General features: G+C 44.5%; 56 protein-coding genes and 2 pseudogenes (1 of these 58 running past the window's edge). 14 read left to right on the forward strand and 44 right to left on the reverse strand.

Annotated features, from left to right (window positions below):
• The first annotated feature begins 20 nt into the window (after positions 1–20).
• On the forward strand, positions 21–77 hold the full coding sequence (locus F9802_RS20245) for a hypothetical protein (protein ID WP_404799162.1): 57 nt from the start codon (positions 21–23) through the stop codon (positions 75–77).
• Positions 78–132: 55 nt separating this feature from the next.
• On the opposite strand, the gene F9802_RS09705 is transcribed toward F9802_RS20245, so the two are convergent.
• The 5 genes from F9802_RS09705 to hprK are packed head-to-tail and all read right to left on the reverse strand — an operon-like array spanning position 133 to position 4,025.
• On the reverse strand, positions 133–615 hold the full coding sequence (locus F9802_RS09705; RefSeq protein WP_152151387.1) for an acyltransferase: 483 nt from the start codon (positions 613–615) through the stop codon (positions 133–135).
• Positions 612–1,268 (reverse strand): pyrophosphatase PpaX, encoded by a 657-nt coding sequence (gene ppaX, locus F9802_RS09710; RefSeq protein WP_152151389.1) that lies wholly within the window; start codon positions 1,266–1,268, stop codon positions 612–614. The genes F9802_RS09705 and ppaX overlap by 4 nt, the downstream gene beginning before the upstream one ends.
• A complete protein-coding gene (locus F9802_RS09715) occupies positions 1,265–2,215 on the reverse strand; it encodes a nucleoside recognition domain-containing protein (RefSeq protein ID WP_191991847.1) in 951 nt (316 codons plus the stop codon). The genes ppaX and F9802_RS09715 overlap by 4 nt, the downstream gene beginning before the upstream one ends.
• 24 nt (positions 2,216–2,239) lie before the next feature.
• A complete protein-coding gene (lgt, locus tag F9802_RS09720; RefSeq protein WP_152151393.1) occupies positions 2,240–3,058 on the reverse strand; it encodes a prolipoprotein diacylglyceryl transferase in 819 nt (272 codons plus the stop codon).
• A 31-nt stretch (positions 3,059–3,089) separates the two neighbouring features.
• Entirely contained in the window at positions 3,090–4,025 is a 936-nt protein-coding gene (gene hprK, locus F9802_RS09725) for an HPr(Ser) kinase/phosphatase (RefSeq protein WP_152151395.1), read from the reverse strand.
• Positions 4,026–4,185: 160 nt separating this feature from the next.
• On the opposite strand from hprK, the gene F9802_RS09730 reads away from it, so the two are divergent.
• Positions 4,186–4,737 (forward strand): N-acetylmuramoyl-L-alanine amidase, encoded by a 552-nt coding sequence (locus F9802_RS09730; protein WP_152151397.1) that lies wholly within the window; start codon positions 4,186–4,188, stop codon positions 4,735–4,737.
• Between the two features lie 42 nt (positions 4,738–4,779).
• Here the strand turns inward: F9802_RS09730 and F9802_RS09735 are convergent, their stop codons facing one another.
• From F9802_RS09735 to F9802_RS09785, 11 genes and pseudogenes are all read right to left on the reverse strand, one after another.
• On the reverse strand, positions 4,780–5,127 hold the full coding sequence (locus tag F9802_RS09735; RefSeq protein WP_152151399.1) for a phage holin family protein: 348 nt from the start codon (positions 5,125–5,127) through the stop codon (positions 4,780–4,782).
• Positions 5,128–5,132: 5 nt separating this feature from the next.
• On the reverse strand, positions 5,133–6,302 hold the full coding sequence (locus tag F9802_RS09740; RefSeq protein WP_191991849.1) for a DUF4097 family beta strand repeat-containing protein: 1,170 nt from the start codon (positions 6,300–6,302) through the stop codon (positions 5,133–5,135).
• Between the two features lie 75 nt (positions 6,303–6,377).
• Complete coding sequence (gene uvrA / locus F9802_RS09745) at positions 6,378–9,230, reverse strand: excinuclease ABC subunit UvrA (protein ID WP_152151403.1); 2,853 nt, start codon at positions 9,228–9,230, stop codon at positions 6,378–6,380.
• 7 nt (positions 9,231–9,237) lie between these two features.
• Positions 9,238–11,217, reverse strand: a complete 1,980-nt coding sequence (gene uvrB / locus F9802_RS09750; protein ID WP_152151405.1) for an excinuclease ABC subunit UvrB — start codon at positions 11,215–11,217, stop codon at positions 9,238–9,240.
• Between the two features lie 219 nt (positions 11,218–11,436).
• Complete coding sequence (locus F9802_RS09755) at positions 11,437–12,222, reverse strand: sulfite exporter TauE/SafE family protein (RefSeq protein ID WP_152151407.1); 786 nt, start codon at positions 12,220–12,222, stop codon at positions 11,437–11,439.
• Positions 12,223–12,247: 25 nt separating this feature from the next.
• The gene (locus F9802_RS09760) at positions 12,248–12,607 is read right to left on the reverse strand and encodes a rhodanese-like domain-containing protein (protein WP_152151409.1); all 360 of its coding nucleotides are present in this window, start codon (positions 12,605–12,607) and stop codon (positions 12,248–12,250) included.
• Positions 12,608–12,653: 46 nt separating this feature from the next.
• Positions 12,654–12,758, reverse strand: a pseudogene (locus tag F9802_RS19935) (metal-sensitive transcriptional regulator); the annotation flags it as partial.
• 36 nt (positions 12,759–12,794) lie between these two features.
• Positions 12,795–13,025, reverse strand: a complete 231-nt coding sequence (locus F9802_RS09770; RefSeq protein WP_152151410.1) for a glutaredoxin family protein — start codon at positions 13,023–13,025, stop codon at positions 12,795–12,797.
• 15 nt (positions 13,026–13,040) lie between these two features.
• A complete protein-coding gene (locus tag F9802_RS09775) occupies positions 13,041–14,453 on the reverse strand; it encodes an MBL fold metallo-hydrolase (protein ID WP_152151412.1) in 1,413 nt (470 codons plus the stop codon).
• A 510-nt stretch (positions 14,454–14,963) separates the two neighbouring features.
• Positions 14,964–15,191: a CsbA family protein gene (locus F9802_RS09780; RefSeq protein ID WP_152151414.1), complete on the reverse strand. Its 228-nt coding sequence runs from the start codon at positions 15,189–15,191 to the stop codon at positions 14,964–14,966.
• A gap of 84 nt (positions 15,192–15,275) precedes the next feature.
• A complete protein-coding gene (locus F9802_RS09785) occupies positions 15,276–15,920 on the reverse strand; it encodes a YfbR-like 5'-deoxynucleotidase (protein WP_152151416.1) in 645 nt (214 codons plus the stop codon).
• 147 nt (positions 15,921–16,067) lie between these two features.
• On the opposite strand from F9802_RS09785, the gene F9802_RS09790 reads away from it, so the two are divergent.
• Positions 16,068–16,898: an undecaprenyl-diphosphate phosphatase gene (locus F9802_RS09790; protein ID WP_152151418.1), complete on the forward strand. Its 831-nt coding sequence runs from the start codon at positions 16,068–16,070 to the stop codon at positions 16,896–16,898.
• A gap of 110 nt (positions 16,899–17,008) precedes the next feature.
• On the opposite strand, the gene F9802_RS09795 is transcribed toward F9802_RS09790, so the two are convergent.
• The 25 genes and pseudogenes from F9802_RS09795 to F9802_RS09915 form a co-directional block, all read right to left on the reverse strand.
• The gene (locus F9802_RS09795) at positions 17,009–18,346 is read right to left on the reverse strand and encodes a hemolysin family protein (RefSeq protein WP_152151420.1); all 1,338 of its coding nucleotides are present in this window, start codon (positions 18,344–18,346) and stop codon (positions 17,009–17,011) included.
• Positions 18,347–19,177: 831 nt separating this feature from the next.
• Positions 19,178–20,359 carry a PDZ domain-containing protein gene (locus tag F9802_RS09800; protein ID WP_152151423.1) on the reverse strand — a complete coding sequence of 394 codons (1,182 nt, stop codon included), beginning with the start codon at positions 20,357–20,359 and terminating at the stop codon, positions 19,178–19,180.
• 172 nt (positions 20,360–20,531) lie between these two features.
• Positions 20,532–21,986, reverse strand: coding sequence for a S41 family peptidase (locus F9802_RS09805; RefSeq protein ID WP_152151425.1), 1,455 nt, complete (start codon positions 21,984–21,986; stop codon positions 20,532–20,534).
• A gap of 162 nt (positions 21,987–22,148) precedes the next feature.
• On the reverse strand, positions 22,149–23,297 hold the full coding sequence (locus F9802_RS09810) for a trans-sulfuration enzyme family protein (RefSeq protein WP_152151427.1): 1,149 nt from the start codon (positions 23,295–23,297) through the stop codon (positions 22,149–22,151).
• Positions 23,298–23,404: 107 nt separating this feature from the next.
• Positions 23,405–23,986, reverse strand: a complete 582-nt coding sequence (locus tag F9802_RS09815; protein WP_152151429.1) for a redoxin domain-containing protein — start codon at positions 23,984–23,986, stop codon at positions 23,405–23,407.
• Positions 23,979–24,563 carry a hypothetical protein gene (locus F9802_RS09820; RefSeq protein ID WP_152151431.1) on the reverse strand — a complete coding sequence of 195 codons (585 nt, stop codon included), beginning with the start codon at positions 24,561–24,563 and terminating at the stop codon, positions 23,979–23,981. The genes F9802_RS09815 and F9802_RS09820 overlap by 8 nt, the downstream gene beginning before the upstream one ends.
• A gap of 245 nt (positions 24,564–24,808) precedes the next feature.
• Complete coding sequence (locus tag F9802_RS09825) at positions 24,809–24,910, reverse strand: YjcZ family sporulation protein (protein ID WP_152151433.1); 102 nt, start codon at positions 24,908–24,910, stop codon at positions 24,809–24,811.
• Between the two features lie 165 nt (positions 24,911–25,075).
• Complete coding sequence (locus tag F9802_RS09830; protein WP_152151436.1) at positions 25,076–26,410, reverse strand: murein hydrolase activator EnvC family protein; 1,335 nt, start codon at positions 26,408–26,410, stop codon at positions 25,076–25,078.
• 77 nt (positions 26,411–26,487) lie between these two features.
• Positions 26,488–27,372, reverse strand: coding sequence for a permease-like cell division protein FtsX (gene ftsX, locus F9802_RS09835; RefSeq protein WP_152151438.1), 885 nt, complete (start codon positions 27,370–27,372; stop codon positions 26,488–26,490).
• The gene (gene ftsE, locus F9802_RS09840) at positions 27,362–28,048 is read right to left on the reverse strand and encodes a cell division ATP-binding protein FtsE (protein ID WP_152151440.1); all 687 of its coding nucleotides are present in this window, start codon (positions 28,046–28,048) and stop codon (positions 27,362–27,364) included. Before ftsE ends, ftsX begins: the two co-directional genes overlap by 11 nt.
• A gap of 380 nt (positions 28,049–28,428) precedes the next feature.
• Complete coding sequence (cccB, locus tag F9802_RS09845; RefSeq protein ID WP_152151442.1) at positions 28,429–28,773, reverse strand: cytochrome c551; 345 nt, start codon at positions 28,771–28,773, stop codon at positions 28,429–28,431.
• 432 nt (positions 28,774–29,205) lie between these two features.
• Positions 29,206–30,304, reverse strand: a protein-coding gene (gene prfB, locus F9802_RS09850) for a peptide chain release factor 2 (protein ID WP_152151444.1) whose coding sequence is annotated in 2 segments (ribosomal slippage) — positions 29,206–30,231 and positions 30,233–30,304 — 1,098 coding nt in all. Because the reading frame shifts where the segments join, the coding sequence is not laid out codon by codon here.
• Between the two features lie 405 nt (positions 30,305–30,709).
• Positions 30,710–33,214 carry a preprotein translocase subunit SecA gene (gene secA / locus F9802_RS09855; protein ID WP_152151446.1) on the reverse strand — a complete coding sequence of 835 codons (2,505 nt, stop codon included), beginning with the start codon at positions 33,212–33,214 and terminating at the stop codon, positions 30,710–30,712.
• A gap of 154 nt (positions 33,215–33,368) precedes the next feature.
• Complete coding sequence (locus F9802_RS09860; protein WP_152151448.1) at positions 33,369–34,433, reverse strand: SEC-C metal-binding domain-containing protein; 1,065 nt, start codon at positions 34,431–34,433, stop codon at positions 33,369–33,371.
• 124 nt (positions 34,434–34,557) lie between these two features.
• Positions 34,558–36,030 (reverse strand): hypothetical protein, encoded by a 1,473-nt coding sequence (locus F9802_RS09865; RefSeq protein ID WP_152151450.1) that lies wholly within the window; start codon positions 36,028–36,030, stop codon positions 34,558–34,560.
• A 493-nt stretch (positions 36,031–36,523) separates the two neighbouring features.
• Positions 36,524–37,084, reverse strand: coding sequence for a ribosome hibernation-promoting factor, HPF/YfiA family (gene hpf, locus F9802_RS09870; protein WP_152151452.1), 561 nt, complete (start codon positions 37,082–37,084; stop codon positions 36,524–36,526).
• A 352-nt stretch (positions 37,085–37,436) separates the two neighbouring features.
• A complete protein-coding gene (locus F9802_RS09875; protein ID WP_152151453.1) occupies positions 37,437–37,781 on the reverse strand; it encodes a flagellar protein FliT in 345 nt (114 codons plus the stop codon).
• Positions 37,781–38,185 (reverse strand): flagellar export chaperone FliS, encoded by a 405-nt coding sequence (gene fliS, locus F9802_RS09880; RefSeq protein ID WP_152151455.1) that lies wholly within the window; start codon positions 38,183–38,185, stop codon positions 37,781–37,783. Before fliS ends, F9802_RS09875 begins: the two co-directional genes overlap by 1 nt.
• 59 nt (positions 38,186–38,244) lie before the next feature.
• Positions 38,245–38,358, reverse strand: a pseudogene (locus F9802_RS09885) (flagellar cap protein FliD N-terminal domain-containing protein); the annotation flags it as partial.
• Positions 38,359–38,375: 17 nt separating this feature from the next.
• Positions 38,376–38,717, reverse strand: coding sequence for a flagellar protein FlaG (flaG, locus tag F9802_RS09890; RefSeq protein WP_152151457.1), 342 nt, complete (start codon positions 38,715–38,717; stop codon positions 38,376–38,378).
• Positions 38,718–38,753: 36 nt separating this feature from the next.
• The gene (locus F9802_RS09895) at positions 38,754–38,975 is read right to left on the reverse strand and encodes a hypothetical protein (protein ID WP_152151459.1); all 222 of its coding nucleotides are present in this window, start codon (positions 38,973–38,975) and stop codon (positions 38,754–38,756) included.
• Positions 38,976–39,018: 43 nt separating this feature from the next.
• Complete coding sequence (locus tag F9802_RS09900; RefSeq protein WP_152151461.1) at positions 39,019–39,222, reverse strand: YwbE family protein; 204 nt, start codon at positions 39,220–39,222, stop codon at positions 39,019–39,021.
• 176 nt (positions 39,223–39,398) lie between these two features.
• Positions 39,399–41,141: a CocE/NonD family hydrolase gene (locus F9802_RS09905; RefSeq protein ID WP_152151463.1), complete on the reverse strand. Its 1,743-nt coding sequence runs from the start codon at positions 41,139–41,141 to the stop codon at positions 39,399–39,401.
• Between the two features lie 19 nt (positions 41,142–41,160).
• Complete coding sequence (locus F9802_RS09910; RefSeq protein WP_152151465.1) at positions 41,161–42,651, reverse strand: sodium:solute symporter family protein; 1,491 nt, start codon at positions 42,649–42,651, stop codon at positions 41,161–41,163.
• The gene (locus F9802_RS09915) at positions 42,648–42,836 is read right to left on the reverse strand and encodes a DUF3311 domain-containing protein (protein ID WP_152151467.1); all 189 of its coding nucleotides are present in this window, start codon (positions 42,834–42,836) and stop codon (positions 42,648–42,650) included. Before F9802_RS09915 ends, F9802_RS09910 begins: the two co-directional genes overlap by 4 nt.
• 864 nt (positions 42,837–43,700) lie before the next feature.
• On the opposite strand from F9802_RS09915, the gene F9802_RS09920 reads away from it, so the two are divergent.
• From F9802_RS09920 to F9802_RS09950, 7 genes are all read left to right on the forward strand, one after another.
• Complete coding sequence (locus tag F9802_RS09920) at positions 43,701–44,594, forward strand: BKACE family enzyme (RefSeq protein ID WP_152151470.1); 894 nt, start codon at positions 43,701–43,703, stop codon at positions 44,592–44,594.
• Positions 44,595–45,569 (forward strand): 3-hydroxyacyl-CoA dehydrogenase NAD-binding domain-containing protein, encoded by a 975-nt coding sequence (locus tag F9802_RS09925; RefSeq protein ID WP_152151471.1) that lies wholly within the window; start codon positions 44,595–44,597, stop codon positions 45,567–45,569.
• Between the two features lie 17 nt (positions 45,570–45,586).
• On the forward strand, positions 45,587–46,066 hold the full coding sequence (locus F9802_RS09930; protein ID WP_152151473.1) for a thioesterase family protein: 480 nt from the start codon (positions 45,587–45,589) through the stop codon (positions 46,064–46,066).
• A 156-nt stretch (positions 46,067–46,222) separates the two neighbouring features.
• Positions 46,223–46,699 carry a thioesterase family protein gene (locus F9802_RS09935; RefSeq protein WP_404799161.1) on the forward strand — a complete coding sequence of 159 codons (477 nt, stop codon included), beginning with the start codon at positions 46,223–46,225 and terminating at the stop codon, positions 46,697–46,699.
• A 346-nt stretch (positions 46,700–47,045) separates the two neighbouring features.
• A complete protein-coding gene (locus F9802_RS09940; protein ID WP_152151477.1) occupies positions 47,046–49,160 on the forward strand; it encodes a BglG family transcription antiterminator in 2,115 nt (704 codons plus the stop codon).
• A gap of 12 nt (positions 49,161–49,172) precedes the next feature.
• Positions 49,173–49,439 (forward strand): PTS sugar transporter subunit IIB, encoded by a 267-nt coding sequence (locus tag F9802_RS09945; protein ID WP_152151479.1) that lies wholly within the window; start codon positions 49,173–49,175, stop codon positions 49,437–49,439.
• A 98-nt stretch (positions 49,440–49,537) separates the two neighbouring features.
• Entirely contained in the window at positions 49,538–50,800 is a 1,263-nt protein-coding gene (locus F9802_RS09950) for a PTS ascorbate transporter subunit IIC (protein WP_152151481.1), read from the forward strand.
• 319 nt (positions 50,801–51,119) lie between these two features.
• On the opposite strand, the gene F9802_RS09955 is transcribed toward F9802_RS09950, so the two are convergent.
• The gene (locus F9802_RS09955) at positions 51,120–52,613 is read right to left on the reverse strand and encodes an APC family permease (RefSeq protein WP_152151483.1); all 1,494 of its coding nucleotides are present in this window, start codon (positions 52,611–52,613) and stop codon (positions 51,120–51,122) included.
• A 695-nt stretch (positions 52,614–53,308) separates the two neighbouring features.
• On the opposite strand from F9802_RS09955, the gene F9802_RS19630 reads away from it, so the two are divergent.
• The 4 genes from F9802_RS19630 to F9802_RS09970 all read left to right on the forward strand — a co-directional run bounded on the left by F9802_RS19630 (position 53,309) and on the right by F9802_RS09970 (position 55,708).
• Complete coding sequence (locus F9802_RS19630; protein WP_191991851.1) at positions 53,309–53,449, forward strand: hypothetical protein; 141 nt, start codon at positions 53,309–53,311, stop codon at positions 53,447–53,449.
• Positions 53,450–53,612: 163 nt separating this feature from the next.
• Positions 53,613–53,933 carry a YbjQ family protein gene (locus F9802_RS09960; protein WP_152151485.1) on the forward strand — a complete coding sequence of 107 codons (321 nt, stop codon included), beginning with the start codon at positions 53,613–53,615 and terminating at the stop codon, positions 53,931–53,933.
• Between the two features lie 5 nt (positions 53,934–53,938).
• Positions 53,939–54,172 (forward strand): hypothetical protein, encoded by a 234-nt coding sequence (locus F9802_RS09965; protein WP_225435282.1) that lies wholly within the window; start codon positions 53,939–53,941, stop codon positions 54,170–54,172.
• A gap of 216 nt (positions 54,173–54,388) precedes the next feature.
• Positions 54,389–55,708 carry a Na+/H+ antiporter NhaC family protein gene (locus F9802_RS09970; protein ID WP_152151487.1) on the forward strand — a complete coding sequence of 440 codons (1,320 nt, stop codon included), beginning with the start codon at positions 54,389–54,391 and terminating at the stop codon, positions 55,706–55,708.
• Between the two features lie 83 nt (positions 55,709–55,791).
• On the opposite strand, the gene F9802_RS09975 is transcribed toward F9802_RS09970, so the two are convergent.
• Both F9802_RS09975 and ggt read right to left on the reverse strand, forming a co-directional pair.
• Positions 55,792–57,072 (reverse strand): Nramp family divalent metal transporter, encoded by a 1,281-nt coding sequence (locus F9802_RS09975; protein ID WP_225435286.1) that lies wholly within the window; start codon positions 57,070–57,072, stop codon positions 55,792–55,794.
• A 307-nt stretch (positions 57,073–57,379) separates the two neighbouring features.
• Positions 57,380–57,671: the 3' end of a gamma-glutamyltransferase gene (gene ggt / locus F9802_RS09980; RefSeq protein ID WP_152151489.1), read on the reverse strand. The gene runs 1,307 nt beyond the window's last position; the window shows 292 of its 1,599 coding nt (coding positions 1,308–1,599); the start codon falls outside the window, past its right edge; it ends in the stop codon at positions 57,380–57,382.

Below are 57,671 nucleotides of genomic sequence, written 5' to 3' on the forward strand. Positions count from 1 at the left end.
ATTATTATAACAATACCCGTATTCAAACGAAACTAAACAGCCAGTCGCCGGTACAATACCGGCAACTGGCTGCTTAAAAGGTGTTTTGATCCCTGTCTCAAAAACGGGGGTCAGTCCCAAGCTTAAAAGGCTTTATTGTTTCTCTTTTATTTGCATCGGGTTGCCGCCGGCGAAGGCGCCGGGCGGGACGTCGCGGTGGACGAGCGTTGCAGCGGAAACGATGGCGCCGTCGCCGATCGTCACTCCTGGAAGAATCGTACTGTTGGCGCCGATCATGACGTTGTCGCCGATCATGACTTCACCAAGACGGTATTCTTCGATTAAATATTCGTGGGCGAGAATGACCGTATTGTAGCCGATAATTGTGTTCCGGCCGATGGAAATAAGCTCCGGAAACATAATATCCGGCACGACCTTGTAAGCAAGTGCAGTTTGTTCACCGATTTTCATGCCTAAAAGTGAGCGGTACATTCCATTTTTCACTTTCATAAAAGGGATAAAGCGGCCAATTTCAATGACTGCTGTATTTTTAAACGTTTTCCAAAACGAGACGGTTTTATAAATGTTCCAGAGCGAATTCGCTCCTTCCGTTTTATACCGTTTCGTCTTTCTCACTTTTCCGCCGCTCCAACTTTCACAATATCGAGCAATTCAGGCATCGTATCAAGCATGAAATCTGGGTGGAACGTTTGCAAAAACTCTTTTCCTTTAATTGACCAGGCTACACCGGCTGTTAATGTACCGGCATTTTTCCCGCCGTCAATGTCATGGTAATTGTCACCGATCATGATGGCTTCTTCCGGCTTGGAACCGAGTGCTTCTAATGCTTTTTGCAGCGGCTCAGGATGCGGCTTCGGATGAGTAACATCGTCCAGCCCGACAATGACATCAAAAAATTGATACAGATTCGTCAGTTTAAGTCCTTTAATAACGGTGTCGCGCATTTTTGTAGAAACGATCGCCATTTTAAAATTATTTTCCTTTAACGTCCGAATCGTTTCAAAGACGCCGTCAAATTCCGTGACGAGGGCATCATGATTGTCGATATTAAAAGCCCGGTAGCGCGCGACCATTTCCTCTGTGCGCTCCTCGTCAATGCTTGAAAATGTTTCATGAAGCGTCGGTCCCATGAATGGGTACACATCTTCCCGCTTATATGATTGTGGAAAATAATGATCAAGCGTATGCAAAAACGAAGAAATAATTAATTCATTCGTGTTAATTAACGTGCCATCTAAGTCAAATAGTAATGTCGTTATTTTAGTCATGATAGTTTTGCTTCCTTTCCTTGGACGAATTCAGTGCGCTTCCATAATGCCGACACGGCCAGCGTCAATAAAACGGCCGTAATTAGCCGGATCAAAAATAAAGCAAGCAATGGCAGCCCGGTAATGCCGAGCGGCACGAAAACCAGTGTGTCTTCCACGACCGCATGGCATGCCACTAAAAAGATCATCGCAAGCGTTACATCCCGGCGGCTGACACCGTCTTCTTTCACCGCTTGAATCATGACAGCGGAGCCAAACGCAAGGCCAAACAGCAATCCTGCGGCGAGTGTCGTGGATGTATTTTCTTTCATGCCTAGCATGCGGGTAATCGGCGCCATCCACCGTGAAAAAGCGTCAAGCCATTTTAAATCTTTTAAAATTTGAATAGCGAGCATAAGCGGTATGACAATGATAGCAAGCTGAATAACGCCATAGCCCGCTTTCTCAAGACCCATCATAAAAATTTGGCCCCAGCCATCCGGATCCGCCTGCAGCGGCGGTGCCATACCGTATTGTGCCAGTTCACTTCCGCCTCGCCATACGAGATTGATGACTATCGCTGACACGATCGCCAGGCCAAGTCTTACCGCGATCACGACGGACATTTTTACGCCGACACGCACAGCTACGCTTGATTCAATAAATAAGTTATGCGAAAAAGACATCATAACAGCAAGAATAAACACTTCTTTTACGGTCAAATCGAGGGATAATATGGCCCCGATGCCCGCATATATATTTAAAAAATTACCGAGCACGAGCGGAATGGAGGCGTCACCCGACAATCCGAAGATCCGCATGACCGGGCTAATGACATCCATCAGCCACGGCAAGACAGGAGTATATTGCAGCAGCGTCACGATCAATGTGACTGGAAAAATAATTTTTCCGAGCGTCCATGTTGTTTTAACCCCCGAAAGCAAACCATTTTTTAATGTTCCCCACATCAGTTTCTCCCCCGCTCCCTTATGTTATTTTTCATTCACTAAGCTGTTGTAAGGCAGCGGCTCGGCTTTTTGGTTGCGCCGGATCATCCATACGGCGATGGCTGCCGCCAGCAAAACAAGTGAAATCACTTGGGCGATCCGCAATGAATCTGTCAGCATCAAGCTGTCTGTTCGTAATCCTTCAATAAAGAAGCGGCCGATTGAATACCAGATGACGTATGATAAAAACAGTTCGCCCCGTTTCAAGTTCACTTTTCTTAGGCTTAAAAGCAAGATGAAACCGAGCAAATTCCAAATGGATTCATACAAAAAAGTCGGGTGGTAATAGTGTCCGTCAATATACATTTGGTTAATGATAAACTCAGGCAAATATAAGTTTTCTAAAAAGGAACGCGTTACTTCCCCGCCGTGCGCTTCCTGGTTCATAAAGTTGCCCCAACGGCCGATGGCCTGCCCTAAAATCAAGCTTGGTGCGGCGATGTCGGCTAGTTTCCAAAAAGAAATATTTTTCACTTTCGAGAAAATAATGGCGGTAACGACTGCGCCAATTAAAGCCCCGTGGATCGCAATGCCGCCATTCCAGATTTTAATAATATCTCCTGGATGCTGGGAGTAGTATTCCCACTGAAATATAACGTAATAAAGACGTGCAGAAAGAATGGCGATTGGAATCGCCCAAATTAATAAGTCAGCGAACGTGTCTTTCTCCAAACCGAGCCGCTCGCCTTCTTTCGCAGCCAAGTAAAAGCCAAGTGCAATGCCGAAGCCGATAATCAAACCGTACCAGTGTACCTGGAATGGTCCGATCGCTATGGCAATCGGGTCCAACGGATAACCTTCCATACTTTTTCCCCTTTCTGCCGGCAGTTCTTACTTACATTTGCTCAGGGTCGCGTTCATTAATGACACTGGCCAGTTTATCAGTAAATTCTTGCGCCGTGTTGACTCCGAGCCGCTTTAGACGGAAGTTCATCGCCGCTACTTCAATAATAACAGCCAAGTTTCGGCCCGGGCGCACCGGTACGGTGATTTTCGTAATTTCTGAATCAATAATTTGCATTTTATCTTCTTCAATGCCAAGCCGGTCGTACTGCTTTTTAGAATCCCAAAGTTCTAGATGGACATTAAGCGTAATTCTCTTCGATCCTCTAATGGCGCCGGCTCCGAACAGAGTCATTACATTAATGATACCGAGACCGCGAATTTCCAGCAAATGTTCAATTAATTCCGGCGAGCTGCCGACAAGCGTATCGTTATCTTCCTGGCGGATTTCCACACAGTCATCGGCTACGAGGCGATGCCCTCTTTTGACGAGATCAAGCGCCGCTTCACTTTTACCGACGCCGCTTTGTCCAGTAATGAGCACGCCCACTCCATAAATATCAACGAGTACTCCATGGACCGCCGTTGTCGGTGCGAGCATTTTCTCTAAATAACTCGTCAGCTTGCTTGAAAGTCTCGTTGTCGTCAGCTTCGATCTCATGACAGGGACGGCATGGCGTTCGGAAGATTCGATTAACTCTTCCGGCACTTCTAGACCGCGCGCAATCACAATGGCCGGTGTTATATCATCACAAAGCCTTTCCATTCTCGTTTTCTTCTCTTCCGGATGCAGCTTTTCAAAAAAGGTCAGCTCTGTCATTCCAAGCAACTGCACCCGCTCTTTCGGATAATAATCAAAAAAGCCGGCGAGCTCAAGCCCCGGGCGGGAAAGATCACTCGTAGTAATCGGGCGGTGGAGTCCGTCTTCGCCGCTAATGAGTTCTAAATCCAAGTTTTCCAGTAAATCTGTTGTGCGCACTTTAGCCACTATTCTTCCTCCTCTAAAGGCAATATTCATCTATTGTAACATTTTCACACCGCTTAATTAAAATGAAGATTGGAAATTTCATCTCAAAATCATTAAAAGTGTCCTTTTCCTCTCTTTAGCGGTATATATAAAGTGAAAAAATAATCAGGAGGAAAAACATATGAAAATCATTATTGATGCTGGTCACGGATACACAACGCCTGGAAAAAGAACACCTGATGGCATGAAGGAATTTGAGTTCAACCGGGATGTTGCTATCTTTACTAAAAAGAAATTGGAATCAAAGGGAGCAGCTGTGTTCTTCACTCACTCAGATCATGAAGATGTGCCGCTCGCGAAAAGAGTTTCACAAGCAAACAACTGGAAAGCCGATCTATTTTTATCAATTCACGCCAATGCTTACGGCAGCGGGTGGAACAGCGCAAACGGCATTGAAACATTTATACATACGTCGCGTCCAAAGCAGGCAGAAGCGCTGGCAAAGGCGATTCAGCACCGTCTCATCCAGCTCACCGGCCGCAAAAACCGCGGGGTGAAAACAGCTGACTTCTATGTGCTGCGCAAAACAGCCATGTCCGCTGTGCTCATAGAAGCGGGCTTTATGACAAACCTTGAAGAAGCGCGGCTGCTGCGGACTCTTTCTTACCGCGAGCTCTGTGCCAAGGCGATTGCTGAAGCGGTAGAAAGTCTTTATCAGCTGCCGGTCTGCTAAAATAGGAAAAAGCATCCTAGTTTTCCAGGATGCAAAAAAGTGCTACTTCTTTTGAAACACAGTTAATTGCAAAACAAGATTCACAAGCGCCATCATTACCGCCATCAACAGCGCCATGCCAAAGCCGGAAATGTCAAACGCACCGCCCATGATGCTGTCTGTCAGCATTAGCGTTAAAGCGTTAATGACAAACAGGAATAGGCCAAGCGTCAAAAAAGTAATGGGCAGTGTGAAAAGAATAAGCAGCGGCCGGACGATCATATTCAGTATTGATAAGATGAAACTGGCTATGACGGCCGACAGAAAGCTGTTCACGAAGAGTCCTTCGAAATAACCGGAAATGGCAATGAACAAAATCGCATTAACAAAAATGCCGATCAGCCACTTCATCTGATTCACTCACCTTCAAAAATCGAAGGCTTTTCAATGTCTTCATTGCTGCTGTTCTTGTGTAAAGCCGTTGTTTTAATGGAAACTGATCCTGTTTTCGTCTCTGCTTCGATTGTCACTTGCTCGAGCGCTTCTTTTTCACTTTCGAAGCGGACAAGCTTTTGAACCACTTCTTCTTTTTCTGTCACTCTTTTCATGCCTGTCTCAGGGAGCTGCAGCGAGCCGAGGTTTGTGCGCAGTACACCTTTCATCGCCAGATGTTCTGGCACGTATATTTCGATATGCCCAGTGACGGCCTGTGCCTTTACGGTATGAGCTGTATCTGATTTTAAGTCGCACAGCACATTGCCGTTAAATGACTTAATGTCTGTATAGCCGACAGAGCCGACGACATGAACCGCTCCGTTGAATGAACTCGCTTCTACTTTTTTTCCTTCACAATCGATAAAATAAATTTGGCCGTTGCCTGTTTCACCTTCAAATTCGGCTACTTTTGACTTTTTCACTTCAATTTTGCCGTTCGCTGTTTTCACTTCAAGCGTCTGCACGTCCATATCACGCATACTGAATGAACCGTTGAACAGTTTCACTGAAATATCATTGACAGCGGCTTCCGGCACGTAAAGAATCGTATCCACTTTCATCAGTTTTAAGCCGACAGAAAATGAGAATTTATCTTCGCGCGCATAAAAGACGCTATTCTTGATGAACGCTTCACGCGCTTCATCTTCATTATCCGCACCGTACATTTTCACGTGACACTCCGCTTTCACACCATTTTCCTGCCAAGGCTGAATTGTAAAGTTGCCGCTCGCCGTTTCGGCTTTAATGCGTTGTGGAGAAAATTCGCTTTCTTGAAAGACGTGTGAGAATTCAACGGTTTTTCCAAGCGGAAAATCAAAGTCCTTCAGTTTTTGTACAGTCGACTGTACAAATTGAAACAGCTTATCCTTCGGCTGATGAGCGGAGCCGCTTGATTCCCCGCTTTGTTTTTGTCCGCTGCCGCTTAATTTTTGACCAAGATTGACGAGTTCATCAAAAAAGTTGTCTCTGCGTTCTTTACGGACATTTTGGCCAGGTTCTTTTTCAAGCGCCTCCAGCAGCGTTAATGCTTCGCTTGCTGTAATTAAGCCTGCTTCTACCATTTCCAAAATTCTTTTTTTCTCTTCGTTCATTCGAGGCACTCCATTCATTAAGAATTGGCTTTCTATCTATATTTACGAAGAAGCGGTAAAAAAGTTTCATCCATCTTAATTGTTCACTTTCTGTGCCCTTTCCCGTTCACGTACTAACACTTTATTCAAATAATGTCCGGTGTATGAATCTTCTGCTTTTGCCACATCTTCCGGTGTGCCGGCCGCGACAATGGTGCCGCCTTTGTCCCCGCCTTCAGGACCGAGATCAACAATGTAATCAGCGGTTTTGATTACGTCAAGGTTGTGCTCAATGACGAGCACGGTGTCACCATTTTCCACTAAACGCTGCAGCACATTTAGCAGGCGGGCAATATCATCGACGTGCAAACCGGTCGTCGGTTCATCCAAAATGTAAAACGAACGGCCTGTAGAGCGGCGGTGAAGTTCAGATGCGAGCTTCACGCGCTGTGCTTCCCCTCCAGAAAGCGTCGTCGCCGGCTGGCCAAGTTTAATATAGCCAAGCCCCACGTCCGCAATTGTTTGCAGCTTGCGCTTAATTTTAGGTATGTTTTCAAAAAATTCGAGCGCATCTTCCACTGTCATAGCAAGGACGTCAGCAATATTATGGCCTTTATATTTCACTTCAAGCGTTTCGCGATTGTAGCGCTTGCCGTGGCACACTTCACAAGGCACGTACACATCCGGTAAAAAGTGCATTTCTATTTTTATAATTCCATCGCCGCGGCATGCTTCGCAGCGGCCGCCTTTTACGTTAAAGCTAAACCGGCCTTTTTTATAGCCGCGCACTTTCGCTTCATTTGTCGTTGCATACACATCACGGATATCGTCAAACACTCCGGTGTAAGTAGCCGGATTCGATCTCGGCGTCCGGCCGATTGGAGACTGATCGATATCAATGACTTTATCAAGATGCTCGATTCCTTTTACATTTCCATGCTTGCCCGGCTTTTGCTTGGAACGATGCAGTTTCTGAGCAAGCCTTTTATGAAGAATGTCATTAATCAATGTACTTTTCCCTGAACCAGACACCCCTGTGACAGCAATAAACATCCCAAGCGGAAATTTCGCTTTTACGTTCCGCAAGTTGTTTTCTTTCGCTCCCGTTACTTCCACCCAGCGGCCATCCGGCTTGCGGCGCTCTGCCGGCAGCGGAATGAATTTTTCACCTGATAAGTATTGACCGGTCAATGACGCCGGGTCGCTCATTACTTCCTGCGGCGTGCCGGCGGAGACGATTTCGCCGCCGTGAACGCCCGCACCCGGCCCGACATCGATTAAATAGTCAGCAGCCATCATCGTGTCTTCATCATGTTCGACGACAATGAGTGTATTGCCGATGTCGCGCATATTTTGCAGCGTCTGAATGAGACGGTCATTATCGCGCTGGTGCAGACCGATCGACGGCTCATCAAGAATGTAAAGAACTCCTGTCAGCCGGGAGCCGATTTGAGTCGCCAGACGAATCCGCTGCGCTTCTCCGCCCGACAGCGTGCCTGCCGAGCGGCTCAGTGTTAAATAGTCGAGACCGACATTAATTAAAAAGCCGAGACGTTCCTGAATTTCCCGCAAGATCATTTGGGCAATTTGCATTTCTTTTTCGGTCAGCGATAAGCCGGCAAAAAATTGTTCTGCTTCTTCAATCGAAAAGTCAGTCACTTCACTTATGTGCAATTCATTAACTTTTACTGCCAGGCTTTCTTTTTTTAAGCGGTACCCTTTACACGTCGGGCACTTTTGCTGCCCCATATATTTCTCCATTTGCTCCCGGATATAGTCTGAGCTCGTTTCCTTGTACCGGCGTTCGACATTGCTAATGACACCTTCAAACACAATGTTGTTTTCCCGAATTTGGCCAAAGTCGTTTTCATAGCGGAAATGAATGCGTTCCCGCCCGGACCCATACAAAATCTTATCGAGTTGTTCTTTCGGCAAGTCTTTAACGGGCACGTCCATTTTAATGCCGTAATGACGGCATACGGATTCTAAAAGCTGCGGGTAATATTGCGAGCTAGTTGGTTCCCACGGAGCGATTGCATGTTCTTTTAAACTTAAATCCGGGTTCGGGATGACGAGCTCAATATCCACCTTCAATTTCGAACCAAGGCCGTCACACGTCGGGCAAGCGCCGTACGGACTGTTAAAAGAAAACATGCGCGGCTCCAGCTCTCCGATCGAAAAGCCGCAGTGCGGGCAGGCATGGTGTTCTGAAAATAGCAGTTCTTCCTGGCCGATGACGTCGATAATGACATTGCCTTCCCCGAGCCTTAAGGCCGCTTCAAGTGAATCCGCCAGCCGGGGCTCGACGCCTTCTTTGACGACAACACGGTCAATAACGACTTCAATGGAATGTTTTTTGTTTTTTTCAAGCTCTATCTCTTCTTCTATTTCTCTCATTTCCCCGTCTACACGTACGCGGACATAGCCTTGACGCTTAATGTCTTCGAACACTTTGGCATGCGTGCCTTTACGGCCGGAAACGATCGGCGAGAGTACTTGCAGCTTTGTCCGTTCTTCATACTGCATAATGCGGTCGACCATTTGTTCAATCGTCTGCGACGTAATTTCAATGCCATGGACCGGACAGATCGGGCGGCCGACACGGGCAAATAACAGCCGGACGTAGTCGTAAATCTCCGTTACGGTACCGACTGTCGAACGCGGATTCCGGCTCGTCGTTTTTTGATCAATGGAAATGGCCGGAGACAAGCCTTCAATGGCATCAACGTCCGGTTTGTCCATCTGCCCGAGAAACTGGCGGGCATAAGCAGACAACGACTCTACGTAGCGCCGCTGCCCTTCCGCATAAATCGTATCGAACGCAAGCGATGATTTTCCGGAACCGGACAAGCCCGTCACAACGACGAGCTTATCCCGTGGAATCGTGACATCAATGTCTTTTAAATTGTGCGCTCTTGCTCCTTTTACGGTAATTTTATCTATTCCCATATAAAAGTCATCCTTCCGATTTCAACTCTAACAATGCATCGCGAAGCTGAGCAGCCAGCTCAAAATCAAGCGCTTTGGCTGCCGCTTTCATTTCGCTTTCAAGACTTGCGATCAAGCGGTTTCGTTCTTGGACAGTCATCTTCTTCTTCGTTACAGAAGCTTCGTAGCTTTCCATTTCCTCCGCCGCATGTGTCGCCCGAATCACATTGCGGATATCTTTCTGAATGGTTTGTGGAGTAATTCCGTGCTTTTCATTGTATTCCTGCTGAATCGTCCGGCGCCGTTTCGTTTCATCGAGCGCTTTCGTCATTGAATCCGTCATTTTATCTGCGTACATAATAACGTGGCCGCCGGCATTACGCGCAGCCCGGCCCATCGTTTGAATCAGCGAGCGCTCGGAACGAAGGAATCCTTCTTTATCTGCATCCAATATGGCCACGAGCGACACTTCAGGAATATCAAGCCCTTCCCTCAGCAAGTTGATACCGATAAGCACATCATATTTGCCGAGACGGAGATCGCGGATAATTTCAATCCGCTCAAGCGTTTTAATTTCCGAATGGAGGTATTGGACTTTTACGCCAATCTCCTTCAAATAGTCGGTTAAGTCTTCTGACATCTTTTTCGTTAACGTCGTCACAAGCACCCGTTCATTCCGGGCAGCCCGTTCATTAATTTCGTTCAACAGATCATCTATCTGCCCTTCAATCGGACGGATGTCCACTGTCGGGTCAAGCAGGCCGGTCGGACGAATGATTTGCTGAGTCATGTGCGGCGTATGCTCCATTTCATAGGGACCCGGTGTCGCGGATACGTATACAATTTGATGGACGTGGTCTTCAAATTCTTCAAATTTCAACGGACGGTTATCTTTTGCAGACGGCAGGCGGAATCCGTGATCGACAAGCACTTGCTTGCGCGCCTGGTCCCCGTTGTACATGCCGCGGATTTGCGGAAGCGTTACGTGTGACTCATCGACGACGATTAAAAAATCATCCGGAAAATAGTCGAGGAGTGTGTATGGTGTGGCTCCAGGAGCTCGCAGTGTTAAATGGCGCGAATAGTTTTCAATTCCCGAGCAAAAGCCCATTTCCCTCATCATTTCCAGGTCATAGCGCGTCCGTTGTTCCAGCCGCTGTGCTTCGAGCAATTTATTTTCCGCATGTAAAATCGGGAGCTGTTCTTCCAGCTCTTTTTCAATGTTGTCAATGGCGATTTTCATTTTTTCCTCACGTGTAACGAAGTGGGACGCCGGAAAAATAGCCACATGTTCACGTTCGCCCGTAATTTCCCCAGTCAATGCATCCACTTCGCGAATCCGATCAATTTCATCTCCAAAAAATTCAACGCGGATGCAGCGTTCATCTCGGGACGCCGGGAAAATCTCTACGACGTCGCCGCGCACACGAAACGTTCCGCGCTTAAAATCAATATCATTCCGCTCATACTGTACATCTACGAGTTTGCGCAACAGCTGATTGCGTTCAATTTCCATGCCGGTCCGCAACGAAATGACAAGATCGCGATATTCTTCTGGAGAACCTAAGCCGTAAATACAAGACACACTGGCAATAATAATGACATCATCCCGCTCAAACAAAGAAGACGTAGCGGAGTGGCGCAGCTTATCTATTTCATCGTTAATACTCGCGTCTTTCTCTATAAAAGTATCCGTCTGCGGCACGTACGCTTCCGGCTGGTAATAGTCATAATAGCTGACGAAATATTCCACCGCATTGTTCGGAAAAAACTCTTTAAACTCGCTGTACAACTGGCCGGCGAGCGTCTTATTGTGAGCAATCACGAGTGTCGGCTTTTTCACTTCTTTAATCACGTTAGACATAGTAAATGTTTTTCCTGTTCCGGTCGCACCGAGCAGCGTCTGATGTTTTTTCCCTTCTTTTATACCGGCAACGAGCTCGGCAATCGCCCCCGGCTGGTCCCCTTGTGGACTATACTTTGAAAAAATTTCAAATTCGTTTTTCACCTTCCAACCCCCTGCTCCTCTTACAAATATACTCACTCTTTCACTTAAAAAAGATCCGGTTAAAGCTTGTTCCGATTTCCAATGTTAGTAATCATACTTCCCATTTTAGCATAAATGAAACCCGGCTTGCTATTAATAAGCGCACATACGTTCTGCATTTTTTCATTTTCACTTTTTCCCACAAAAAAAGCCGATCCGTTCACCGGAAAGGCTTTTTTTCTAAAGGATAATATCGATCCAGATTTTAATCGCCGTAGCGGCAATTAGAACAGCAAGCAGCCATTGCAGCAGCTTCGTATTCACCTTCTGTCCGGCTTTCGCACCGAGCGGAGAAGCAATGAGGCTTGCAATGATTACAATCAGCGCCGGCATAAACAGCACCTGTCCAGTCAGCAGCTTTCCTCCCGCGGAACCGATCGAAGAAAGAACTGTAATAGCAAGCGAGCTGGCAATCGTCATTCTCGTCGGGATTTTTAACATAACGAGCATGATCGGCACGAGCAAAAACGCGCCGCCGGCTCCGACAACCCCGGCTCCGATTCCTGCGATGAAAGAGAGAGTGACGGCCAGCCATTTATTAAATGTCACATCCTCCATTAACCGGTTATCCAAACTTTCCTTTGGCACGAACATCATCACAGCAGCAAGAGCGGCTAAAAGGCCGTATACAACATTCACCGTCGACTCTGTCATATTTTCTGAGCCGAATCCGCCGATAAAGCTGCCCGCCAGCGCAGCAGCCCCCATATACACAATTAATGTTTTATTTAAGTAATCACTTTTCCGGTACGCCCATACACCAGCAATCGTCGCAAAAAACACTTGCACAGCACTGATGCCCGCCACTTCATGAGCGCTAAAAGCGGCAAATCCCAGCAGCGGCGGGATATATAAAAGCAGCGGATAATTAATAATCGCCCCGCCGACCCCAACCATTCCTGATAAAAAGGAGCCGGCAAAGCCGATTAAAAATACTGTCGCCATCCATCCTATCGACCAATCCATCGCTTCTTCTCCCCTTTCCTATTTTTTAGTTCCATGTGCTAATACCACCAGCTACATTCGTAATATTCGTGAATCCTTTTTTCTTTAATAAGCGAGCTGCCTTTTGACTGCGCATGCCGCTTTGGCACATGACAACGACTTCTTTCTTAGAGTCCAGTTCATTCATCCGGGCAGACAGCTGCTGCAGTGGAATATTTTTAAAACCATTAATGTGACCAGCTTTAAATTCTGCCGGTGTCCGGACATCGATCCATTGTTTATCTTTTTTTCTCATTTCCTTCTTCAGCTCAGCAGCTGTTGTATTCCGAATTCCTGCGGCCGGCAGCATATTTTTAATAGCGATAAAAACAAATAAAGCTAGCAATATATAAAAAATTATAGACATTATTTATCTCCCTTTACGGACAGGGGTATGTTACCTCTCAAAAAAATTAACGGCTCTTTACTAAAAGATCAACCGCTTCTTTCACAAGTGTATCTGTCTGTTCTTCGTGCTCAATGTTGGCACGGAGGCACTGCTCCAAGTTTTGGCTGACGGAAAGATGCCAGGCAATACGCCTGGCATCAAAGAATTATTTAATTAACGTCATAACAGCATCCGGGTCAAAGCCAAGAATCCACTGTCCGTTAATTTCCGTTTGCGGCACACCCATCTGGCCTGTCGTTTCCACGAGGCGCTGTGCAGCTTCACGGTCTTGCTGGACATTTACTTCTGTAAATGGAATGCTCTGTTCATTTAAAAAGTTTTTCATCATATCGCAGTAAGGGCATGTGTTTGTTGAGTAAACTGTTACTTGATTCATTTTTATTCCTCCTTGTTATGCTTTTTCAATTGGCCCGTTTTCTTTTTTCCAGCCGGCAAAGCCGCTCGCCAAGTTTTCAATGTTTTTGAATCCATTCGCTTGCAGCAAGCTCGTGCCGATAGCAGAACGGGCGCCGGATTGGCAATGAACGATGATTTTTTTGTCCTTCGGCAAACTGTCCACTGCTTCTTCCAAATAACCGAGCATATGGTGGTGAGCTGTTGGAATATGACCCGCCTCCCATTCTTGCTGCTGGCGGATATCAATGACATACACATCATCTTTTTCATATTGGGCTTTTAATTGCTTGACGTCAATGTTTGCATACTTTTCGAGCGAAGGAACTTCACTTACAACACGTGGGCTCGCAAAAGCTGCAATTTTATCAAGACCGATCGATTCAAGTGAATGCTGGATATCATGTGTCTGTTCTTTCTCCGCAATGATAACGAGTTTTTTGTCATAATCAAGAATCCACCCGGCCCAGTTCGTGAAAATTTTTGTATAAGGCAAATTGATCGTTCCTTCAATATGTCCCTGGGCAAACTCGCTGCCATTTCTCGTGTCAATGACAATCACATCGTCTTGATTTAAATACTTTTCCAAGCCGTCCAAGCTTTCCTCGTAAGGAATCGTTTCATTCGCCAGCACACTCGGGCCAATTTTATTTACTTTTTTCATGACCGCAAAGTATTTAGGCGGTTCCGGCTGGTCTTTCAGCAACTCTTTTTGGAATTCTTCTTTGCTTTCTTCTTTCAGTGCCCAATTGTTGGCTTTTTCATAGCCGACAGTTGAGATCGGCACTGCACCAAGCGATTTACCGCAGGCACTTCCGGCACCATGGCCCGGCCAGACGATTAAGTAATCCGGCAGCTGCTTAAACTTTTGGACAGAATCAAACATTTGCGAAGCTCCGGAATCAGCCGTTCCTTTTACTCCAGCGGCTTTTTCCAGCAAATCCGGGCGTCCGACGTCACCCACGAACACAAAGTCACCAGTAAAAATCCCCATCGGCTCCTCTGAACCACCGCCTTTGTCCGTTAAAATGAAGGAAATACTTTCCGGAGTATGTCCGGGAGTATGCATTACTTTAAATTCCACATTTCCAATCATAAAAACATCGCCGTCTTTCACAAGTTTGGCAGAAAGATTGTCCGTGTACTGATATTTCCAATTCTCGTCACCTTCATCTGATAAATATAAGGTCACTCCATAATCGTTTGCCAGCTGGCGCGCTCCCGAAACAAAGTCCGCATGAATGTGCGTTTCAGCTGCCGCCGTCAACTGGAACCCTTCTTTTCTCGCTGTTTCAACGTAAGGTGTAATGTCACGTGCCGGGTCGATCACAATTGCTTCCCCTGTTTTTTGACAAGCCACCATATAAGAATATTGAGCTAATTTTTCATCGAAATAAGAACGAAAAAACATAAAGTAATTCCTCCTTTTACCTAGCGGGGTATATCAAGCTTATCTTTATAATACCCCATACCCTATTTAATTTCAAGAGAAAGAGCTGATTTTTTGATAGGAAGTGTTTGTCATTTTGGAGATTTTGTTCACGTTGCGGGCGCGTTGTTCGTCAATTTAGCTATTTTCTTCACGAATTCAAGCTTTTTTATCCATTTACCCATTTTCCCATAAAGAAATCCCGTCTGCCGTTGACGACCGGCAGACGGGATTTCTTATTTATGCGATTTTCTTTTTGTCTAGCTTCAGCGCCTAGCCCCTCGAGGTCAAATAACCTTTCCCCAATGAAGTCAAAGGGCGGACTTCTTTCTAGAAAAGCGGAGCCGACTGCTCTGGGGCGACAAGCATATGACAGGATGACGAAATGGCGCTTTTCAGCCATACAGTCAGACTGGCATATGACCTCGAGCCCCAAGGAGGCGCAGCTGGACAGGGGAAAGAACATTTGCTTGTCGGGGCTGATCAAGGCGCTTACGCTTTTCTTGCCTTCATCATACGGTTGGACAGCCAGAAACCGGCTGTTAAGGAAGCAGCGTCGATAATAATCAGCGGCCACGTGTGGGTGTAGCCTTTATATGCGGAAGCTGCTATTAAAGCAACGGTCAAACCGAGGCCTAAAAAGTGATTGAACGTTACTCTTGTAAAAAAGACGACGAGAAAGCCGGGCAGGAAAATTGCCATTATTATTTTATCTATCATGTTCTCACTCTCCGCAAGAAGCTTTTGTTGCCTTCATCATACTGAAACCTTGTCCATTTAAAAAGCCCTTTTCCGAAAATCATATTATTTTTTCTCATATTTTTGGACAATCATTTCTGTCATGTAGTTGAGCTCATTGTAAGGAATGAATTCTTCAGAAAGCATGTCCGGCAAAATGTTTTCGATAAAATACTGCACACAATTCATATCATGGAATTCCATAATTGTGGACAAAGCTTCTTTATAAATTTCAAGAAAAAGCGGCTCCGGATTGCGTTTTAAAATTTCTCCGAATGACTCGTAAAGCAAGTCGATTTTATCTGCTACTGATAAAATCCTTCCTTCTAGCGTATCGTCTTTTCCTTCTTTAAATCGTTCAACGTATATGCTTTGCAATTCTTCAGGGAATTCCTGCTCGACAAACTTCTTTGCCATTTGCTCTTCCACTTGTGAAAATAAGTCCTTTAATTCTTTCGTAGCATACTTTACAGGTGTTTTAATGTCTCCGGTGAACAGCTCTGCATAGTCGTGGTTCAATGCTTTCTCGTACAAAGCCCGCCAATTTACTTCCACACCGGCCAGTTCTTCAATCGTCCCTAAAAATTGTGCGATTTTCGTCACTTTGAACGAATGGGCAGCCACCGTGTGCGACTGGTATTTAAATTTTCCCGGCAATCTGAATAAATGCTCTAAGTCAGATAAACTTTTAAAATAATTATGTATTCCCATAAAATCATCACTCCTCCCCAGAACTAAAAGCAAGATCAGTCAGCAAAAGAAAAAATCATGGCATTTCCTCGTTTACCTAGACATATTTTCATTGTAGCCATACAATCGTTAAGTGGCTATTTATTTTACTTTTTTGAGGTGACAAAAATGAATTGGTGGGAATTATTCGTTGCTTTTATTCTCGGTCTTGTGGAAGGGGCCACTGAGTTTGCGCCTGTTTCTTCAACAGGACACATGATTATTGTGGACGATATTTTGTTAAAATCGAAAGAATTATTTTCAGCGCCGGTGGCAAATACGTTTAAAGTGGTGATTCAGCTCGGATCGATTTTGGCGGTCGTCGTTGTTTTTAAAGACCGGATTATTAACCTTCTCGGCTTGCAAAAAAGAACGAGTGCAACGTATCAGGCTGGTCCCCGGCTGACGCTGCTCCAAGTGTTCGTTGGATTGATTCCAGCTATTGTGCTTGGATTTTTGTTTGAAGATTACATTGATAAACATTTATTTAATTTGAATACCGTACTAATTGGACTAGTTGCCGGTGCGGTGCTTATGCTCGCAGCTGACTGGCTGGCGCCGGCACGGGTAAAAACCGAAACTGTTGATGACATTACGTATAAACAAGCATTTCTCATTGGCTTATTCCAATGTATTGCGCTCTGGCCCGGCTTTTCCCGTTCTGGCTCCACTATCTCTGGAGGCGTTCTGCTCGGCATGAGCCATCGGGCAGCCGCTGACTTTACCTTTATCATGGCCATGCCAATCATGGCTGGCGCGAGTGCATTATCACTGATCAAAAACTGGGAGCACTTCACAATCGACGCTCTCCCATTTTTCATTGTCGGCTTCATCAGCGCCTTTATCTTCGCCCTGGTGTCCATCCGCTTCTTCCTAGCACTCATTAACAAAGTCAAACTCACACCATTCGCCATCTACCGAATCGTGCTCGCAGCATTCATATACTTTGTATTTGTCTAAGAAAAGCGGAAGGCGCGATTGATGAACAACTTGCCGAAAACGTGATGAAATCAGCTAAACTGTTCAAAAAATAACTTGCATGCTAAAAAAAGCCTGATTCGCTAAGCGAATCAGGCTTCTTCTAACATATCCCCGACTACCGGTGAAGGTGCGGGGGCTTCTTTTGTGACTTCGATGAATTTAATGTGGTAGCCGTCGAGTTCAATGACTTTAAATGTGCAGCCGCCCCGTTCGATTGTGTCGCCTTCCTGGACTTCGAATTTCTCCGTTAACACCCAGCCGCCGACTGTATCGATGTCTTCCTCATCGATATCAAGTCCGAATAAGTCATTCACTTCGCTGAGCAGCACTTTTCCATCAAGGATCATTTGCTGGTCGTTTACCCGCTTAATCATCGGGGTTTCGTCCTGGTCAAACTCGTCGCGGATTTCGCCGACGATTTCTTCAAGAATGTCTTCTGTTGTGACAAGACCGGCTGTGCCGCCGTACTCATCAATTAAGATCGCCATTTGAATGCGTTCTTTTTGCATTTTCACGAGCAACTCATGAATGGCAATGGACTCAATTACTTGAATGACAGGACGAATGTAATGATCAATCGTGAGATTTTTTTTCTTTTCATCTCTAATGTAATCCGTCAGCACTTCTTTCATGTTGACCATGCCGACGATGCGGTCTTTGTCACCATCCGCAATCGGGTAGCGTGTATAGTTTTCTTCTATGGCTGTGACGATACACTGCTCCACTGTTTGCGACTTGTCAAAAGCCGTCACTTCTGTACGCGGAACCATAATCTCTTTTGCGAGACGGTCATCAAATTCAAAAATATTATTCACATATTTATATTCCGATTGATTAATTTCTCCGCTTTTCAAGCTTTCCGATAAAATCATACGCAATTCTTCTTCTGTATGAGCCATTTCATTTTCCGAAACTGGCTTGAAGCCGAATAATCTGATTAACAGCCTAGAAGCTCCGTTTAATGCTTTAATGAATGGATACATCAGGCGGTAAAAAATAATCATTGGTTTGGCAAACAGCAAGGTGACCTCTTCCGCCTTTTGAATCGCCACTGTTTTTGGCGCTAATTCACCAACAACGACGTGTAAAAAGGTAATTGTTGAAAAAGCGATCACAAACGACAATACCGTGACTAAAGACTCCGACAAATTCAGCTGTACAAACAGCGGATGCAGCAACCGTTCCACAGTCGGTTCGCCGAGCCACCCGAGCCCGAGAGCTGTCACTGTGATCCCTAACTGACACGCGGATAAGTACTCATCAAGATTCGTAATGATCTTCTTAGCGGCTTTCGTATTGGCACGTCCTTCTGCTGCCAACTGGTCGATCCTTGTGCTCCTAACCTTTACAATTGCAAACTCGGTCGCTACGAAGAAACCGGTTAACGCAATCAAAAAGGCAACCATGATTAAGTTTAATATGTCCAAATAAGATCCTTGCGGCGAGCGTTGTGCCGCAAGGAATTACACCTCCGTTAAATTAAAATGAATATTTCTATTCAACCGTCCTTTTTTTCGTGCGCTGAGGCTTGATCCGGCCTGTTTGCGTACAAAAATCAGTCTGATTGTTTTCGTCCATAAACCGAGTCGCACTGCCTGCAAACATTAGTGTGCTTCTTTCTATTGCCTTCCCAACACCCTCACCTCACTTTTACATATACTTCTACTTTAAAACATTGGCCTTTTTCAGTCAATGTTTAGAAATTAAAATATAAGCGAGGCAGGAATCGTCATCTCGGCTGTGCCACAATCCCGTTATGCACATTTATATAGGCCGACGCTGGGGACAATATCAAATTCTTTGCCAAATGGAAAGCGGCTGAGGTCTTCTACTATATAGTGGATGTTCATTTGGTTTTTATGCTATACCCGCGGCGGCTGTAGTACAAATAATCGAATAAAAAAGTGAGACTGGTCTTTCATCATAGAAATGAGCTATCTACACAAATGCTATTTTAAACATTCAAAAAAGTCAAAATCCAGCTCTTTTACACGTGCTTCCTTTTCTTTTTACCACTTTTATTTTCCCGGCTAAAACAGGTAAACTACATATAACCACTTTTTCTTTTTCTGCACAAGGACATTTGTCATGCATAAAGGAGTGACTGCTTTGCAAAAAATGAAGATTTTGATCATAGAAGATGCAGAAAACGATGTTGTTCCAAAAGTTTTTTGAATGAAGAAAATCCTCAAGGGAATTTAATTTCCCCTGAGGATTTTTGATATAGTAATGTGCTGATTAATTATGAAAAATCATAGTTAACTTCCTTCTGCCACAAACCCTTTTTCCTCTTCGGCTAAAATTAAGCCAAGCCCATGATGCTCTCCTTCGTAAAGCGAGCCTTGGACAAAGCGTATTTGGCTGTTTACATCGACGACTTCGAGTTTGCAATAGGCGGCGTTTTTTTGCAGCGCTTCGTAAAACTCAGTGTACGTGTTAACTTCCATATTATTGACTTTATAAATAATTTCACCGATTTTTAAGTCCATTTTTTTCGCCGGTGTGTGCGGCAAAATCCCGAGGATCATGACGCCTTTCGGCTGCGGTGTAAAGAAATAATGGCGGTTCCTTTCATACGCATAGTGCCGCCTGGAAATCCAGATACGGCTGATGAAAGCGAAAGCGGCGCTTGCCACCGCGAGGAGCGGTACCCAGTAGGCTGCGACAGCCAGTAGAAGCGTAATGACACCGACCGTTATAATATTTTTCCCGGTCGCTTTGACTGCGAGTTCCGGGAGTGTGCTTTTGATGAGCTGGGCAAAGCCGACTAAAAAAGGAAACCAGATGAATGCATACGTTTCTGCTCCAATGGAAATAACCGGCCACCACGGCCACGGCGAAGTAAGATCGCCGGCAGGCAAAACTAAAAACACTGGCACGAGCCACAGTCGTTGAGCGAATTGAACTCCTACGTTTAATCCGCGCGGGCTTTCTGCGAGGCGCGGAGACGTTCCCTGCCAGCCCCGTTTGAACATAAGCAGGCCTTCAGTGATTAACAACAGCGCCAACAAGACAGCCATCGTCATCAATATCTTGCTGAGTGACAGCCCATCATACGGGATAAAGGTATAACCTGTTTTTTCCGAAACGGCGAAGATGAGCAAAGAGAGACCGATCGTCCAGGCGGGCGAGAGCAGCCGGAAACCGCCCACACTTAAAATGATCGTGACTGCAGCGATAAAGTTCAGCAGCTCGAGTGGCAGCGTTAATCCGGAAGCGATAGCCGCGATGGATAACAGCAATCCGATAAATAAACTGGAAGGCAAGATGTATCGAATTTCTTGATAAATATCATACACACGCGTGTGGAAATCTTTTCGCTCTCTCGTCACACGAAACATGCCGACGACGAAAGCGAGTAAAAATGAAAAATAAAAGACCGGATGAATAAATAATTTTCCGAAGCCAGCCAAAAGCTCCAATAACCATTCTTGTACCACGGCGTTCCCCCACCTTATATTGCTTACACTATATAGAATATTGTACCAAAGAAAGCGGGGGCGCGTGAATATATATTGTGAAAGAAGCGTTACGCTTCCAATTATAGGACAGGCAGTGGCCGGTCTGTTTACACTTTGCTATCCGGGCAGGCAATTGATAAATTGATCCTGCTTACTTTTTTAGACTTCTTATATAAGCCAAAGCCGCTTGCAGCTGGAGGTCATTTTTTTCTTTTTTCATTTCTTCCATCCATTTTTGTTCAAGCTTATTTGCTGTTTCTTTGTCGATCGTTCCTGTTTCTTCTAATCCTGTTTGAATTTGCAGGGCGCGGACCGCTTTTTCCGTTTCGGCACTGAAATAGCCGTCTGTCCGGCCGGGGGCGTAACCGAGACCGTCAAGCATCACCTGAGCGCTTTTCACGCTGTCATTGTTCATTTCGCGGGTGAGCGGTTTATTCACTTGCAGCGGGTGTGCATAAAAATATTTCGGCTGCCTTACTTCAATATCCGGACGGATGCCTTCTCCATGAATCCAGTTGCCGTTTGGCGTCAGCCACTTATGAGTCGTCAGCTTCAAATTGCTGCCATCCCCAAGCGGTACTGGCTGCTGCACCGTACCTTTGCCGAAGCTCTTTTCACCGATGACCGGATAGCCTTCCGCTTCTTTCAACGCACCTGCCAGAATTTCCGAAGCGGAAGCGCTGCCTTCATCCGTAAGCACCGCAATCGGATAAGGCTTTACTTTTTTCTTTTCCGAGAAGTACGGTATTTTGCGCCCTGTCTTTTCTTCAATTTGCATATAAGGCTTGTTTTCTGTGATGAGCACTTTTAAAATCTCTTCTACGCTCGTTAAAAAGCCGCCCGGGTTTCCGCGCACGTCAATGACGAGCCCGTCCAGTTCTTTTTTCTCAAGCTTTTTCAATTCGGATTTAAAATCCTTTGCTGTCTCTTCCGAGAATGATGTAATTTCAATAACTCCAACCTGCTTGCCCTTCTTTTCCTTCGTTTTCGCAAATACGGTTTCAATTGGGATTTCATTGCGCTTTACTTTTACATCAAGCGGCTTTGTCATGCCAGGACGGATGATGCCGATCGTGACAGTCGTTCCCTTTTTGCCGCGTATTTTTTTCGTCGCCTCAAAAATTGTCAGGCCGCTCACCGTCTTGCCGTTAATGGTGACAATTTGATCTTTCGGTTTCAACCCAGCTTTTTCCGCCGGAGAATCTTTAAATGGAGCAACAATTGTCAGCTTGCCGTCCACAACAGTAATTTCCGCGCCGATCCCTTCAAACGAAGAGTCGAGCGATTCTTCAAACTGCTCTACCGTTTCCGCATCCATATAAACGGAATATGGATCTTGCAAAGAACCAACCATTCCGTCAATCGCACCTTCTATTAGACTAGAACGGTCGACTTTTTCAACATATTGACCAGCAATCACTTCGTATGCTTTCTGTACTTTATGAAGCTCGTCCGGCAGCTCAGCCGGTGCCGCCTGTCTCTGCACGTTCTCTTGCGGCTGGCCCGCGCCCTCTTGTCCGTCGAGCGCCGCCAGGCCACCGTACATTCCTCCGGCTCCCGTTATAAAAGAAGACACCGCCAACACTGCCACCCATTTTCTCTTCACTATTCCGCCCCCTCCAATTTGGAAAGCTAAAAAAGCCGGCCGGCTCAATTCCGCACGGACAGCCCCTTCTCCTAACCTATGAAGCAGGCGGACAAGTTATGAACACAAAACGGGGTCAGTCCCTCATCGCTTTAAAGCGATGAGGGACTGACCCCCAATATATTAACGCAGTAACGCAGAAGAGATAGCCTGCTCAACCTGCCGGATAATATCTGATGACTCTTCGATGCCGGTGGAAATGCGGACGACTCTTTCGTTGATGCCTAGTGTGTGTTTCTCTTTTTCCGTCAATGAACGGTGCGAGGTGCCGAGCGGATAAGAGACAGTCGTTTCCACACCTGCTAAGGAAGGAACGATTTTAATCCAGCCAAGCGACGAGAAGAAGCGGCTCATATTGATCTCTTCCTTTAACTCGATCGTAACGACGGCGCCGTTGCCTTGTTCAGACACGTATTCCGGATAATACATTTTTTTCACTTGGCTGTGCTGGCGGAGAAAATCAGCCAGCTCTTGCGCATTTTTCGCCTGCCGCTCCATACGAATAGCTAATGTTTTTAACCCGCGGTAAGCAAGCCATGATTCGAACGGGCTTAAGTTCATTCCCATATTTACGATTCGGCTGCGGGCAGCGGCAATGAGCTCCTTGCGGCCGGCTACAACACCGGCTGTAATATCGCTATGGCCTCCGATATACTTTGTTGCACTGTGAACAACAAGGTCGATTCCCTTCGTATAAGGCTGCAGTAAATAAGGCGTTGCAAACGTGTTATCAACCATCGTATAGAGCTCGTGCTTTTTAGCAGTCTCCACAAGCGCATCCACATTTTCTACCCGTAAAAAAGGGTTTGTTATCGTTTCCGTATACAACAGCTTCGTATTTGGCTGAATAGCTGCTTCGATTGCCCGGCCGTCACTAAAATCAACAAACGAAGCAGTAATACCGAACGCCTTCAACTCTTCTTTGATCAGGTGGTAAGTGCCTCCGTACAGATCGCTTGCCGCGACGATATGATGGCCGCTTTGTGCCACCGCTAAAATACCTGCTAAAATCGCTCCAAGGCCGGATGAAGCGGCCACACCATCAGGAGCAGATTCAAGTGCCGCCACCCCCTTTGCCAGCTCATCTGAATTAGGGTTGCCGTTCCGCGTATACAAATAAGGAGTGTCCCCTTCAAAATACCCTTCCAGCTCTTCTAAGCTGTTAAACGAAAAAACAGACGTCTGGTAAATGGGCGTTGCCTTCGTTTTAAACTGACGCCCCTCCATAAGCCCGCTATGGACCGCCTTCGTCCTAAATGATTGACCTTCCATTCCATAAAGCACTCCTTCGTAATCAAATCAGCCTGCAGCACTTTAACGCGTTATCGCAGCGGGGGTCAGTCCCCCAACACTTTAAAGCGCTGAAGAATTGATTCCTTTTATTTTAGTTCGCTGATGAGTTGGTGCATCATTTGTTCGTCCATGGGTCCGATGATTTTTTGGTGGACGGTGCGGTCGGTGTTAAGAATGTAGGAAGTCGGGATGGTGACGACTTCGTATTGTTCACCGATCGTTCCGTCAACATCAAGCGGGATTGGGAACGTTAAGTCATATTGCTTGGCAAATTCGGCCACCGCTTCTTTGCTTTTGTCTGCACTCGTTAAATTTACCGATAAAATTTCCACGTTGCTTTTTTCAGCTTCTTTTTTATAAAAGTTTTGCATATGGGGCATTTCCGCTTTACAAGGCGGGCACCACGTCGCCCAGAAATTTAAAATGACTTTTTTGCCTTCATAATCTGACAGCGACACTTTTTTTCCATCTAGTGTTTGTAGAGTGAAATCAGGTGCTTTATCGCCGAGTCCGATACCGGATACTGCTCCTGAAGCGATTCTTTCATCCGTCACTTTTAAGCCCGGATTTTCAATTTCCGTAATTTCCTTCTTATCCTTCATAATGTTCATTGCTGCAATGCCAACGAGCAACACGAGCAGCAACACGCCAAACCATTTTTTATTCAACTGGATCCCTCCTGATGATTAAAGTAAAAAACAACGCTGCACCTATATACAGCAGACCGCCACTTGAAAATAACTCAGCGGTCAACGACTCAAACAACAGCTGCCATAACGTAAACAGCCAGACTGTGCCCCTTATTTGCTTCATAGGTATAGCGAGCAAGACGACTCCCCCGGCCAGCTGGATGAGCGGCCAAAGGACTGCTTGTCCGGTTAACAAGGCTAAAACGATTTCAAATGAGACTCCTGTCAGCATCCATATCCAAGCAGCCAGTGCCCGTTTTTCAGCCGGGCATTTCCAGACAATGTACAAAAGAACGAATATAAATGCGAGCCAAACCCCTTTCCAGCCGCCATTAAAATATAAAAGCGACAAAGGCGCCTGCATTACGAGTGAAAAGCTGAACAAGAGGATGCTCAGTTTCCATACAGCGATAAAGAGAAAGACAGCGTTTCCGTAAACATCTAAAAGCACCTTGTCCTTTTTCAGCCAGAGAACAATGGCTGAAATGAAAAAAGCAGCAATCACGGCGAGTTGGGAAGCATGTACGGTCAAAGAACCAATCGTAAACCAGTTCATTTCATTTTATTCCTTTGACAGAAAAATATCATCTTCTACGCTGCTTTCATTCATTCGTTTTTCTGACAGAGCCAGGTTATACTCAGCTTTTCCCCTAAAAAAATAAACACACATATCATCTGCTCCCTTATACTCATATAGGTATCACTTTACAATAAAACGACGTCTTCGTCCAACGTCTTTCATTATAGTTAAAAACGGGCTGCCTTAAAAGGTCAACCCGTTTTCCTTCTCTTCAATAATCATTAGTAGCCCCAGCCAATATAAGCTGCTCCAACAATGATTAAGAGAATGAACAAGACAACGATTAACGCAAATCCGCTTCCGTATCCGCCACCACCGCTCATACTTTACACCTCCCCTGCACTTACAATTACAGATTATTCAAAAAGGGGAAGATTGCGCGGGCGAACGCCCAGATCCGAATCTTTAGGCAGAAGCAGAAAAGAGAACAATAAGTAATAAAAAAGCTGCCTCCAGCAGCTTTTAAAAGCTTTTGAGGCAGCTCAACATTAAAAGTTAATATACTTGCGCGGGTCAACAGCATTTTCTTTTGACAGCGTCCACGGTCCTTCGTGAATCTCAAAGTGCAAGTGCTGTCCGAAAGAACGGCCTGTATTTCCCATATAGCCGAGTGTTTGGCCTTTTGAGACGCTTCCACCTTGTACGACACGCTCAGACAAATGGGCATAAACGGTTGTGAATACTTTTCCATTAATGGAATGCGATACCAAAATAACGTTTCCATAAGAAGATGAGTAGTAAGAACGGATAACTACTCCGTCAGCCGCGGCCACGATCGGCACGCTGACGCCATTCGCAATATCAATGCCTTTATGGTCGCCTAAGCTTCTTAAGCCAAATTCGGAAGACACATGCCCTTGAGCCGGACGCATAAATGAACCTGATGAAACAGCTGGCGCGTCATTTGAGCGGCTGACTGGCGCTGTTTCTTCTTTAGCAGGGGCAGGCTTGCTGCTGTTTTTCTTTTCGCTCACTGCGGCCTGCTGCTCTTTTTCACGAGCAAGACGTTCCTGCTCTTGACGTGCTTTTTCTTCTGTCGCTAGGCGCGCTTTTTCAGAAGAAATCGCTGCTTTAATCGCTGCTTCTTGAGAAGAAAGCAATTCCTGTTCTTCTGTTAAGCTCAATTTTTGGTTGTGCGTATGATCTTCTTCACTTGCCAGCTTGGCCATGACTTTATCTTTCTCTGTCTTTTTCTTATCAAGGCCCGATTTTAATTCTTGCAAGTCAGCAAGCATATTTTCAAGATTAGCCAGCTTTTCTTTTACTTTCTTTTCATTTTCTTCAAGCTGCGCTTTATCTTTCTCTTGCTCTTCTAAAATTTCTTTATCCGCATTCACAAGAGTTGTCACCGCACTCGCACGGTTAATAAAATCACTGAAACTTTCTGAACCAAGCAGCACGTCCATGTAGCTCGCTGAACCACCGCTTTGCTGGAGGGAACGGGCACGCTCTTGCAAAACGAGATTCCGCTCCGCAATGCGGACTTTTAATTCTTCTATTTCTTTTTGGAGTTTAGTAATTTCTTTTTTTGTCTCAGCAATGTCTGTTTGTTTTTCACGAATTTGCTTTTCTGCTTTTGAAATCGATTGATCAAGCTGCTTAATTTCTGCAGACAGCTTTTCCTGCTCGCTTTGCAGTTCCGTGATTTTTTTATTTTTCTCATTGATGTTTTGCTCAATATTTGATTGTTTCTCGTCAATTTGGTGCTGGCGGCTTTCGAGATCGGATAACTTTGAAGCAAATACCTCTTCCGCCAGTCCAAAAGTACTTCCAAATCCTAGTGATGCTGCTAAAGCTACCGTTAGTCCTACACGTTTCTTCAAACTCCAATTCTCCTCTCTGTTCCCCTGAAAAAATTCTCGTTTAGACGCTTATTAAGCGAATATACGTATACTGTCTATTACACTTTTAAAAATTTGCGAACGGCCATAAAGCTTCCCCACATACCGATAAACGCACCGATCAGCAAGATAATGCCGCTGATTTGCCACACGAACGGGAAATAAGCGAGCGGCTGAATGAAATGGCCTTGCATGCGCATCGTCATCGCTTCAATGACATACGAATAGCCGATAGCTATCGCTGCAACAGGCAGTATGGAACCGATTAGTCCAAGCCACAGCCCTTCTAATAAGAACGGCCAGCGAATAAACCAGTTTGTGGCTCCTACTAATCTCATAATCTCAATTTCTTTGCGTCGTGCAAAAATCGTCATTTTAATTGTATTTGAAATTAAAAACATCGCAGTAAACAATAAGCCAAGGCTCAAGATCATGCCAATATTCCGGCTTGTCTTTAAAAAGCTAAATAGCCTTTCGACTTTTTTCTCACCATAAATAGCGTCTTCTGTATAATCAAATGTTTTAATTTTCTTGGCCGCTTTCGGTGTGTCTGCCGGCCGCTTCGTTTTCACGACGAACACATCGTATAACGGGTTGTTTTGTTCAAACAAAGCAAAGTCATCACCGAGGTCTTTAATTAAATTTTGCAGCTCTTTTTCTTTCGTAGAATATGTAATACTCTCTACTTCAGGCAGGTTTTTAATCTGCTCTTTCAGCGCCTGCTGCTCAGTTTCGGTTGCGTCGAGCTTGATCAGCACGCGCACTTCAACGTCTTTTTCTATATCGGTTGCTGCCTTGTTTAAGTTCAGTAGAACGGTGAGAAAAACACCGACTAACAAGAGCGTAACGGTCACAGCCGACACAGCAGCAAATGTCATCCAGCCATTTCTGCTTAAATTTTTGAAGCTCTCCCGAAAATGGCGGCGGAATGTACTAGGCTTCATACCCGTAATCACCCCGCTGTTCATCCCGGACAATCCGGCCGTTTTCAATCGCGATCACCCGGCGGCGAATCGTGTTGACAATTTCTTTGTTGTGCGTAGCCATCACGAGGGTCGTGCCTTGATCATTAATTTTTTCAAAGATGCTCATAATATCCCAAGCTGTATCCGGGTCAAGATTTCCTGTTGGCTCGTCCGCAATGACGACTTTCGGCTTGTTGACGATGGAGCGCGCAATCGAAACGCGCTGCTGTTCTCCGCCGGATAGTTCAGACGGAATCATTCTCGCTTTGTTTTTTAGGCCGACGAGATTCAGCACATCCAGCACCCGCTTTTTAATAACAGCAGGGCTTTCTTCGATCACTTCCAAGGCGAATGCAACATTTTCATAGACCGTAAGAGTTGGCAGCAGTTTGAAATCCTGAAATACGACACCAATCTGGCGGCGCAGCAATGGAACATTTCTGTCTTTTAATGTCGACAAATTCACTCCATTTACAACGATCCGGCCTTCCGTCGGTTTTTCCTCTCTGTACATCATCTTGATGAAAGTCGACTTGCCGGCACCGCTCGGCCCGACGACATAGACAAATTCACCTTGTTTAATGGAAACGTCAATGCTCCGCAAAGCCGTTACTCCATTCGAGTATTTTTTTGTCACGTCTTTCATTTCTATCATGAAATCACCTATCGTTTTTTGTCAGTTATACGAAAAAAAAGCTGAAGAACCCAGCTTCTTTCTTCCTAAATCCAGATTTATTATAGCATTGATTAAACGCATGTTAATGGATATTTTTATTACATTTTCTTTTCAAACCGTAATATTCCCGATTATTTTTCAAGTTTTTCAACATAAACGATCGGCTTTTCTTTGTTGCTCTGCTAATAAGCGGTCTAAAAAAATTGAAATATTTTGTAACAACCAATCTGAAAGAAAACATTTTTTGTCGAAATATGGAGGTGTTTTTTGTTGGATCGAGCAGGCGGAGGGTTTTTCGCTGTGCGATGGGAGACAAAATAAAAAAACGCAGCCCAATCGCTGCGTTCTTTGCATCGTTCTTATTTTTTTGTAGCCAGCCACTCAGCAACTGCTTCGGCATCTGCGCCTTCAACAACATTTGGAGGCATTTGGCCTTGTCCGTTTTTAATGATGTTTAAAATATCGTCTTTACTGTGATCGGCTCCTACTTTATCTAAAGCTGGACCGACCGCGCCTTCAAGGTTTTCTCCGTGACAGCTAAGACAGCTTTGCTTATACACTTCTTCACCACGTGCATTCGCAGTTTCTGTTCCTGCATCATTGTTGCCTTCATTTGCTTTGTCATCTCCATCTCCGCCGCCGCATGCAGCCAGCGCCATAGATGAACCAATTAACAAAGCCATTAATGATTTTTTGAATTTCATGTTCTCTCCTCCTTGGTGAAATTACGCAATGCATGTTAAGTATACCAGAATTGCCATGTTTTAAAACCTTCTCAAAGCTCGGAGGAAAACCGGCCAAAGTAATGACAAACATAGCCTGATCAAACCCTTTTTACTACTTGTTTCACCTTTGTGAAATTTGTTTAACTGGCTGTTTACATATGGAAAGGCTACCCGGTATTCTTTCATCCTGCATTAAAGGATATTTTACCCCATTGCGGTTGATTTTATGTAACCACCCGGCACATACTTTTTCTCATCATATAATTATTAAAATAACCATTTTCGACTGCTTTAAACCTAATTTGTCTAAATCGATCGTTTTGTTTGCAAGCGCGTCTCAAAATCGTGCTAATTCCGCGGTTAAATAAAACCCTTTGCTGACTGCTTCAGCAAAGGGCAACTGTCGTTCTTTTATAATCGGGAGCGCAAATACGCATTAATGAACGGGGTGATGTCGCCGTCCATAACAGCTTGCACGTTTCCTGTTTCTTCATTTGTACGATGGTCTTTTACCATGGAGTACGGATGGAACACGTATGAACGGATTTGGCTTCCCCAGCCAATTTCCTTTTGCTCGCCGCGAATTTCCGCGAGTTCCGCTTCCTGTTCTTCAATTTTCTTCTGATACAATTTCGCTTTCAGCATTTTCATCGCTTGGTCACGGTTTTTAATTTGCGACCGCTCTGACTGGCACGTTACGATTGTATTCGTCGGCACGTGTGTAATCCGGACGGCTGAATCTGTCGTATTCACGTGCTGTCCGCCGGCGCCGCTTGCCCGATACGTATCAACTTTCAAATCTTCCGTGCGGATATCAATTTCAATTTCATCGTTAAATTCCGGCATAACTTCGCATGAAACGAACGAGGTGTGCCGGCGTCCGGATGAATCGAATGGTGAAATGCGTACTAAACGATGAACGCCTTTTTCCGCTTTCAAATAGCCGTATGCATTGTGACCTTTGAATAAAAGGGTAACGCTTTTCACACCAGCTTCATCTCCAGGCAGATAATCCATCGTTTCCACTTTAAAGCCCTGCTTCTCTCCCCATCGCGTATACATGCGCAGCAACATCGAACCAAAATCTTGTGACTCCGTACCGCCCGCTCCAGGATGAAGTTCTAAAAGGGCATTGTTCTTATCATAAGGATCACTTAATAGCAGCTGCAATTCAAAATCACTGATTTGATTGCGAAATTCCTCCAGCTCACTTTCCAGCTCACCTTGAAGTTCAGCATCCGCTTCCTCTTTCACAAGCTCATGCGTCAGCTCCAGGTTCTCCTGCGTCTCCAGCAAATCATTGTACTCATTGACAATTTCTTTTAAACCGTTCGCTTCATTAATGACCACTTGAGCGGCCTGCTGATCATCCCAAAAGTTCGGGTGAAGCATTTCATCATCAAGCGCCGCAATACGTTCCTCTTTGTTTTCTAAGTCAAAGAGACCCCCTGAAGTCCGCCAATTTCTTAGCTGTTTTGTCTAACTCATTTCGAATCTCAAATAATTCCATATAAGCACCTCTTATTCATTTTTATGATAAAAAATCAAAACTATTTGTTACTTTTGCTGTGTTGTTCATCATTTTAGCTATGTTGTTCACGAATTTGGCACGTTGTTCGTCATTTTGGCTACTTTCTTCACGATTTTAGCGCGTTGTTCATCACTTTGGCTATGTTGTTCACGACTTTGGTGCGTTGTTCGTCACTTTGGCTACTTTTTTCACGTTTTTAGCACGTTGTTCGCCATTTCAAACATTTTGTTCACGTTGAACGAGCGCCTTTCGCTTTTCTATTGTCCAGCTGCAGGCGCTAGCGCGTACGCTGATTTCGCTCTCTCTGTCGGAGTCAAAGAACGACTCCTTGTCGAGAGCTATAAATCCGCTATCGCGCTGAACGAGCGCCTTCCGCTTTTCTACTTACCCACAACAGTTTTTGTATTTTTTGCCGCTGCCGCATGGGCATGGTTCGTTTCTGCCGACTTCGGGGGCTTTTCGTACGGGTTTCTTTTTGGCTTTCTTGCCTTCGTCTTCTTTCGGGTTGACGGCTTGGCCTTTGGCGACTTCCTGGCGCTCGAGATTGTTGCGAATTTCGGCTTTCATGACGTATTTGGCTGCTTCTTCGTTGATGGAAGCGACCATGCTTTCGAACATGGCGAAGCCTTCGTTTTGGTATTCGCGCAGCGGATCGATTTGGCCGTAGGCGCGCAGATGGATTCCCTGGCGCAGCTGGTCCATAGCATCGATGTGGTTAATCCACTTAGAATCGACGGCACGAAGCAGCACGACTTTTTCAAATTCCCGCGTTTGCTCTTCCCCCATTTGTTCTTCTCTTTCGTCATATCGCGCTTTCACTTTGGCATAGATGACATCAATCATTTCATCGGCGTCTTTGCCTTGCAAGTCAGCTATTGTAAGTTCGCCTTCACTTAGCAAATTACCGTTTACGTAATCAGCGATTCCTTGCAAGTTCCACTGTTCTTCTGATTCAGCCGTGTTCACTTGCGCCTGGACAGCTTGTTTAATGACCGTCATGATCATGCCTTCTAAAATTTCGCGCAGGTTTTCTGATTCCAATACATCATCACGCTGTTTATAAATAATTTCACGTTGCTGGCGCAAGACATCATCGTATTCAAGCAGGCGTTTACGGGCATCAAAGTTGTTGCCTTCGACACGTTTTTGGGCGGACTCTACCGCTTTGCTGACCATTTTGCTCTGAATTGGCTGGCTGTCATCCATGCCGAGCCTTTCCATCATTGATTTCATGTTATCAGACCCGAAGCGGCGCATGAGTTCATCTTCCATAGAAAGATAAAACTGCGTAACCCCCGGGTCCCCTTGACGGCCCGAACGTCCGCGCAGCTGATTATCGATTCGGCGCGATTCATGGCGTTCGGTACCAATGACAGCAAGACCGCCAAGTTCTTTCACACCTTCTCCGAGCTTAATGTCTGTTCCACGTCCGGCCATGTTTGTGGCTATCGTTATAGCACCCGGCTGACCGGCTTCAATAATAATTTCCGCTTCACGGCCATGATTTTTCGCATTTAACACGTTATGAGGAACACCACGTTTTGTCAGCAAAGAAGAAATCAATTCAGACGTTTCAATCGCCACTGTACCGACTAACACCGGCTGCTTCAATTGATAACGCTGATAAATGTCTTCCACAACAGCCCGAAATTTGCCTTCGATGGAAGCATAAATTAAATCCGCCCGGTCATCACGGGCAATCGGACGGTTCGTCGGAATGCTGATGACTCTCATGTTGTAAATGTTGCGGAACTCTTCTTCTTCCGTTTTCGCTGTACCCGTCATACCGGACAGCTTTTCGTACATCCGGAAAAAGTTCTGGAATGTGATCGTCGCCATTGTCATGCTTTCATTCTGAATAGAGACGCCTTCTTTCGCTTCAATTGCCTGGTGAAGGCCATCGCTGTAACGGCGCCCTTTCATTAAGCGGCCAGTAAACTGGTCTACGATGACGACTTCATCTTCCTGTACTACGTAATCAACGTCGCGCTGCATCGTTACATGTGCTTTTAACGCTTGATTAATGTGGTGATTCAGCGTCACGTGTTTTAAATCAAACAAGTTTTCGATGCTGAACGCTTTTTCCGCTTTATTAATCCCGTCCTCTGTCAGCAGCACGCTTTTTGTTTTTTCATCGTACGTGTAGTCGTCTTCCTTCTTTAACGTACGGACAAAGCTGTTCGCGTGAATGTACAGCTGAGTGGATTTTTGCGCCTGGCCGGAAATGATGAGCGGCGTCCGTGCTTCATCAATTAAAATCGAGTCGACTTCATCAATGACAGAATAATGAAGCGGGCGCTGTACTTTATGTTCTTTATAAAGCACCATATTGTCCCGCAAATAATCAAAGCCGAACTCATTGTTCGTTCCGTACGTAATATCCGCTGCATACGCTTCTTTTTTCTCTTCTTTCGACAAGCTGTTTAAGTTCAAGCCAACCGTTAAGCCGAGAAAATTATATAGTTCGCCCATTTCCGCTGCGTCACGGGAAGCGAGATATTCGTTGACTGTAATAACATGAACGCCTTTTTTCGTAATGGCATTTAAATATACCGGCATCGTCGCTGTCAGCGTTTTCCCTTCACCCGTTTTCATCTCGGAAATATTGCCTTCGTGAAGAGCAATCCCCCCCATCAACTGGACACGGTAAGGATAAAGGCCGAGCACACGGCGCGCCCCTTCACGCACAACGGCGAACGCTTCTGTTAACAAATCATCAAGCGATTCGCCTTTCGCATACCGCTCTTGAAACTCTATCGTTTTGGCACGAAGCTCTTCATCAGACAGATTTTCCATTTCATCTGCCAACCCCTCGATTTTCAGTGCCATCTTTTCTAATCGCTTTACATCTCGTTTATTTGCATCAAACATTTTCGTTAATAAACCCATTTATAGCCGCTCCTTTTTACTTGCAACAAGTTAGTCCGTGAGCCAATAAATCTCATAAAATTCCTATTCAATATTACCACTATCGCCTACTTGAAACAACTGAACGGCACACGGAGGGCTTCTTCAAAAATAAAAACGCCCATAAAAGGCGTTTTTATTTTTGAGCAGCTTTTTCTCCTTGCTGCAGACGCTCCTGAAGAACTTTTTCCATTTCCTTCGCTCGCTTTGATAAACTCGAAGCAGATACTTCAAGCCGGGCAGCAAGTGCACTGTTGGAATAGCTTGTTTCAATAATTTGATAAGACTGGAATAGTGAATAAAGAGCCGCCGTATAAATTTCGGGTTTGCGAATTGTCGGATTTTCTTTTTGGCAGTACAAATTCCATAAAAGCACCGCTGTTTGCTGCCGGAGCTCTTCTACCCCTTCTTCTTGTAAAAAGGCAAGCAAAGCATCCGCTGTTTTTTCCTGCGACTCTTTTTCCCATTTTAATTCACCGTAGTCAAAAGCTTGTTCCTCAACTTCGTTACGTTCGTCGTAAATGGCGAATATACCTTCAAGCACGGACAGCCAATTTTCAGCTAAAAAGGCTTGTGAGCTCTTTTCTTCCGATTGTTCAAACTGAGAAGCCATCCACTTCTCCGCTTTCGGCACCATGTGCTGCTCAAAGTGGAAATCAATCATAAAGAACGTGTACTCTTTTTCAAACGGCAGCAATCCGCCGATCACAAATACTCCGTCTACCGGCAACTGTCGGCGTGCGCGGATCGCTATTTTTTCACCCGATAAAACGTCTTCTACTTCATAAATATTTTCCCGGACGGCCTTGACGGTGCCCGCTGTAAATTTCACCTTTGGCCATGTAAGGAAAATGTTTCTTGTTCTCTCCCTTTTCACAGATTGCGCACGAAGGGCTACAAACTCTTCTAGAATTGTCTGGCCGTTTTTAACTGGTCTCGTTAAAATAAACCAGATTTCAAAAGCAACTAAATAAACTTGCGGATCTTTGCGGAGAACTTCATATGTATGTAAGAGCGATTGAAACTGCTTTTTCATTTCATGTGAATAATGTTCCATCGCGTAATCAATTAATTCGCGCTGTAGATTTTCCAATTCTTCCTGCATTACTCCGTGAATCGCTGAGCCTTCCACTTTGCCACAGCATTTTTTGAACTTTTTCCCGCTTCCGCATGGACATGGTTCATTGCGTCCAACTGACATCAATTTACTCCTCCTCTGGATGATCAAACTCTTTCGTATTTTTCTATATTAACACGGATTGTCAACTCACAACAAAACAGACTCCCAAAATCGGGAGCCTGTCTAATTATAGTTTTCATTTTTCTTACAGAATTGTTCCTCCTGTGCTTTGAGAATTAATCTGTTCTGCAAGTTCGTTCAAGCGGTTTTCCAAGTCATCTAGTCTATCAGTTACACCCCCGCCTGCCGTAACCTCTTCTACTTCGTTCACTACAGGTTCTACTGGCGTTTCAACCATTCCTTCTTCTACTGCTGGTGCTTCTTCAGCAACCGGGATTTCAGGCGTTATTTCTTCGGGAGCAGTTTCAATGTCGCCTTCTTCAGGTGTTGGAGCTGGTGTTTCTGCTTCGCCCTCTTCAGCTGCTGGAGCTGGTGCTTCTGTTTCACCTTCTTCAGCTGCTGGAGCTGGCGCTTCTGCTTCGCCTTCTTCAGGTGCTAGAGCTGGCGCTTCTGCTTCGCCTTCTTCAGGTGCTGGGGCTGGTGTTTCTGCTTCGCCCTCTTCAGGTGCTGGGGCTGGTGTTTCTGCTTCGCCCTCTTCAGGTGTTGGGGCTGGTGTTTCTGCTTCGCCTTCTTCAGGTGCTGGAGCTGGTGTTTCTGTTTCACCCTCTTCAGGTGTTGGGGCTGGTGTTTCTGTTTCACCCTCTTCAGGTGTTGGAGCTGGTGTTTCTGCTTCGCCTTCTTCAAGTGCTGGAGCTGGTGTTTCTGTTTCACCCTCTTCAAGTGTTGGAGCTGGTGTTTCTGCTTCGCCTTCTTCAGGTGCTGGAGCTGGTGTTTCTGCTTCGCCCTCTTCAGGTGCTGGAGCTGGCGCTTCTACTTCGCCTTCTTCAGGTGCTGGAGCTGGTGTTTCTGCTTCGCCTTCTTCAGGTGCTGGAGCTGGTGTTTCTGCTTCGCCTTCTTCAGGTGCTGGAGCTGGTGTTTCTGCTTCGCCTTCTTCAGGTGTTGGAGCTGGTGTTTCTGCTTCGCCTTCTTCAGGTGCCGGAGCTGGCGCTTCTACTTCGCCCTCTTCAGGCGTTGGAGCTGGTGTTTCTGTTTCACCCTCTTCAGGTGCTGGCACCGGTACTTCTGGTGCTTCATCGACAATGGTTTGGATTAACGTATTCACTTGGACTTGGAGAATTTCTACTTTTTCTTCACGCTCTTGTACTTCCACTTGGGATGTTCCTTTTGAAGCTAAGGAATCCAGTCGGTTGTTTACAGCTCCCAAACGATTCTCTAAAGCTTGTAATTTATTTGCGTATTTTGTGTTCTCTGTTGTTTCTTCAACTGCTGGCTCATTTCCATCACTTTCTTCAACTGCTGGAGTCTCTAAATTTAACGAATCGACTTCTTGTTTATATTCTACAAGCTTATGTTCAATCTTTACAAGCTGCTTATCGATCGATTTAAGCTGCTGCGCTTTCCCTTTTATTTTCTCGGTGTTAATCGATTTTGCCCATTCGTGCTTTTCGGTCGGTTGAACATCCTCTTGTTGAGCATGTCCATAAATCGGGGCGGAGAAAATCGTTCCTGCTGCTAGAGTCATTGCGAGTACGGATGATACCTTCTTCTTTTTCGTCATTCACCTATTCCTCCTTCAACATGATTAAGCAAAGAGCGACAGCTGGCCTAAGAGCCTGAATGTCTTCTGACCGGGTGATTCCCAGACACATTCTTTACGCTACCCATCATAACGGCTGCTTCAACGCTAAACCAAGTCCTAATCTAAAAAGGGGAAAGCCCTACCGTCAATATTACATTTATATACATTTTTCTCACATTTTTGTATATCCAACAGGAACAAATCCTCGAATACTTATGTTGCTTCCGTCCTCTTTCTTCAAAAAAAATGTTCGTTAAAAAGCGTAATATCAAGGTTTAAGAGCAAATACCCAAAAATTCATTTGTAAAAAATAACCACCAACCAAGCAAGCCTGTCAATATTACTAATATTCCGACAAAAACAGTAAGTTTGAAGGAGTTTAAATCTCTGAAAGAAAGTTTGAGATGTCATTTCCTCTTTTCAAACAATAAAAAAATTCCGCTGCCAGATGACAGCGGAATTTTTCTACTTATTAACTTGTTTCAATCAAGCCGTATTTACCATCTTTACGTTTGTACACGATGTTCGTGCCATTGCTCTTTGCATCTGTATAAATGAAAAAGCTGTGGCCGAGAAGATTCATTTGCAGAACAGCTTCTTCAGAATCCATCGGTTTCAAATCAAATTGTTTCGTGCGGACGATCGCCAGTTCATCCGTGTCTTCTTCGGCTTCCGTTGGCGCCACTTCACTTTGTGCAATTGCAAAGTAATCTTGCAGTTCGCCTTTTTCACGGAATTTGCGATTCACTTTTGTTTTATGTTTGCGGATTTGCCGTTCTAGTTTGTCGACAATTAAGTCAATGCCCGCGTACATATCTTCATTTCGCTCTTCAGCTCGAAGCACTAGGTTTTTCATTGGAATAGTGACTTCGATTTTCGAGTTTTTATCAGGATAAACTTTCAGGTTCACGTGAACAGTAGCATTTGGAGTTTCAATAAAATAACGCTCCAGCTTGCTAATTTTTTTCTCGACGTATTCACGAATCGCCGGAGTTACTTCAATGTTTTCACCACGGATGTTATAGTCTAACATGTAAACTCCTCCTTCACATATAACTATGTATATATATTTCTCCTTTCCCTCAAAAACTCCTGCTTAACCTTTTAAAATTGTTTGTCGAATTTTCAATATATAATAATTATTCTGTCTATTATTTTTCATTACGAAAACATCCAAGCTGATTCAAGAAAAAATAGCTATCTCAGGGAGTATACGACGAGAGTCAGGAAAAAATGTCTGTTTCTCACATGATCGTGTGCGAGTCAGATAATGTGGTCTCTAAGTCACTAATTCTACCCGCTAATTCAGGAAAGCCGCTTCCTTTTCGGTAATCCCTGTCAAAAAAAACAAAAAAGCGAACTAGCAGGAACTAGTTCGCTCAAACTCAATTCTTTTTATCGTAAAAAACACCGTCTAATTGCATGGATGCATACGGATTGACGTATTTATTTACGGAATCTTTTTTCTTTGTTAAGCCTTGCATGTCTTTTTGAATCGCTTCTTTTAACTTTCTCAACTGGCTGTCAATTACCGCATTGCGCTCGACCATTTCCCGGCCAAGCCGCTGCTCTTCTTCTTTAAAAGGCGGCTGGATACCTGCCAGCAGTGCCTGTCTCTTTTCAAGCAGCTCTTCAATCGCCGCAACCGCTTCATCGCGGTCTGCCGGCGGATGGATCACGAGTTGAAACAGCTTTTCTGTTACTTCATAACAAGCTTTCACGGCAGACATTACGCCTGGCCGCCTGCACCGGCATGCTGAAGCTCGCGGTTTTTCTGAATCACTTCTTTCCATGCATCGCGGAATTCAGTCACAAAACCTTCGACCTCTTCTAAAACCGCTGTGTCGCTTTTAATATTGGCTTCGATTAAACGACGGTTCAAATAATCATATAAAGACAGCAAGTTTTCAGATACAGCTACATCCATATTGAGCGTTACCATCAGCTCCTGGATGATTGCCTGCGCTTTTTGGATACTTGTATTTTTAGCTTCAATGTCTTGATCGGCAATCGCTTTTTTTGCTTGATTAATAAATTTTAAACAGCCGTTATAAAGCATGAGCGTCAGCTCGCCGGGAGAAGCAGTCGTCACTGCGTTATTCGAATATGTTTGATATGGGTTTTTCATTGCCATGAAAAAAACACTCCTTTAATAATTAAAGATTACTGAAATTGATTCATTAAAAACATCGATTCTAGAAATTGTTTCTTTTGCGTGAGTTTATCGAGCGGCATCCGCTCGGCTTTCATCAAGTCTTTAACCATTTGGTCGATGTCCATGCCACTCGCCAGTCCGCCAATCCGCATTGTGATGCCTCCTTAAATCAAATCTTTTTATCTACTAAAACCCCTAAGTATTCAGTCATGGCTGCGTACATATCGAGCAGCTTTTTCGATGGTATTTCTCTGATCACTTCATGCGTGATGTCATCTACCATCGTTACGTAATACTCTTCCAATTCATCATGAAATTCAAATTTCAAATGTGTATTCGACGGTTTTAGAAAGTCGTTCATTCCTCGCACGACTTTTTCCATCTCACTTTTATCCGGCTGGCGCTGTGCCGTATCCGAATAATTTGCTTGTTGCTCCACTGCCGCTTTTACTTGACCTGTCTGATTAACAGGTTGAATGAGTGATTTAACCCTGTCCACTTTTTCTATCATTCATTACCGCTCCTTCCGGCATGATTTTGCTACTAGTTATATCGGAAGGAGCTTGCGGATGTTAATAAGGAGAAAAGAATCAATTGAGAGGTTGTGTGGAAAATTTGGAAAGAAAAACAGCCGGGAGTGCCCGGCTTGTCCGTTTATATGATCGTGAACTAAGGCAGCAATGCTTTGAAAATAAGCTTCTTCATGGGGCACGAAGTCTGTTTTTCGAATCGTTTTCTGAACTGAAATACGCTCGCCTTCTTCACTCATTACATAGCCTTCCACAGCTGTGGATCATTTCCTCTTTCACCAGTTACTCTCCAGCTGAATAAATATGCTGAACGCGCCCGACCTGGCCATCTTGCAGTCTCACTTTAATGCCGTGCGGATGCGAGCTTGAATTCGTTAAAATATCTTTCACTATTCCTGTCGTTCTTTTTCCCGTCCGCTGATCTTGTTTTAATACAATATCTACCTTTATTCCAGGCTGGATATCTTTGCGGGTTTTTCCGTTCATTTGATCAACTCCCTTTCGGATTGGTGCTTTCTCTCTTTAATATAGTCGATTTTTCATATCATTTACACAATAAGTAACTTTTTTAAAAATTGTATACCGTAAAGTTGTCCTCGTTACAAAAAATATCCGCGGCCGTGAAAATAGGACCGCGGATTGTACGATTGTTTCTTAACATTCTACTTTGGAATGATGGGCAGCAATATGTACGACGGATATTCTTCGTTGTGATAAATCGTTTGATTGGCCGGTACATACTCCTTACCGTCCACCATCGTTTGTCCATTATTAAAATTAACATCAAAACGCGGAAAGCTGCTGGACGAAATCTCCACTCTTATTTGATGACCGGGCAGGAACACGTTAGCCGTTGCCCACAAGTCAATCTCGTACTTAATCACTTGACCCTGAATGCTTTCCTCTTCTTTTTTAAAGCCGTTTCGATAAGTTGACCGGACGATTCCGTCTGTTAAGTTATAGGCGGTGCCATCAGGAAACACATCTACGAGCTTCGCTGTAAAATCAGTCGCGGCCGCATCTGTTTTTGCATAAAGGATGACTTTCACCGGACCGGTCACTTCTACCGCTTCTTGTAACACCGCGCTCGTATAAACGAGTATATCTTCTCTTTCCTCTACTTTCCTTTGGTCGACCGGACCAATGCATTGTACTTGATCAAAAAGAGTACCTCCCCCTGTTGTTGGGACGGGGCTAGCTGGATCAAATGTGAACTGATCTGTCTGCTCTCCTTCTGGCAAATCTACAGAAAGCTCCCCGTCTCCGAATCTTGTATTCGCTCTTCCTTGACTGTGAAAATAGTAAGGAATAAAATCTGTTTGCGCAAGCGGCCAACTGTCTTCTTCCCGCCACTCGTTCGTTCCCATGACGAATAGCTTCACCGGCTTTTCATTCATGATATTCGTGTCTTTCTCTTTCAGCCAATAATCAAACCAGCGTATATGCACATTTGTTAAATCTTCCTTATAATCGATCCAGTCTTCCGATGCGTGCAAGCCGAACTTTCTTTCACCGATCTGCGAACGAAAATCACCGTGCGCCCACGGACCGATGATCAGCTTTTGCGGCTGATCAAGCGACTTTTTTCCATTCGTATAGTTTTCAATCGTCGGCCCGAGCAGACCATCATACCAGCCGCCCATGTGATAAGCGGGCACAGTGATCTTTTTCAATTTATCGATTCCTAATGAAATCTCATCCCAAATTTTATCTTCCAAGCCGCATTCCAGCAATTCATAAAAATAGTCAGCGACGCCAAGCTCCTTTAACGGCGGCCATTCTGTCAACGGACTATATTTATACAAATCTTCAATATGATCAATCGCTTCCGCTAACTGGCGCATTTTCTGTTTGTATTCTTCCGGATCTTTATACTTGCGCTTTATTTGATCAGGCGCTATCGATTCCAATGCCCATGTCAGTGACAATCCTAGCCCGTACGCACCATTTTGATAAAAGCTCCCGGCCCGCAAATCGTTAAATGTCTGGGCAGGAAAGATGGCTTTTAAATGAGGCGGGTTTTCTGCGGCTGCAAGCAGCTGCGTAAATCCGTAATAGGAAAGCCCGAACATCCCTACTTTCCCATTAGAATAAGGCAGCTTGGCGGCCCACTCCACCGCTTCATATCCATCATTTCCTTCATATTTAAAAGGAAAGAACTCACCTTCCGATGCGAATCGGCCTCTCACGTCCTGAACAATGACGACATACCCATTTTGCACAAACCTGTTCGTATCCAAATAGCGGTGTGAATACAATGGAAGATTTTTGTTATAAGGCAGGCGGGTCAACAAGACAGGGTGCTGCTCGTCATCGTCCGGCCGGTACACGTCCGCGTATAAAATCGTTCCATCACTCAATTGGCAAGGTACATCTTTTTCTAATAAAATGTTGATTGTTTTCATTTTACGCAGTTCCCTTTCTTTAGCTGCTCATCTTTTGTTCTTCTAAATCACGATCAGCTTCTTGAATAGATACTTGGACTTTGTTTGTAAAAACACTGACGGTAAGCATGATGACTGCATTGATCGTGATGGCAACGATTCCGATGTCAAGATCTTGAATAAATGAAGGTGCCGACGGGAATAGTGTAGCCATCGTTGCCTCTGTCAGCGTTAAGTACGCAACTAACGCCACTCCGACAACCATTCCGGCGGAAGCGCCCGCTTTACTCACAGGATTTTTCTTCATTAAACTGAATACGAGCGGCGGGAATAACTGCAGCACAAAGCTATAAGCCATCGTGAGCAGCGCAAGCATCGTATTTCCGCCAAAAAATGTAAAGAATAAGGAAACGAAAGAGACGATTGGAACAAAAATACGCGTTAATTTAGCGATTTGTTCATTCGATGTGTTAGGCCTCACTGCTTTGTAAATGTTTTTCGACAAAATAGTAGCTGCCGTCAATATTAACATCGAGCAAGGAACAAGAGCGGCAAGCAGTCCAGCTGCTCCGACAACGCCGACAAACCAAGGCGGAAGCGCTTCTTTGGCGATTTTAAACAAAGCAAGATCGGCATTTGCCCCTTGTAAATTCGGTATTTGCAAAACAGCGGTAAAACCGATAAACAGAATAAACACAAGAACAATTTGATACAAAGGTAAAATTGCCGCGTTTTTCCGTAAGGCGGATTCATTTTGAGAAGATAAACTGGCCCCGAAACAATGCGGCCACATATACTGACCTAGAGCAATAATTAAACAAAGGGAAATATACCATGAGATACTTAATCCTTCGTCCTGAAGCAATAAGAATCCTGGTTTGGTCGCTTCCAATGTTTCAAACATCGGTTGGATGCCGCCAAAGTAATGAAGCGGCAAATAAATGCCTAAAAACAGAATAACGACAAGCATAAGAATATCTTTTAAAACAGCGGCCGACGCCGATCCATGGATGCCTGACACGTAAACGAAAATAGTGACAGCAATCATGCCGATCCAAACGGCAATCGTTGGAGAAATCATTCCGTACGATGCTTCGGAAACGATAATCTGGAAGCCCTTTAATTGTAAAACGATGTAAGGAATCATTGAAATAACGCCAATTACTGCTACCAGCAGTCCTAGTGATTTACTCTGGTACTTTTTTGCAAAAAAATCAGATTGTGTCAGCAAATTATGTTTTTTCGCATAGCGCCAAATCGGAGGTAAAATCCAGAATGGAATGATATAAGTTAAAGCACAAAAAATATAAATGGTAGGACCGCCCATTCTATAAGCCGCTCCACTCGCACCAAGAAACACAAACGTCGAGAACATCTCTCCGGCCATTAAGACAAACATGATGAAAGCACCGAAATTCCGCTCCGCAACGGCCCATTGCTCAAGCTTCATCTCCTGCCCTTTTCGCGCACGGATGCCCAAATAAAAAGCCAAAGCCAAAGTCGCTCCGATAATTAAAATTGAGCTATTCATTCATTCTCCCCCTCTCTTTCATAAATCACGCTGCTAATATACAGACAAACAGATGTTAAAATTAGCCACGCCGCCGCCCAAAAAACAATAAATGGCAGACCTAATATGTAAGGCTCCACACGATTGATCACTGTTAATGAACCAATCGCTGGGATAATGCTAAGCAACACAACAAGCTTCTTCATTTGTAAATTCCTCCTTTTTTAGATGGCCATGTCTCCACTTTTTTGAAAGCGCTTTACTCAAAAGACAAATGGCTTTTTCAACTCTTTATACACACTGAATCCAATGATAAGCAGCTTACTTTTGAAAACACCGACTTGTCCGCTGCACTGCCTAGTTTTACATTTCCATAACGTCCTAATGCAAGCCATAACGCAAGAACAAAAGTGCCTTGATCAGTTCCCGACAAACACAAGACGAGCCTCACGGAAAGGTGTTCTTTACCTTTCTGGGACTTTCTTGTGACCTCGAGGAGCTAGGCGCTGGAGCTGGACGCCATAAATATCCAGCCGAATGTTGAGGTGAATAATTGGATGATGTGATTGACCGCTTATAATCCTGCTTCCAGCTTGGCTACCGGCGGTACGAGAAGAAGTATAAGATTGATAATGGGGGCCAAAATATGGAATGGTCAGTTTTACTACTCATTTAATTCCTCCTAGGATTTCTTCATTTTTTTCTTTACTGCTCATATTTCCATCTAAATTTAAGCATAGTAAAACCGTATACTATAATTTGCACAATATAAAGTTTATAAATTGTACAAATTTTATGATATTTACGTAAAATATTTATTGTACAAAGTTCACAAGCTTTCATCCTTACGTTTTCTCTATCATCCTCCCATATACTCCTTAACATGTCTTTTTGACCTGCAGAAGATGTATGTTATGGTTTTGTGAGTGAACGAAGAAAGTAGTCAATGAAATACTGACTGAACTAAACAATGGACAGATTACTATGACTGGATCCAGCGTTAAGTTGAATTCTTTGAGAGCGGAGAAATTTTCGATCACGTACATAAAAATAAACTGGAGGTTACACATATGAATAAACAAGTTATTTTATCTTGCGCAGTAACTGGAGCCGGCGACACAGCTTCGAAAAGCCCTCACGTACCCGTTACACCAAAAGAAATTGCTGAATCATCCATCAAAGCGGCAAAAGCAGGGGCCACGATCGTCCATCTTCACGTCCGCGACCCTGAAACTCGTCAATTAAGCCATGATGTCAACTTATATAAAGAAACAGTAGAAAGAATACGGGAAGCGGATATAGACGTCATTATTAATATTACAGCCGGCGGCGGAGGCGACTGGATTCCGAGCGAAGAGGATCCAACCCGGGGCGGCGAAGGAACAGATATGCAAACACCTGAAGAACGCCATGAGCCTATCGGCGAACTGCTTCCTGAAATCTGTACGCTCGATTGCGGCAGCATGAATTTTGGCGACCAAATTTACATAAGTCCTTCCGACTGGCTGAGAAGACAAGCCCGCCTTATTCAACAAAGCGGTGTAAAGCCTGAGCTGGAATGCTTTGATACTGGTCATTTGCGTTTTGCCAATCAATTAATTAAAGAAGGATTGATCGACGGCGATCCCCTCTTCCAATTTTGTCTCGGCATTCCGTGGGGAGCAGCGGCTGATGCGGAAACAATCGCTTATATGAAAAACCGGATTCCAGAAAACGGTCACTGGGCTGCATTCGGCATCGGCCAAATGCAAATGCCGATTGTCGCGCACTCCGTTCTACAAGGCGGAAACGTCCGTGTAGGTTTGGAAGACAACCTTTACTTAAAAAAAGGCACACTCGCAACGAACGAACAGCTCGTCGACAAAGCTGTAAATATCGTACAAAGCCTTGGCAGTGAAATCATGTCTCCACAAGATGCCCGTGAAAAGTTAAATCTTAAAAATCCACACGGGAAGGCGCTATAAATGACAGATAACCAATCAACGGAAATCAAACATATTACAGTTGTCGGCACAGGTGTGATTGGAAATGGATGGATTACACGATTTTTAGCGAACGGGTATACAGTCACCGCGTCTGATCCCGCTCCAGATGCAGAGCAGAACATGCGTGACGCCGTCGAACGGGCTTGGCCTGTCATGCAAAAAGTCGGTTTACATAAAGACGCTTCCCTCGAGAAACTTTTTTTCGAAACTGATTTAAAAAAAGCAGTAGCTGAAGCCGATTTTATCCAGGAAAATGTTCCAGAACGGGAAGAACTCAAACGTTTTGTCATTGCAGAAATTGATGAGCACACCAAACAGGAAGCCATTATCGCCTCCAGCACATCAGGCATTTTGCCAAGTGTTCTCCAACAGGACTGTCTCCGGCATCCTGAACGCGTCATGGTTGGCCATCCGTTTAACCCCGTTTATTTAATGCCGCTCGTCGAAATCGTCGGCGGCAAACAGACAGATCCGTTCCTGATTGAAAAAGCGAGGGTTTTTTATGACAGCATCCAAATGAAGCCGCTCGTCGTAAAGCAAGAAATTGAAGGGCATATCGCTGACCGGTTAATGGAGGCCATTTGGCGAGAATCTCTTCATATCGTTAATGATGGCGTCGCAACGACAGAAGAAATTGATGCTTCTATCATTTATGGACCTGGGCTGCGCTGGGCATTAATGGGGCCATTTTTAACTTTGCACATGGGCGGCGGAAAAGAAGGCATGCGCCATTTGCTGCGACAGTTTGGCCCGGCATTAAAGCTGCCGTGGACGAAGCTTGAAGCACCTGAATTAACCGATGAATTAGCGGAAAAAGTCATTACCGGCTGCGAGCAGCAAACAGAAGGAATCCCAATGGATAAACTTGAACAGCGCCGGGATGAATTTTTAATCGAACTGCAGCAGCTTTTACAAAAATATTGGCCCAGTGCCAACTTGAACGGCAAATTATAATTATGGAGGTGGGACAAATGACAAACACACTGACCGTCTTAAAAGACCGCGTGCGTAAAGAATGGCTTGACTACAACGGGCACATGAACGATGCCGAATATGTCCGTGCATTCAGCTGGGCTGTTGACGGATTCATGGATGAAATCGGCATTACAGAAACATTCCGCAGCGAGACGCAGTACACGATCTTTACGCTCGAGAATCACGTCTGCTACTTAGCTGAAATGACACCGGACGAGCCGCTCGAAGTAACGGCTCAAATCATAGACTGGGACGAAAAGCGTGTTCATTTGTTTTTCGAACTGTACGGCGACGACGGAAAACGGGCCGCTACGAGCGAGCAAATGATCATGGGCATGGACCAGCAATCCGGCCGCCCTGCTCCCTTCCCGGACGAAATTTTCCAGAAAGTGGACTCATTAGCGAAAGAACACACCTCCTTGCCGGCACCGAAAGAAGTGGGCCGGGTTATCGGAATTAAGAAAAAAAGCAAATAATTATAGATGAGAAAAACGTGCACCCCCCGGGAGATGCACGTTTTTTCATAAAAAAATCTGCCTTAATTCAAGTATGATGTATGATAACATGATAACTATAATTGAATGTTCCAACTACTTTTATCTAGATTAGAAGTATTAGAGAGGATGCTGAAATTGAACGAAAACTGGATGATCCTTAAAGATCATGTGCGGGAAGAATGGCTCGATTATAACGGTCATATGAATGATGCTGAGTATGCGCGTGCATTCAGCTGGGCGGGATTCCGCTGGATGGAAGATGTCGGTTTTAACGATGATTTCCGAAAAAAGCATCAATACACGATTTTCACGCTGGAAAGTCATATTTGCTATTTGGCGGAAATGAATCGGAACGAGCCTTTCGAAGTGTCTCTGCAGCTGCTCGATTATGATGAAAAGCGTGTCCATTTTTTCTTTGTGTTATTTGGCGAAGATGGAAAACGGGCAGCGACGTGTGAGCAAATGCTCATCGGCATCGACCAGAACATCCGCCGCCCTGCCCCATTTCCTGCTGAACTTTTTGAAAAAATCGAATCACTCGGCAAGCGGCAAGCAGACCTTCCTCAACCGAAAGAAGCGGGCCGGGAGATCGGGATTCGGAGAAAGAATTAATTAACGAAAAAGAAACTGTCCCGGAAGCTAGTGTGAATCACTGACTTTTGGGATCTTTTTTATCACTCTAATGGAACTCCACGAGATAAATCACTCATCTGTATCTTCCCTGCTTCCCTATCTTTTTATTAAAATGGTCCGTTTATCAGTCTAATTGAAAAACCCCAACAAGTCCGGTTATTGCAAACTCTCTCCTTCAACATTCGGACTTATTTTTCCTTCATACATCCGTATAATAGAGTTACAAGCAATCTTCCGAAAGGTTATTCATCCAATCTTTGCAAATACTATATTTTGTGGGAGTATGAAAAGTAAGGGATGAAGCTTTACGGAAAGGAGTGCGCCAATGACTCTTGATCAGCGCAGTATTGCTATTTTAAATAAGGTGATTCATTCAGAAGCATATGTGACACCGGCCGTCCTGATGGAAGAACTGAATGTATCGAAGCGAACCATTTATTATGATGTGGACAAAATTAATGACTGGTTAACAGTCAACGGCCTGCCGCCGATGCAATACGTTCGCTCAGCCGGCTTTTATGTAAGCAAGGAAGCACAAAGTCAGATTAAAGAGGAATTACAGAAGCTAAATAAGGAAAGGCATTATGAGTTTTCCCCGCGCGAACGCATCGCCTGGATGGCCATTTTGATTTTAACGCGAGGGCAAAAAATCATCCTTCAAGATTTATTGAACAAATTAAACGTCAGCCGCAGCACGCTGCTCGCAGATATCCGCCAGTTAAAAAATGAGCTGCATCCTTTTCAAGTCACGCTTCAATTTCAGCGCAGGGAAGGTTATTTCATTTCAGGCAGCGAGCAAAACAAGCGGCAAGTCCTTACACATTTTTTATCCGAAGTTCTGGCATTCAAAGATTGGCAAGATATCATGCCCGATGTACAGCTCGGTACATTTGAAGATAAAAATGCCGCTCGCGGGCTCTTCAATCAAACGGAGATGGACAGAATTCATGGCATCCTTGCTGATTCTGAACAAATCGTCGGTGTCCGTTATACAGATGAAGTCATTCAAACGCTAAGTTTGCATTTGCTGCTTTTGATTAACCGGTTGACAAGAGGAAAACACGTACAAATGGATACGGTTGAAAAAGACGTGATCAAGGAGTCGGCTGAATATGAAGCGGCATGCCTAATTGGCAGAGCAATTGAAGATGCTTACTCTGTTTCTATGCCTGAAGACGAAATTTTTTATGTCGCCACCTATTTGCTTGGGGCAAAAATTTCCTCTTACGAACCATTGGAATCGGAGAATCTGGATACCGTTTATCTAAAAAGTATCATTACTCGAATGGTCGATGACTTTCAAACGTATGCCTGTCTTGTTTTTGACAAGCGGGCGGAACTAGAACAGAACTTATTCATTCATTTAAAGCCTGCTTATTTCCGAATTAAATACGGAATAGAACCTGCGAACCCGCTAACAGAATCGATAAAATCTAAGTATCATGATTTATTCGTATTAACGAAAAAAGTCGTTCATCACTTCGAGTATATGCTCGGCAAGACGATTTCTGATGAAGAAGTCGCTTATATTACGATGCATTTCGGCGGCTGGCTTGATAAAGAAGGCGTGAAAGTACAAAGGCGAAAAAAAGCCGTCGTCGTGTGTGCAAGCGGCATCGGCACGTCAAGAATTTTACAAAAGCAAATAGAAGACCTTCTCCCTTCCACCGATGTCACAGCAGCATTTTCTGTCAGGGAGTATGAAAAAGCCGATCTTGCTGGCATTGATTTTGTTATTTCAACGACACCAGTTGCTGACAAGGGCCGTCCGCTTTATATCGTCAATCCGATTTTAAGCCATGCAGAAAAAACGACTTTGCTTAAGCATATCGAGTCAACGTCTGCGGGCGAGAAAACTGAAAACTTGTATGCATTACTATCCATTATTAAAAAGCATGCCGACGTGCAAAGCGAACAAGCATTAATGGAGGAGTTAAAAACTTATTTTCAAGCGAAACAAGAATCAGAAAGCGAGGTGCGAAGAAAACCGATGCTAAACGAACTTATTACGGAAGATAAAATTCAATTAGCCGATCAAGCAGCGAGCTGGGAAGAAGCCATTCGAACCGCTTCAGCTCCCTTATTGGCTGATCAGTCTATTACAGAACTTTACGTTGAGGCTATGATCAACAATGTGAATACTCTCGGCCCTTATGTCGTCATTGCACCAAAGATCGCCCTTCCCCATGCCCGCCCTGAAGAAGGCGTGAATAAAATTGGCATGAGTTTCTTACAATTGAAAGAAAGCTGTGCTTTTTCGGAGAAAGAAGAGCATCAAGTGAACTTATTATTTGTCTTGGCCGCGGTTGATAATGAAAGCCATATAAAGGCTCTTTCCCAGTTGTCGACTATGCTGTCAAATGAGGAAAATATCCACCGTTTAATGAAGGCAGAGTCTGTCTCTCAAGTGCTGGATGTTATTAATCAATACTCAAAATAGGAGGAATTACAAATGAAAAAAATTCTAGTTGTTTGCGGAAATGGATTAGGAAGCAGTTTTATCGTGGAAATGAATGTGAAAACAATTTTAAGCCAAATGGGTGTGGAAGCAGAAGTATCACATACCGATTTAACAACTGCTAAGTCAGAACAAGCGGACCTTTACCTTGGTTCAAAAGATTTGATTTCACAGCTTGAAGATGGCACCAAAAACATTGTCGGCTTAACGAATATTTTAGATCAAAATGAATTAAAAGCTGCACTTGAAGCGAATCTGTAAGAATAAATAAAGAAGCAGGCCTAGTCACGGCCTGCTTCCTAATGAAATGTAACCGAATAAACGCGTGTTTATTCAATTAATTTTAAGGAGGGCTATAAATGCTTGATTTTCTTATGAATGACGTGCTGGGTACGCCTGCGATCTTAATCGGATTGTTCGCTCTATTAGGCCTTCTCCTTCAAAAGAAAGGAGTTGCCGATGTCATCTCCGGAACGTTAAAAACAATTATGGGGTTCTTAATTCTCGGGGGAGGCGCCAGTATTTTAGTGGCTTCTTTAGACATTTTCTCAAAAATGTTTGAAAAAGCGTTTCATATCGAAGGGATTATTCCAAATAATGAAGCCATTGTAGCGATCGCACAGCAGACACTCGGCAAGGAAACGGCCATGATTATGCTGTTTGGGATGGTCGTCAATATTATCATTGCCCGCTTTACGCCATTTAAATATATTTTCTTAACTGGTCATCATACTTTATTCATGGCGTGCTTAATTTCTGCAGTATTTGCATCAGGCGGCATTACTGGTGTGCCGCTTATTATTATCGGTTCCATTATTTTAGGCGCATTAATGGTGTTCTTGCCAGCGATTTTGCAGCCTTACGTTCGCGAAATTACCGGCAATGACACGATAGCGGTTGGCCACTTCGGATCAATCGGCTACTTTACTGCCGGATTTATCGGCAAGCGTATCGGAGATAAATCTAAAACGACGGAAGAAATCAAAGTGCCTAAATCACTCGGCTTTCTTCGTGACACATCCGTGGCTATGTCGCTGACGATGTCTATCCTCTTCTTAGTCGTCGCTCCTTTTGCCGGCAAAAGCTATATTGAAGCTGAATTAAGCGGCGGCGTCAACTTTATCGTTTTCTCATTTATGCAAGCGATCACATTCGCTGCTGGCGTATATGTCATTCTTGCTGGTGTACGCATGCTCATCGCTGAAATCGTTCCTGCTTTTAAAGGCATTGCCGATAAAATCGTGAAAGATGCTAAACCTGCGCTTGACTGTCCAGCCGTGTTCCCTTTTGCTCCTAACGCTGTCATCATCGGTTTTTTATGCAGCTTTGTGGCTGGATTAATTTCCATGTTCCTCGTGCCTTTATTCGGTTTGAAAGTGATCGTACCAGGCCTGATCCCGCATTTCTTTACGGGAGCGGCAGCGGGTGTTTTTGGTAACGCAACAGGCGGAAGACGCGGAGCTGTCATTGGGGCTTTAGCCAATGGACTATTAATTTCCTTCCTGCCAGCCTTGCTTCTTCCTCTTCTCGGCTCACTTGGATTTGAAGGAACAACGTTTGGAGATTCTGACTTCGGAGTCGTCGGTATATTATTAAGCTATTTGATTCAGCTATTTTCTTAATTACTATTCTTTAAAATAAGAAAACCAATTCCCACATACAAAAAATATTGTATGACGGGAATTGGTTTTTTATTTTGGCTGTTTTCGTAAAATTTGCTGCTATTAGAGAAGGGGTGGTTGATTTCCGCTCCAGGATGCTCGCTTTCCGCGGGGCGGGCGGTGAGCCTCCTCGTCGCTTTGCTCCTGCGGGGTCTCACCTGTCCCGCTAATCCCGCAGGAGTCTCGCACCTTCCGCTCTAATCAACCCTTTTGCTACACTTTTTGTCATAAGAATATACTACAAAAACAACAATCTTTTAGAAAACAGCCTTTATTTTAGTTAAGGAGCCACTTTTTCATCTGCATCAGCCGGAGCTTGATGGTTAAACCCATCCGCTAAATGGCTATGTTCACCTAAGATGTAATAATCGAGCGTCTTTTTCGGAATTTGTTTAAATGACTTTCCGCGCACCATGTAGAACACAACACCGATGGCGAGCCAAATGAGTAAAGCAATCCAAGATTGTACGCCCATGAATGCCGGTGATCCCGGAATGGCCAACAGCCCAACGAAGACGAGACTTGCAATGGAACCAAGCAGGCTGCAAAACTTCCGTCCCGGTGAAACAGCTCCCTCCATTACACTGTCGTCCCCTGACCATTTGAAAAACTTAAAGGCAGCGAAACAAGTGTAAAAGTACGCAACGGCCACACCGATAGATGCCATATCGACAATCCATAAAAGCACTTGTCTGCCGAACCATGGAGCGGCTAAACAAATAACGAGAGTAAAAATAATACCTGCATAAGGTGTTCTGTATTTCGGATGAAGCTTTCCAAACACATCGGGCAAAATTTTCGCGCGGGCCATCGCAAACAGCAGGCGGCTTGCGGATACGTAGAATCCATTCAGGCCAGTAAAGATCCCCATACAAATGGCGATTGCCAGCACGGCTAATCCAAGGCTGCCAAAGTGGCCGGAAACAACATCTCCTGTTCCCCAAATAGATTGCTTCGCGACGAGATCCTGCCACGGCATCGCAACAGCTGTAAACATAATATTCGCCACATAAATCAATGTCGCAATGATCAGTGCCCACACAATAAGCATAAATGCTTTTTTCGCAGGGAAATCAAACTCTTCCGCGGACTGCGGCACGTTGTCAAAGCCGACAAAAGCAAATGGAGCAATGGCTACAATCGTTAAAATCGCGGACAAAGCAGGAATTTCTGGGTTGAATGCCGGCTGCAAGTTAGAGAAGGATGAGTCAGGATGCGTAAACATGCCGAGTGCCAGCGCCGCCACACCTAATACGAGTACGACACAGAAGATAAACTGCAGCCGTCCCGAGAAAGACGCCCCGCGAATGTTCAGCCAGGCAAACACAAATAAGGCGATGGTCGCAATGACCACTTCGGTAAAATACACGTCCCAGCCGGCGATATTGTACATTTGCCCTTGCATCGCCACTTTCGGAATCGTAAACTTAAACAGCAGTGCCATAGCGGACGCGTTCAAGGCAACAATGCTCATATACCCTAACACTAAAAACCATCCGCAAATATAAGCGTGCACCCTTCCAAAGCCGAGATACGCATAGGCAAACTCTCCTCCGGATACCGGAAAGTGCCTAATCAAAAACCCATAGCTGACTGCGATAATAATCATGAGAAGCCCGCCGACCCCAAACCCGATCGCTGCCCCGAGCGGTCCCGGTTTCGCCATCCAGTCTGCCGGAAGGACAAAGCTCCCCCATCCGATTGCCGAACCTAAGGCAATCGCCCAGACCCAATGCGGCTTCAACGTCTTGTCCAACTGCGTTCTTTCTTCCATGCAAAAAACCTCCCTATCTATAAGTAATTAAGCTCAAATAAGAGAGGTTAGTCTGATAGAAGCCGTAACCGTCCCTAAGAGCATAATCCCAGCAAGTAATTACTCAGAAAAATATAAATATTCTGAAAAACAAGCACGCACTCTTCTTAGGATCGGCACTGCTGCATCTAATGATTGAACGAAGTGATTGCTTTGTAGCCACGCTCGTACCATTTTCCTTATCCTTTACTATATTACAATTTTTGTCCAACCAACTATTTAACATTTAAATGAGTGTTATTAAATAGTTATATAAGTGAAATTAAACACGCTAAAAGGAACTTTCTTAAAAGCGCCGGCAGCGCCACTTTTATTTTATCACCGTGCGGCGTGCACACTCCATTGGTTCTTGTGCATAAATTTAATGCGAGGGTGCAAAAATTCGTGTTACTCGTGCACAATGCCCGGCGGCCTGTGCATAAGTCTGTTTGCCGGGCATATTGCGATAGTAATTGTGAAGAAAACTCCACTAACCTATGCACAACTCGGCGCCGCTCCACTTTGCTTATTTTACCCAACTGAAAAAAGCACCTGCATATGAGCAGATGCTTTTTCAACAAAGGGGATATGTGAACATCTTTTCCAACTTTCGATAGTTGTATGCATCAATAACCAAAAAAGTAAAAAAGCCCTTGCTGTTGTAAGCGCTTTCCTATATGCTGAATATAGGATGGACAGCAACAGTGGCTGTCATGTTATCTGGCGCAGGCGGGGCCGATATCGCTGCAAACGAAGAAAACTGCATCATTTGTACTTTAAATGCAAATGATGCATGCAAAAACAATCATGTTCGGTGAAGTCTTCACTGATTAAAAAAAAGCGCTAAAGGAGAAACCATTCCTTTAGCGCTTCTTTGTGGCTGAATTATATTAACTGTATCTGCAAAATGACAGTCATATAAGAAACAATGTAGAATAAGAAAAGATAGAAACGTATTTTTTAATAAGGAGTGGGGCGAATATGATTATCGTAACAACAGAGAACATTGCCAACTATAAAATTACCGAAGTTAAAGGGCCCGTGTTTGGGCTGACAGTGAGAGCGCGGGGCATTGGCAAAGACATTGTCGCTTCGTTAAAAGGACTTGTCGGCGGAGAAATTAACCAGTACACAGAAATGCTGGAAGATGCGCGGAAGCAGGCAATCGACCGCATGGTGCAAAATGCAAAAGCGATGGGCGCCAACGCGATTATTATGATGCGCTTTGACTCAGGGGAAATCGGCCAAAACATGAGCGAAATTGTCGCTTACGGAACCGCCGTCATCGCGGAACAGGAATAAAGCTGATGCTGGAATGGATTATCGGTTTTTACGGCTTGCAGCTGATCGTTCTCATCATCCTGATCATCGGCTCGTGGTTCATTTGGGACCGCCGCTTTAAAACGAAGCATGGCCAACACGTGCCAGAAGGGTTCGTCCGCACGAAAGAAGTATCGATTGACCCGACGACAAAGAAAAAACTCGTCGTTTACATGCATCCTGATACCGGAGAGCGTTTTTATAAGGAAGAAGAAAAATAAGGCAACAACAAAAACTCCGGGCTTCCATGTTGGAAAACCGGAGTTTTATTTGCAGTGGTTTTAATGAATACGCCAGGGTGTCCGCGGGTGAATGATGCTTGGCCCTTTTTTGTTCAGAAAAACTTCCTTTCTTCCAAAAGATGATTGACAATTCTGTCATCGAGGTTTACTATCTTTATAACCAATCGGAATGATAAGAATTGAGAGGTAAATAGGATGAATGATAATTCAAAAGGAAATCCATTAGCTTTGCTGCCGCTCGTTGTCTTTTTATCTATATTTATCGGCAGCGGAATAATCACAGGTAATTTTAAATCTGTTCCAATCATTGTTGCGGTTTTGATAGCCGCTGGAGCAGCACTGGTCATGAACAGAAAAAAACCTTTCTCAGAAAAAATGGATGTGTTTTGTAAAGGAGCCGGCCATCCGAATATTATGTTAATGGCTGTTATTTTTATTTTAGCAGGTGCATTCTCTGCAACAGCCAATGGGATGGGTGCGGTCGAATCGACTGTCAATCTGGCTCTGACGATACTTCCGCATAACTTATTAATAGTAGGAATCTTTTTTATCGCCTGCTTTATTTCCCTTTCAATGGGCACATCAACGGGAACGGTTGTTGCTTTGGCGCCGATCGGGATCGGCATCAGCGCCCAGACCGATGTTTCGATCGCTCTTGCGATGGGTGCCGTTATTGGCGGCGCGATGTTTGGCGATAATTTATCGTTTATTTCTGATACAACGATCGCCGCTGTCAGAACACAGCAAACAAAAATGAAAGACAAGTTCAAAGTGAATTTCTTTATTGTCCTGCCGGCAGCGATTGTGACAGCCGTCATCTTATTTGTACTGACATCGGGAGTAGAAGGCACCGTGGATACGCATTCATACAATTTTGTTAAAATTCTTCCTTACTTAGCTGTATTAGTCGCTGCACTTGCCGGCGCCAACGTACTCGTTGTATTAGCCGGAGGGATTCTTTTATCCGGAATCATCGGATTTATCGACGGCAGCTACACCTTGCTTACCTTCTTGCAGGCAGTTGGTGAAGGGATTGGAAGTATGCAAAACCTCGCCATGCTCGCTATTTTAATTGGCGGGATGGTAGAAATCATTAAATATAACGGCGGACTCGATTTCTTGCTGCACACAGTCACGAAAAATGTTAAGTCAAAGCGCGGAGCACAATTCGGAATTGCCGGCCTTGTCGGATTAACGAATGTTTCAACAGCGAACAATACCGTTTCCATTATTATTGCCGGGCCGCTTGCTAAAAATATCGCTGACGAATACGAAGTTGACCCGAGAAAATCAGCGAGTATTTTAGACATTTTTGCCTGCACCGTCCAAGGGATGATTCCTTACGGCGGACAATTGATGGCTGCTTCCGGACTTGCTGCCATCTCGCCAGTCGCAATCATGCCTTATTCGTTTTACCCTGTCTTAACAGGCATCTGCGGTGTGCTGGCCATCGTTTTCAACTGGCCTAAATTAGCCTCAAAGCAGCACGCCAGCGCAAAGAAAAATGTTTCTTAATATTCTTACTGAACCATGAAAAACCCCGGAGAGAAAATAAATGTCTCTCCGGGGTTTTTCGTTGGCATAAGCACCTTTATTTTTTATAAAAACTCTATCACACCTAAAGCAACAAACACTACAATAATAAACACTAACGTGGCATTGTGAACCCATCCGTTTCGATAATCAGGCATTACCTTTTTCTTCGAGTTTAATAGCATGAGTAAGGTAATAGCGAGGAAAGGTAAAAACGCTGAGCCGAGTGCAGCATACAGCAACACTAAACCAACTGGCTTGTTAAATATCAATAGAAGCATAGATGGAAAAGTAAGCCACGCTAGAAACGCTCTATATGCAGGATCTTTTTCAGATACTGGTTTGGAATCATTCACTTTATCTGCATTCTTCTGCTTGATAACACGTACAAAATCCGCAAACAAGTAAGGGATCCCGCTCCATGATCCAATTAAAGAGCTGAATGCAGCTGCCCAGAAACCAATATTTAAAACGAATTGTGCCGTCGTTCCAAAATTCTGTCCATATAAGCCTAGAAAATCTTTCAGCCCTTCTGTGCCACTGAAAGCTACACCAGAACCATATAGAAAATGTGCCCCTATAATCATCATCGAGATAGAAAAAAGACCTGTAATGATATAAGCAATGGATGCATCCATCCGCATAGCAGGTATCCACGACTTGTCGTTCCATTCCCTTTCCCGTATCCAATACCCATAGGCTGCAAGTGCCATCGTTCCACCTACTCCTCCGACTAGACCGAGAACACGGAAAATGGAACCATCTGGAATTCTAAATACAAGCGCTTCGGTTGGAATATTAGCAAGGCCCGGTAAAATCACAATGGCAGAACCGACAACAGCCACAAACATGATTCCGATTAAAACGGTAATGACACGTTCAAATATTTTATATCTTCCGAACCAAATTAGGGCAAAACCTGCGACAGAATGGAGTATCGCCCACGCCCATAAAGGCATAATTGGAAACATCGTATACATGATAAGGCCGCATGCCGTGGCAATGGCTGCACCATAGATAAGCCCGAATAACGAGACGTAAACGAAGAAGTAACCCATTGTCCAATTTCCGAGTGATCGCCAGCCTTCTAAAATGGTCTGCCCTGTAGCTAAGGTCCACCTACCGACACCTTCTGTAAGCATGTACTTAAAAAAGACGCCAATGAAAACCGCCCATGCAAGGGATATTCCGAAATCGGCACCAGCAACGATAGCCGTAACAAGGTCCCCTGCTCCGACTCCAGTAGCCGCCAAAACAATACCAGGCCCTACGACAGCAAACTTACTCCTTTTCTTGGCAGGTTGTACCGCGGCAGTAGTGGCTTCCGTAACATACTTTTTTTCCACTATATTTCCTCCCCATTGATTAAAGGCAGTCACTCATTTAGTTTCCATAAGACTAAATGAGTAAGTGCCCTTCTCATTTTTTTCTTTGAAACAGAAATGTTTGAGTGTGACTTCTCAAAGAAGGAATTGCTCTTATGTCGTTTATCTTATTGGTTGAAACCGACGACTGACATATGCAATAAAGAGAATGTTGTATGTTTTCCTGCCATAGATAGAGAAAGTAAGTGAGCATTAATGATTAGCCTGTTCCTTCATTAACTTTTTTATATTTATTCATTTTCGTTAGAAGCATTATTAGATAACTAGTTTAATAACCGATGGCACAGCCATCTTTTCGAGGGTCCGATCCCCCTTGCAGCATATTTGTTTTTGGATCGATAAGAATTCCTTGATAACCTCCGAAGTAATCCAAGCCAGAGGTGACAACATGACCTTTTTCCATCAATTCCAACCTTGTTTTACTTGAGATTTCTGATTCTAAAGCTAATCCATTTGCGGAATGACGAAAACGAGGGGACTCTCCGGCTTCTTGAACATTCATGCCATATTCCAAATGGTTAAGTAATACTTGAACCTGGCCTTGCGGCTGCATATCCCCG

Origin of the sequence: Bacillus aerolatus (assembly GCF_009183655.1) — a bacterium.
Classification (GTDB): Bacteria; Bacillota; Bacilli; order Bacillales; family Domibacillaceae; genus Pseudobacillus; species Pseudobacillus aerolatus.

Excerpts from the sequence above, each read along its gene's own strand:
- ppaX (WP_152151389.1), bottom strand. The coding sequence starts at position 1,268 with ATGACTAAAATAACGACATTACTATTTGACTTAGATGGCACGTTAATT.
- F9802_RS09715 (WP_191991847.1), bottom strand. The coding sequence starts at position 2,215 with ATGTGGGGAACATTAAAAAATGGTTTGCTTTCGGGGGTTAAAACAACA.
- lgt (WP_152151393.1), bottom strand. The coding sequence starts at position 3,058 with ATGGAAGGTTATCCGTTGGACCCGATTGCCATAGCGATCGGACCATTC.
- F9802_RS09730 (WP_152151397.1), top strand. The coding sequence starts at position 4,186 with ATGAAAATCATTATTGATGCTGGTCACGGATACACAACGCCTGGAAAA.
- F9802_RS09735 (WP_152151399.1), bottom strand. The coding sequence starts at position 5,127 with ATGAAGTGGCTGATCGGCATTTTTGTTAATGCGATTTTGTTCATTGCC.
- F9802_RS09740 (WP_191991849.1), bottom strand. The coding sequence starts at position 6,302 with ATGAACGAAGAGAAAAAAAGAATTTTGGAAATGGTAGAAGCAGGCTTA.
- uvrA (WP_152151403.1), bottom strand. The coding sequence starts at position 9,230 with ATGGGAATAGATAAAATTACCGTAAAAGGAGCAAGAGCGCACAATTTA.
- F9802_RS09755 (WP_152151407.1), bottom strand. The coding sequence starts at position 12,222 with ATGGATTGGTCGATAGGATGGATGGCGACAGTATTTTTAATCGGCTTT.
- F9802_RS09760 (WP_152151409.1), bottom strand. The coding sequence starts at position 12,607 with ATGTCTATAATTTTTTATATATTGCTAGCTTTATTTGTTTTTATCGCT.
- F9802_RS09770 (WP_152151410.1), bottom strand. The coding sequence starts at position 13,025 with ATGAATCAAGTAACAGTTTACTCAACAAACACATGCCCTTACTGCGAT.
- F9802_RS09775 (WP_152151412.1), bottom strand. The coding sequence starts at position 14,453 with ATGTTTTTTCGTTCTTATTTCGATGAAAAATTAGCTCAATATTCTTAT.
- F9802_RS09780 (WP_152151414.1), bottom strand. The coding sequence starts at position 15,191 with ATGATAGATAAAATAATAATGGCAATTTTCCTGCCCGGCTTTCTCGTC.
- F9802_RS09785 (WP_152151416.1), bottom strand. The coding sequence starts at position 15,920 with ATGGGAATACATAATTATTTTAAAAGTTTATCTGACTTAGAGCATTTA.
- F9802_RS09790 (WP_152151418.1), top strand. The coding sequence starts at position 16,068 with ATGAATTGGTGGGAATTATTCGTTGCTTTTATTCTCGGTCTTGTGGAA.
- F9802_RS09810 (WP_152151427.1), bottom strand. The coding sequence starts at position 23,297 with ATGGAAGGTCAATCATTTAGGACGAAGGCGGTCCATAGCGGGCTTATG.
- F9802_RS09820 (WP_152151431.1), bottom strand. The coding sequence starts at position 24,563 with ATGAACTGGTTTACGATTGGTTCTTTGACCGTACATGCTTCCCAACTC.
- F9802_RS09825 (WP_152151433.1), bottom strand. The coding sequence starts at position 24,910 with ATGAGCGGTGGTGGCGGATACGGAAGCGGATTTGCGTTAATCGTTGTC.
- ftsX (WP_152151438.1), bottom strand. The coding sequence starts at position 27,372 with ATGAAGCCTAGTACATTCCGCCGCCATTTTCGGGAGAGCTTCAAAAAT.
- ftsE (WP_152151440.1), bottom strand. The coding sequence starts at position 28,048 with ATGATAGAAATGAAAGACGTGACAAAAAAATACTCGAATGGAGTAACG.
- cccB (WP_152151442.1), bottom strand. The coding sequence starts at position 28,773 with ATGAAATTCAAAAAATCATTAATGGCTTTGTTAATTGGTTCATCTATG.
- secA (WP_152151446.1), bottom strand. The coding sequence starts at position 33,214 with ATGGGTTTATTAACGAAAATGTTTGATGCAAATAAACGAGATGTAAAG.
- F9802_RS09860 (WP_152151448.1), bottom strand. The coding sequence starts at position 34,433 with ATGTCAGTTGGACGCAATGAACCATGTCCATGCGGAAGCGGGAAAAAG.
- F9802_RS09865 (WP_152151450.1), bottom strand. The coding sequence starts at position 36,030 with ATGACGAAAAAGAAGAAGGTATCATCCGTACTCGCAATGACTCTAGCA.
- hpf (WP_152151452.1), bottom strand. The coding sequence starts at position 37,084 with ATGTTAGACTATAACATCCGTGGTGAAAACATTGAAGTAACTCCGGCG.
- F9802_RS09875 (WP_152151453.1), bottom strand. The coding sequence starts at position 37,781 with ATGTCTGCCGTGAAAGCTTGTTATGAAGTAACAGAAAAGCTGTTTCAA.
- fliS (WP_152151455.1), bottom strand. The coding sequence starts at position 38,185 with ATGGCAATGAAAAACCCATATCAAACATATTCGAATAACGCAGTGACG.
- flaG (WP_152151457.1), bottom strand. The coding sequence starts at position 38,717 with ATGATAGAAAAAGTGGACAGGGTTAAATCACTCATTCAACCTGTTAAT.
- F9802_RS09895 (WP_152151459.1), bottom strand. The coding sequence starts at position 38,975 with ATGAGTGAAGAAGGCGAGCGTATTTCAGTTCAGAAAACGATTCGAAAA.
- F9802_RS09900 (WP_152151461.1), bottom strand. The coding sequence starts at position 39,222 with ATGAACGGAAAAACCCGCAAAGATATCCAGCCTGGAATAAAGGTAGAT.
- F9802_RS09905 (WP_152151463.1), bottom strand. The coding sequence starts at position 41,141 with ATGAAAACAATCAACATTTTATTAGAAAAAGATGTACCTTGCCAATTG.
- F9802_RS09910 (WP_152151465.1), bottom strand. The coding sequence starts at position 42,651 with ATGAATAGCTCAATTTTAATTATCGGAGCGACTTTGGCTTTGGCTTTT.
- F9802_RS09915 (WP_152151467.1), bottom strand. The coding sequence starts at position 42,836 with ATGAAGAAGCTTGTTGTGTTGCTTAGCATTATCCCAGCGATTGGTTCA.
- F9802_RS09920 (WP_152151470.1), top strand. The coding sequence starts at position 43,701 with ATGAATAAACAAGTTATTTTATCTTGCGCAGTAACTGGAGCCGGCGAC.
- F9802_RS09925 (WP_152151471.1), top strand. The coding sequence starts at position 44,595 with ATGACAGATAACCAATCAACGGAAATCAAACATATTACAGTTGTCGGC.
- F9802_RS09930 (WP_152151473.1), top strand. The coding sequence starts at position 45,587 with ATGACAAACACACTGACCGTCTTAAAAGACCGCGTGCGTAAAGAATGG.
- F9802_RS09940 (WP_152151477.1), top strand. The coding sequence starts at position 47,046 with ATGACTCTTGATCAGCGCAGTATTGCTATTTTAAATAAGGTGATTCAT.
- F9802_RS09945 (WP_152151479.1), top strand. The coding sequence starts at position 49,173 with ATGAAAAAAATTCTAGTTGTTTGCGGAAATGGATTAGGAAGCAGTTTT.
- F9802_RS09950 (WP_152151481.1), top strand. The coding sequence starts at position 49,538 with ATGCTTGATTTTCTTATGAATGACGTGCTGGGTACGCCTGCGATCTTA.
- F9802_RS09955 (WP_152151483.1), bottom strand. The coding sequence starts at position 52,613 with ATGGAAGAAAGAACGCAGTTGGACAAGACGTTGAAGCCGCATTGGGTC.
- F9802_RS19630 (WP_191991851.1), top strand. The coding sequence starts at position 53,309 with ATGCTGAATATAGGATGGACAGCAACAGTGGCTGTCATGTTATCTGGC.
- F9802_RS09960 (WP_152151485.1), top strand. The coding sequence starts at position 53,613 with ATGATTATCGTAACAACAGAGAACATTGCCAACTATAAAATTACCGAA.
- F9802_RS09965 (WP_225435282.1), top strand. The coding sequence starts at position 53,939 with ATGCTGGAATGGATTATCGGTTTTTACGGCTTGCAGCTGATCGTTCTC.
- F9802_RS09970 (WP_152151487.1), top strand. The coding sequence starts at position 54,389 with ATGAATGATAATTCAAAAGGAAATCCATTAGCTTTGCTGCCGCTCGTT.